Consider the following 57,671-nt stretch of genomic DNA (forward strand, 5'->3'; position numbering starts at 1 on the left):
GAATCCTTGAGGGCGATTCCGAGCGCCACATTCGCACGCAACTGCGCGCGAAAAAACTCAAACCGCTGGAAGTGCTTGGCGCAGGCAGTGAGGCGCAGGCCAGTGCCAATGAAGGGCTGGATATTTCCGCATGGTCGCGCCGTCGCGCCAGCCGCTTGAGTACGCGCGAGTTAAGCCTTATCACCCGCCAGTTAGCCTCCTTGGTAAAGTCGGGCCTGCCGCTCGATGAAGCCTTGCATGCCACCGCTAAACAATCGCAAAAAGCCAATGTAAAACGCGTTGTCTTACAGGTGCGCACCAAGGTGTTGGAAGGCTTTAGCTTGGCCCAGGCACTGGGCGACAACCCGGTTGCCTTTAACGATATGTACCGCGCGCTGGTGCGTGCAGGTGAGGGTTCAGGTTACCTGAGTCCGGTATTGGAGCGTTTGGCAGACTACACCCAAACCAGCCAGCAACTGCAGCAGCGCATCAAAATGGCAATGATCTACCCGATTGTCATGTTGGTTGTCAGCTTGGCAGTGATTATCGCGCTGATGGTGCTGGTGGTGCCCAAGCTGGTCAAAATCTTTGAGCAGGGAAAACGCGAGTTACCTGCGCTCACCGAGGGTTTGATCGCCACCAGTGAGTTTCTGATGAACTATGGTGTGTACCTGTTTGTTGCCTTGATCGGACTCTATTTTTTCATTAAACACCTGATGCGCGACCCCAAACGCTTGCGTGCATGGCATGTGGTGCAACTGAAACTGCCGGTGTTTGGTGAGTTGGTCAAGCAGATCAACTCGGCGCGCTTTGCCGCGACCTTGAGCCTGCTTTCTGCCAGCGGAGTGCCACTGTTGCAGGCACTCAATATCTCCGGGCAGGTGATGACCAATAAAATCCTGCAAGAGGCCTGTGATCAGGTTGCCGCTGCGGTGCGCGAGGGCATGAGCTTGAGCCGCGCGCTGGAAAATACCGGTCATTTCCCGCCGCTGTTGGTTCAACTGGTGGCCAGTGGCGAAACCAATGGCACCTTGCCGCAGCAATTGGACAACGCCTCCAAAGATCAGGAGCGCGAATTGGAAATGATGCTGGGAGTGGCAATGGGGTTGCTGGAACCGGCAACCATTATTTTTATGGGCGGGGCCGTGTGTGTGATTGTTTTGGCAATCCTTACCCCGATTTTCGAAATGACCAAGCTGAGCTGATGCCCGGCACAAACCGACAACAAGTGATGTTCCTGGAGTGTTCTATGAATAAAACAATACAACCCACTGCAATGAAAACCCGTCTGCGCCAAGCGGGTTTTACGCTGGTAGAGATTATGGTGGTGGTCATTATTATTGGTCTGCTGGCGGGTATTGTGGTACCCAACGTGATGGACAACCTCGATAAAGCCAATGTCCAGAAAGCGCGCGCTGACTTTAGCTCACTGCAAACCGCGCTCAAACTTTATCGTATCGACAACTTTACCTATCCAACAACCGAGCAGGGGCTTGAGGCACTGGTCACCAAATCCTCGATTGCTCCCGTGCCGCGCAATTTTAAAGCCAGTGGCTATTTGGATTCCTTGTCAAAAGACCCATGGGGTAATGACTACCAGTACATGAGCCCAGCCGATGGCCATGAATATGATATCTATAGCCTGGGCGCTGATGGTGTGAGCGGTGGCGAAGGCCAGAACGCGGACATCAGCGTGTGGGATGAGCAATAACAGGCATACGCCCCGGATCTGACTATTGTGAGCCGCCGCGAGCAGGGTTTTACCCTTATCGAAATCATTTTTGTCGTGTTTATTATCGGCATGGCGGTGAGCGTTATCTCTATTTCCGTGGGGGGGAATGCGCTGGCAGAGCGCAGTAAAAAAGAGGCCGAAACATTTTTATTGCAGGCCAATTATGTGGCCGAGCAGTCGGTGCTCAAAGGTGAAACCCACGGTTTATTTGTGGAGCTGCGCCCGGCGCAGGGCATCGATGGCCAAGAGCAGTGGTGCTATCAGTGGCGGCGAGTGCGTGACCGCCAGTGGCAAGACGTGCCTGAGCTGACGCAACACTGTCTGGATGAAGGTCTGGTTATCGAGTTTTATGTTGATGAAGAACTGTGGGAATACGACCCCGAGCTGGAGTACCAGGAGCCGGTGTTAGGGTTTTTCCCCAGTGGTGATGCTTCGGGCGAGATTGAAATCAACATCCTTGCCGATCAGCTACAGAGTGATGGCGATGAAGAAACCCAGCGTTTTGAACTGGAAATCAGTGGTGAATTACGCTGGATAAACGAAGAAAAACGCCTGGAAGCGGAGCGTCGTGGGCGATGAAATCTTCTTTGCGGCAGAGATTACACAACCGCCAACAGCGTGGGTTCACCCTGCTGGAGGCGATGATCGCCTTGATGATCGTGGCCATGGCGCTGCCCGCCCTGATTACGCTGGTGATGACCCAGTTGGACGGCTCGGCCGCGATTCGCGACAAGACCTACGCCTATTGGGTAGCCGAAAACCAACTGACGCGGATACGCCTGTTGCAGCAGCAAAAAGCAAAAAAAGCGCTACCGAGTTATCAGGTACCCGAAAAGGATTCCGGTTCGGTCGACATGGCAGGATTGCGCTGGCATTGGCAACTGACCACTCTGGCGCTGGACACTTTGCCGGTACCTGGCTTCAAACGGGTTGAAATCGCCGTGCGTTTGCTGGGACCCGCTGAGGGTATCTCCCTCGGCCCGACGATGATTGATAAGGATCAACCAGCGCTTGCGCGCTTGACGGGGTATATCAGTGATCCTGAACTTGTGCAGTAAGCCGCTCCATACTGGGCAGCAGGGTTTTACCTTGCTGGAGGTATTGATTGCGCTGGTGATATCGGCGCTGATTGCGGTGATGGCATTCCAGTCGCTGGATGCGGCTGACAAGGGGGCCCAGAAAACCAATGAAGTGCTGGATGAAATTAATCGCCTGGATCGCACTTGGCAGATCATCGCTGCCGACCTCCGCCATGTACAAGCGCCCTTGGCCAACGACCAAAACGCGCTGTTCCAGGGCGAAAGCCTGAGGTCTTCCGGGGAAAATGCCGATCAACCGGTACTGTATTTCAAGCGGCGCGGCTGGGTTAATTTTGCCAATCTGCCGCGCAGCGATCTGCAATTGATCAGCTATAGGGTTGCAGAGGGTAAGTTGTGGCGGGATTTCATGCCCGAATACAATCGCGAGCTGGGCGACATTGATATGGAGGATGACGCCTCCCACCAATTGCTGCTGGAAAATGTGGATGACATGCAACTGCGGTTTCTGCACCAGGGCACCATTGGATCCAAAGGCAAAAGTGCATTGGAAGGGCGGGAGTTCTCGGACGATTGGCTACAGCAGTGGCCGGATAGCAGTTTACAGGGCGCAGGTGGTTTACCCCTGGCGGTAGAAATTACCATCGACATTAAAGGAGTGGGGCCCAGTGTGCGTCTCTTTGCCCTGCCGGAACAGTAATAGCGGCGCTGGTGCCACGGTGGCTCGCCAGCAAGGCACAGTGCTGGTGCTGGTGTTGCTGATTGTGGCACTGGTGGCGGCCTTGAGTGTGAAGTTTGCCGCGCAATACCAACTGGGCTTGGCGCGCGCTGAGTCTCGCTGGCATGGCGCGCAGGCGCGTGCATTTTTGGAAGGCACCGAAGAAGTTGCCAAGCTGATGTTCAGCATTGCGGATATCGACTCTGGCACCGATTTTCTCGGCGAAGACTGGGGTACTCAGGTGCCGATTGAAGACGATGGTGTGACAGGTGTGGCACAACTGGTTGATGCCAGCGCCCAATTTAATTTGAATGATTTGCGGACACAGTTGGTAGCTGATAAACCCATCGGCAATGCCGAGCGTTACTCGTCACCCCAGCGACGCTTTATTCGTCTGTTGCAGACTTTCCCCGATTTGCCCCTGAACCAGAATGAAGCAGAATATTTGCTGGAAGCGGTGGTGGATTGGATCGATGAGGATGACAACGAGTCGGGTATGGGCGGGGCGGAGTCCAATTATTATCAGGGCTTGAAAAATGGCTATCGGCCGGCCAATGCCCCTTTTAAATCGGTTGATGAACTGCGCTTGGTGCGCGGTTTTAATGAGTTGCCCCAACTGGTAATGCGGTTGCAGCCCTTTGTCACCGTACTACCAAGCGACAAGGTGGGCATGAATATTAATACCATTGAGGCGATTAGCCCCTTGGGGAACGGTATTAATAATTTATTGTTGACGCTCAATGACGCCAACAACCTGGAACCGTTAAGCCCCGCCGAGGCAGAACAATTTATCGCGGATCGCCCCGAGACTGGCTTTGCCAAGCCCGAGGATATCAGCGAAAGTTGGAACAGGCTCTCCGGTCGCAACTTGGATTCGGAGGGATTGAGGACGGATACAGACTATTTCTGGCTGAATGCGACAGTGCAGTTGGTGGATCAGCGTCGCAGCATGCGTACCCTGATGCAGCGCGGTGAAAATAGAAAAGAACTTAAGGCCATCCAGCGCGATGACGTATTCGAGTTGCCCACCGTGGTGCGCAACGATAAGGACAAAAACAGCGGCAAGACCGAACTGGTTGATTAGGCCGCACCCATAATCCGTTTGTGAACACAGAGTTAGAGCAAATTATGTCCATGCAATTGGTGCTCTCCGTAAATACCTCCGACGATGGCAAAAGCCTGGCGGATAGCTTCCGCTGGTGCTGGCTGGGAGCTGACGGCACGCCCGCCAACGATACGATTGCCAGCGGTGATCGCGAAGCCCTGCGCGCGGCCTTGAGTGATCAGGCGGCTAATCCGCTCAGCGCCTGGGTGATCTTGCCGGGCAGCCGGGTGAATACCCGTCAGCTTGAATACAGCGATAAAGAAAAGAAGCACCTGCGCAACTTGCTGCCTTTCCAATTGGAAGATTCGGTGGTTGGCGATGTGGAGGATTTACATTTTGCCTTGGGGACGCCTGCCGATGGCAAAATTGTAGTCGCCTACGCCGATAAAACCTGGTTGCAAGCCGCCTTTGCTGAATTGGCAGCGCTGGGTATTGAAGTCACCCGCTGTTGGAGTGCGCCCCTGATCCAACCTCTGGCGCTGGATGCATCAACCCAGCCCGGCGAACATTGGACCTTGGGATTATTTGAAGGTCAGTTGCATTTGCGCTATTTGCCGACCATGGGGTTTAGTGTTGCCTATGCCCAAGGTCGTTTGGCGCTGCAGATGTTGTTGGCCGATCAGGTGCGCGGCGAGCAACTGCCTGCTTTGCACTTACGCGCCGCCAGCGAACAGGATCTGGCCGCGCTGGTGGAAATGATTCCCGCCGGTTTGCATGAGCAAATCGCCAGCCAGAGCCTTGCCGATCCCTGGGCGCTGGATTTTACGAACAGCTCCATCGACTTGTGCCAGGGCGATTTTTCCCAGCGTCTGCCCATAGAGCGCTGGTGGAAACTGTGGCGCTCTATCGCCATTTTTGCCGGTGTGTGCGTGGCGGTTTACCTGGGAACACTGGGTTATGAAATTCACAAACTGGGTGCTGAAAACCTGAAGATCCGCCAGCAAATTGAAGCGGCGGCGCGTGTGGTTATCCCACAGGGGCGGGTGGTGGATGCTGAAAAGCAACTCTCTACTATTTTGCGTCAGAGCCAACCGGCAGGCCAATCTGCCAGTGTGATGTCATTGTTGGCCGTGGCGCTGCCACCTATTGCCGACTCGCCCAATGTCAGTATCAAGGGTATTTCCTACACAGGCGATACCGGCGAATTGAATATTAATATCCAGGCTGACAGTTTTGGTGCCTTTGAAACCCTGAGCCAGAAAATTCGCGATCAGGGACTTAATGCCGAAGTGCTGAGCGCCAATGCCCAGGGCAATGTGCAAACCGCTCGTCTCAAAGTCAGTAAAAACCCTTAAGGCTGAGTCATGAACCAGATATTTACCCTGCTGAATAAATACAATCGCCGCGAGCAAATGATGTTGCTTGCTTGTGCTCTGGCGGTGAGCGTTTACTTGTTGTGGCTTGTTGTACTGGGCCCAATTCAGAGCAAGCGCGATCAACTGCTGGCGGCCAATACGGCATCTACCCAGGCGCTAGGGCGGGTGCAGATTATGGCGGCACAAATCCAGCAAATGCGCGATCAGGGCACAACGGCCAGCTCGGCCAATATCAGCGGTGCGATTGATTCGTCGCTGCGTGCTAACGGTCTGAGCATGAGCGGCTTCCAGCCCGGTGCCAATGGCGAGGTGCGTGTGCGTTTGGAGCGCGCCTCCTATGAATCTTTGATGCAATGGCTGTATGAAATGGAATTTAAACAGGGAATCAGTGTGAGTGATTTATCGATTACTGCGACCAATGATGTCGGTCAGGTCACCGTCACCCTGCGCCTGCAAAAACGCTGAAGTCCATCGCGCCATGCCTGAGTTGTGGCGCGACTTGTCTGCCTGTCACCCTAATGTAAAAGATACTTATGAGTCGTATAACTGCATTGCTATCGCGTAAAACACTGTGGATTCCCTTGGGGCTGGTGCTCTTTCTGGTCTTTGCAATTGCGAATATTCCTGCCACATGGGGTGGTTATTTCCTCACGCGTGGTACCGGTTTGGCACTTAGCGGTGTGACTGGCACCCTGTGGAATGGGCGCGCCAGTCTGGCGAGTTTACGTACCCAGGTTCGTGAATACTCCCTTGGCCAATTGAGTTGGCAATTGCGACCTTTATCGCTACTTACCTTGTCACCCTGTGCGACGGTAGCAACCCGTCTGCCGCAGCAGCAGTTTGACGGTGAAATTTGCGCTGCACCCAGCGGTGCTTTGCAGGTGCGCGATGCCGATATCTCGGTGCCCTCGGTATTGCTGCAAACCCACTTGCCCATTCCTATTCAGGGGCAGTTCTCCTCCCATATCGATCAGTTGCAGTTACGCGGCAATGTGTTGCAATCACTTAAAGGCAATTTGACCTGGAATGGCGCGCGGGTAAATACCGGTGCAAATTGGCTGGACATTGGCAGCTATGCAGCAGAACTTTCCGATAATGGCAACAACGGCATTAAAGCGCAGTTTTTCCAATTGGCAGGGCCGATGGATGTCAACCTGGCGGTTGAATTAACTGCGCCCAGTGGCGGCCGTATCACCGGTGAACTGGCTGGCCCCAAGGCATTCTTTGAATCGGCCAACGCACTGGATATGTTGGCGATGTTTGCGCAGGAAGACCGTGTCGATGAGCAGGGCAAAACCCACTATCGCGTTGACTTGAATCTCTGATACCGGCGGTGACCATGCGTCTGTTGATCCCTTTGCTGTTGCTGTTGGCGACCAGCGCTCAGGCTAAATGGTATAGCGATACCCAGGATGTCATGGGCACGCGCGTCAGTGTCACCTTTTGGTCGGAGGATGAGGCCAAAGCCGCCGAGGCACTGGTGGCGGTGATGGCTGAAATGCATCGCATCGACCAGCACTTTAGCCCCTACATGGCGTCCAGCGAGTTGTCTCGCGCCAATCAACAGGCGGTACTGGCAACCGCAGAAAAGCCACTGGCAATCTCTGCCGAGCTGACTCGGCTGATTGATAAATCCCTCTACTACAGCAAGCTCACCGATGGCGTGTTTGATATCACTTTTGCTTCCCTGGCGCGTTATTACGACTACCGCAAGAAGCTTACTCCCAGCGAAGCCCAACGCGCTGCATTGTTACCGGCCATCAACTACCGTTTGATTCACCTGGATAAACAGCACCGAACACTGTGGTTTGAACACCCGCAGCTCTATATCGATTTGGGCGGCATCGCCAAGGGTTATGCGGTGGATCGCGGCATCGATATTTTGCGCGGCTACGGCATTGCCCACGCCAGTCTCAGCGCTGGTGGCGACAGTCGGGTTCTGGGCGATAAACGCGGTCGCCCATGGTTGGTGGGCATTAAAAATCCCCGTGCTGACGCGGTGGCGATCAGCTTGCCGCTCGACAATGTGTCGGTATCCACCTCGGGCGATTACGAGCGCTACTTCATCGCTGACAACGGCGAGCGGGTACACCACATCATTAATCCACGCACTGGCAAATCGACCTCTGGCGTCAATAGCGTGACGATTATTGGCCCTCTGGGGTTTGATACCGACCCGCTCTCCACCAGCGTATTTGTGATGGGACCGGAAAAGGGTTTGGCTTTGATTAATCAATTGCCCGGTTTTGATGCAGTGATTATCACCAGCCAGGGCAAGGTGCTCTACAGCCAGGGGCTTATCGACCCCGAATAATTGCGCCTGTGAATCGCTATCAGGGCAGAGCCATGAGCCTGTAGTCAGCGCGAGCGGCGAGCTGTTATACAAAGTGCGCGTAAATTGTTAATTGACGACATAAAACGTAACTAATCACCCAAAAACTGAAACCCGGTCAGGCTAAAAAGTAACTGAGGCGCCAGATTAACTGTGCTCAGCGTCACATTTAAAAAGTGATCGGGCTTCTAGAATGGCTCGCTTTTACCGGCGTTGGAGCAGTTGGTCTACAAAATGCTAAGTGCATTCTGATTGCCGGGTGACGCCTCACTGGCCATCCATCAATTCTTCGGAGATAGACCATGCTTCACCTCTTGCGCCACAGGTTTTATCTGGCTGCGTTGCTCTCACTTGTGGTCATTGTTGGTCAACTGCTATCCAGCCAGGCTTGGGCCCAACAAGCGACGCCCTCGGCCACTGCCGGTCAGGTTGAATCACTCAAGGAATCAGTGCTGACGCTGAACCGCGACCTGCTGATCCTGGAAGAGGAATTGCTCTATCCCGCCAGCACCCAAATTGCGGTTTATGTCTCTATGGATCTGGGCAAGTATTTTGCGCTGGATGCCATCAAACTGGAAATTAATAACCAGTTGGTCGCGAGTGAACTCTACACCGACAAACAAACCAGCGCGCTGTTTCGCGGTGGTGTGCAGCGTTTGTATGTGGGCAATTTAAAAAGCGGCGAGCATGAAATCAGTGCCTTTTTCACAGGCCGTGGACCGCAGCAGGACTATAAACGCGGTGCCAAAATCACCATCAATAAAGGTCAGGAACCGGTGGTGCTGGAATTGAAAATTGTCGATTCCACCGCCCAGATGCAACCTGAATTCTCGATCAAACAATGGCAGATGTAATGCGTCTGCTTCGCGCCCGATTGGTGAGTCTGTTGGTGTCGCCGTTGCTTGCAACGGCGTTTTCCGTACAGGCCGACGAAAAGCCCAAAACTGCTGTGGCCGACTTGCGCTATGGTGTCGCGCTCTATCACTACTACCAGCAGGACTACGTTAACGCCATCGCCGAGTTGATGGTGGCGGACAGCCGCGACGGCATTCAGGGGCATAGCGATAACCCGGAATTAATTGCCGGCGGCATCAGTCTCGCCTTTGGTATGCAGAACCATGCGGAATCCGTCTTCAGTCGTATTTTGCAAGATGAGCGTCGCCCCCAGTCAGTGCGTGATGCGGCCTGGTTCTACCTCGGTAAGCTCTATTACACCCGCGGCGATTGGGCAGCGGCAGAGCAGAGCTTCAATCGTGTCAGTGCCGATTTCAAACCCGCATTGCGCGCACAACTGCAAGCCTTGCAAATCAACATCCAGATTCGTGACAAGCGCTACGCGGAACTCAACCCCAAGGGCGTAGCACAGCGCGAGTTGCGTGCCTGGAGCCCTTACGCCTTGTTCAACCTCGGCGCGGCGCATGCGCGTGAAGGCGATTTTGCCCAGGCGCAAACTTTTTTTAACGCACTGGCAGATATAGACATCGCCAAAGACCCGCGCACCCGCGCCGCACAGTGGGCACTGCAAGATAAATCCTACACGGCGTTGGGTTATTCCTATCTCGCGGAAAAAAAATACGCAGCGGCGATTCGCGAATTTACCAAAGTGCGGCTTGAGGGGATTTATGCCAACCAGGCACTGTTGGGCTATGGTTGGGCCGCTGTCGCCCAAGAGGAATACGCCAAAGCATTACAACCCTGGCAATTATTGCGCTCGCGCAGTTTGATTTACCCTGCCGTACAGGAATCCCTGCTCGCCTTGCCCTTCGCCTATGAAAAATTAAATGCACCGGGTGAAGCGGTGGCCGCCTATGAAACTGCCGAAGAATTGCTGGCGCGTGAGATTCAATTAATTCGCGATATGCGCGAAACCCTCACGGAAGGTGAATTGCTGACACTGATCGATGCCAAACCATTGGCCGCCGAAGAAGCCCGCGAACAATTGCAAGCCGCCGGTGACGGAGAAGGGCTGACTGCTGTTGTAACGGATGACGGCCAAAATTGGTTGAAGCTCGATAGCACCAGCATTATTAAAACCCGCTCGGCCTACATGCGCGAATTATTTGCACAAACCCGTTTTCAGACGGCTGTATTAGAGCTGCGCGATTTATTGCGTTTGCAGCGATTGCTGCAAGACTGGCAACCCAAGCTGAGCGCCTATCGTGAACTCTTGTTGGAAAAACAAGCACTGCGCAGCCGTCAGGAACAACAATTAACCCAAGCCGCCTATGCAGCACAAGCACAGGCCTTGCAACAGCGTCGCGATCAATTTGCCGCGCGTTTGCAACAAATTATTGCCGCTGAGGATTACCTCGCCCTGGCCGATAGCGATACCCGCGCATTGCAAGAGCGTGTTACGCGCGCCGGGCAAACCATCGTGCGGATGCAAGCCGCAGGTCAGCAGACGGATGATGTGGCTCAGCGCCATAGACTTTTTGCGGGCATCCTGCTCTGGCGCGCGGCGCAGCACTATCCCATTGCACTGGCGGAGCAGCAGCGTGAACTGGCGCAGATCGACAGCGCTCTGGCCAGCGTGATTAAAACCCAAACCCATATCGATGAAATCACTGCAACCAGTTTGGATATTCAACCGGTATTGGCGCGTTTGCAGACTTTGCAAACGGAAACTGCAACGCAATTGCAGGCGACTGAGCGTTTGATCGCCCAACAAACCCGCGTATTGCGCGAGCAAGTGGATCAGCAGTTAGCGAGCCATGAAAAACGCTTAAAAAATTATTTGTCACAAGCGCACCTTGCGGTCGCGCGTTTGTATGACGCGGAATTGCGGAGACAACCGGAATGAAGCGACTGCTTGGATTAGTCATTATCGCCAGCATTCAACTGCAAGGTTGCAGCTATGTTGGCCTGGGCGATGAGGGGCGCGGTAAAACCCTGGCCAATTTGCCTGAGGCAAAATTGCCCGATACCAAAGCGAAAGTGGCGGTGTTGGATGTGGCGCGTATTGAGCAAAGTTATCAGCGCGCCTTGGCGGTGGCCGACGAACCTAAATTACGCCAACAAATTTTGGTGCGTCTGGCCGATTTGGAAATGGCGCGCAGTGAAAAAGCGCAACTGGATGCAACGGACATGCGCCGCTTTTATGACAAGCCGGTCGCCATGTACAGCGAGTTGCTCAAATTACAAAACGACAGCGCCGTGCCGGTGAATGGTATCGCGGCAGATCAATTGCGCTACAAATTGGCAAAGGCCTTGTCGCTGGATGGTCGCAACGATGAAGCGGCGCAGGTGTTGGATCAGTTAGCCAATACCAATCCCGATTCCGGTTTTATGGCAGAAACCCAATTTCGTCGCGCTGAAAAATCCTTTGCCGATGGCGATTACGCCGCTGCTGAGCGCAACTATGCTGCCGTGGTGAATGGCAACAGCCCTGAATTGAAACAAAATGCGCTCTATATGCGCGGCTGGGCGCAATTTAAACGCAGCGACTACGATCTGGCGCTGCTGTCCTTTGCGCAGGTGTTGGATCAATTGCTAGGCAGTGCCGCAACACCTGAACAAGTGGATGCCGTGTTGGCAGATATAGGTCCCTCAAAAGCCAATTTAGTGAAAGATACATTGCGGGTAATGGGCTTGTCGCTCTCCTACCTTGAGGGCGCCAAATCGATTGTCAGTTTGCAGACTGAGTTGGGCAGTCGTCGCCCTTACGAATACATGCTCTACCAACAATTGGGCCAGTTGTATCTCGAACAAAAACGCTACACCGATAGCGCAGAAACTTATCAACATTTTGTACAACATAATCCCGCGTCGGATTTTGCCCCGAGCTTCAGCATCAAGGTGATTGATGTGTACCAGGAAGGCAATTTCCCCAGTTTGATTTTGCCTGCGAAACAGGATTTTGTAGAGCGCTACGGCATTAGCAGTAGCTATTGGACCAGCCGCAAAGGCGTGATTGGCAATAACTCGCTCGCCTACTTGCATCAGTCTTTGCAGGAATTGGCGCAGTTTGAACATGCGCAAGCACAAGCCTTAAAACTCAAAAATAACAGCGAAGCCATGCGTGCGTTTGCGCGTGCGGCAAAATGGTATCGCGAATTTGTGCAAACCTTTGCCAAGGATGCGCAAGTCGCCGAGATGACATTTTTACTCGCCGAGTGTTTGAATGAAGCCGGCGATTTACCGGCAGCCATGGAAGCCTATGAACAAGTGGCTTACGGCTATATGGATAAACTGCGCGGGGCCGATGCCGGTTACGCTGCAATTTTATTGCCGCAACAATTAATTCAATCGGCCCGTAGCCTGCCTGATAATCGCTTGGAAGAATGGCAGCGCCGCAAAATTCAAAACGCGTTGAATTTTGCCGATGTGTATAAAACAGATCCGCGTGCGGTGGTGGTATTGGCCGAAGCAGCTAATGATTTGCTGCAACAAAACAGTTATGAAGATGCCAAGCAGATTGCCGAGCGGGTGATCCAATGGCAGCCAGCGGCAGAGGGCTCGCTGTTATTTTCAAGCTGGCTGATTCTCGGGCACAGCCGTTTTGAAACCAAAGAATACGCGGCGGCGGAACAGGCTTACATGCAAGTGCTCAACCTCTTGCCTGTGTACGGTAAAAATCCGGGGGTGCCCAGTGTTCAACAAGTGCAGGAGCGAATTGCGGCCAGCATTTATCAGCAGGCGGAAGCCAGTTTAACCTTTGGTGATAAAGATACCGCCATCGCCCAGTTGATGCGCATTACGCAACTGACGCCCAACACCGAGATTGCCGCCAAGGCGCAATACGATGCCGGTGTCTATTTAATTGAGCAGGAAAAATGGGCGCAGGCTGAAAATGTGTATTTGGGTTTCCGCAAAAAATATCCCAGCCATGCGCTCACGGCAACGCTGCCGGCGAAGATGGTGCTGATTTACCAAAACCAGAACAAATGGCAACAAGCTGCCGATGAATTGGTGGTAATGGAACGCACCAGCACCGATCCGGATGTGAAACGCCAATCCCTATTTATGGGCGCTGAGCTGTATGAAAAATCTGGCAAGCGCACACAGGCGATTGAACAATATCGTCGCTACGCTACCGAATATCCGCGCCCGCTGGCGAACAATTTGGAAGCGCAATTTAAATTGACTGAGCTGTATCGCGCTTCTGGCGAGCGCGATAAACGCAATTACTGGTTGCAAAATATTATTAACAGCCATCAGCGCGCGGGCAGTGCCAAAACAGATCGCTCCACTTATCTGGCAGCCAGTGCGCAAGCTGAATTAGCCCAGCCCGCATACGATGAGTTCACTCGCATCCCGCTCACCTTGCCGCTCAAAAATAGTTTGCAGCGCAAGCGTGCTGCACTGGAAAAAGCACTTAAAGCACAGGAGCAAGTGCTGGGGTATGGTGTGGCTGAATTTACTACCGACGCCAGTTTTAAAATCGGTGAAATTTATGCGCAGCTCAGCCGCGATTTAATGGCTTCACAGCGTCCCAAAGAATTGGATGAATTGGCCCTGGAGCAGTACGAAATCCTGCTGGAAGAGCAAGCTTATCCGTTTGAAGAAAAAGCGATTGAAATTCACCAGGCCAATGCCCAGCGCAGTTGGAAAGGCACTTATGACGATGGAGTCAAACGCAGTTTTGATGCGCTCGCCAAACTGCTGCCAGCACGCTACAACAAAACAGAAACCCGCGTGGAGGTGAGCAATGATATTCACTAAACGCGCAGCGCTGTGGTTATTGGTAATGGCGACGAGTGTGTTAGTTGCCTGTTCAAGCAGTGCGCCAAAAAAATCGACGGGCGGAAGCAATAAATCCGTTGCCGAGGACGCTATTGCTGCCCCCGGCGCCAGTATTTTGCCGGTAGGGCCCGCTACGCCAAATCCCTATTTGCAAAACAAACCCTCGGTGAGCCGCGAGATCAGTCAACAGTTTGCAGATGCCACCCGCGCTATGCGCAATAAACAATGGGCACAAGCCGAGGGTTTGCTACAAAAAATCACTGTGGCCAACCCTAAACTTTCGGGGGCTTATTTGAACCTGGGTCTGGTGTACCGCGCGCAGCAGGAAAATAAACGTGCCGAGCAAGCGTTTAACGATGCGATTGCAGCAAATCATACCAATCTGGATGCCTACAACCAGTTGGCCATTTTGCAGCGTGAATCAGGTAATTTTTCTGCCGCCGAAAGCAATTACAAAAAAGCGCTGAGCGTTTGGCCTTATCATGCCGAGAGCCATAAAAATATCGCTATTTTGTACGATTTGTATCTGGGTAAAAGTGCAGAGGCATTGCCACATTACGAAGCTTATTTGCAGTTAGTGGGCGGCGAGGATAAACAAGTCAAAAGCTGGATTGCCGACCTGCAGCGTCGCTTGGGGATTACCGCTAAACCTAAAGCGGCGGAAGCTGCTCCGGCAGCGGTTGAAGGTGAAAGCAATGAATAAAATCTTTCTACTATTGATGATGTTCTGCTCATTTACGGTAACGGCGCAAGATCTTGCGCAAGAACAACAGCAAACATCTTCAGAGCAAACAGAGCAACAACAAACTGCTCCGCGACAGGCAGCAGAAAATACTGCACAGAGCAATGCGGCAACTATCGGCGAAGCCAGTATTAATTTACGCACAACGGTTACCGGCAATCAGGAACAACCGCGTGTAATGTATATTCTGCCCTGGCAATCTCCTCTCAGCCCGGAGCTGGAAATGGAAATGTTAGGCAGCGAGGCTGATTCAGTCTTTGGGCATTTGGAACGCGATGAATTACAGCGTCATTTGGAAGCAGCGGGCGAGTTGGACGCTGAGGAATAATTGATTATTTTTACTTACATTCTTTGTTGAGGTTAATACACGTTATGGATACTTTGATTCGTTTTTTCCAAGAAGGCGGCGCCTTTATGTATCCCATCGCCATTGTGTTGGTTGTGGGTATTGCGATTGCGATTGAGCGCTGGTTAGTGCTTTCGGCAGCCAAGTCATCCAATCGCCAGGCGTTTGATCGCATTTTGCCGCTCTTGCAAAAAAAGGATTACAACAGCGTTGTTAATCTGGGCAAAACCAGCAGTGCACCTATCGCCCGTATTATTGCTGCGGGAATTACCCGCATGGCGCAATCACCGCGTCGTGATGATATTGAATTGGCAATGGAAGAGGGCGTCATGGAAGCCATGCCGCGCCTGGAGAAGCGCACTGCCTATTTGGCAACCCTGGCCAACATTGCCACCCTGTTGGGATTGCTCGGTACCATTATCGGTTTGATTCAAGCCTTTACCGCAGTGGCCAGTGCAGACCCGGCGGAAAAAGCAGCGCTCTTGTCATCGTCTATTGCGGTTGCGATGAATACCACCGCGTTTGGTTTGATCGCGGCGATTCCGCTGCTGCTTGTTCACTCCATGATTCAAAGTAAAACCACGGAAATTATTGATAGCCTGGAAATGGCCGGCGTGAAATGTCTGAATATTATTGCGCATAGCAGCGAAGTGCCGCAGCGTACGCGTGCACCGGAATCGGCTGTTAAACCACAGTCAGCTGCTCAATAAGCCCACTGCCCATTGAGTTATTACGCAATCAGCAGTTGTATTTATTGGGGAAAATCCTATGCGTATAAAACGCCGTTTTAAAGAGGATCCAGATCTCGATATCACCTCCTTTATGAATCTGATGATCATATTGGTGCCGGTATTGTTGATGAGCATGGTGCTCGCACGCACCACTGTGTTGGATCTCAAATTGCCGGATATGGCCGACGCCAGCACACCGCCAACGGAAGAGCCTCCGCAGCAATTGGAATTAATTATTCGCGCTGATAAATTTGAAGTGAATTATCCCGCAGGCATTAAATTAAAATGGGTAGAAAAAACGGCCGATGGCCAATATGACTTTGCGTTGCTGGCAACAGTCCTGCAAGAAACCAAACGTTTATTGGAAGACAAGGGTATCCAGAAAAAAGATATTTATATCCTCTCGGAAAAAGATACAGATTACCAAACCTTGGTCAGTACTATGGACACTGTGCGTTCATTTAAAGCGGTGGTCGCTGCCAGTGTGGTAGATGCTGAATTGTTTCCGGAAATTTCATTGGGCGATGCCCCTCCACCCGGTGGCCAGACATCGGCCGTGAGTGGCGCCGCACAGGGGGCTACACCATGAAGCAATCCCTGCGCGCAAAACGCATGGCAAAACACCATCGCCGGTTAAAACAAGGTTCCAAACTAAACCTGGTTTCACTCATGGATATTTTTACCATCCTGGTATTTTTCCTGTTGGTGAACTCAGGCGATGTAGAGGTTTTGCAAACGGACAAAAGTATTAAATTGCCGGCCTCTTTTTCAGAGCAAGTGCCGGAAAATAATTTGTTGGTATTAATCAGTGCAACCGATGTGGTTGTTGCGGGTCGTGCCGTGGGTTCGGTGGCTGATTTACTGGCAACCGAGGGCGATAAATTTGAACCACTGGCTCAGGAATTAAAATACCATGCCGAAAAAGCCGGACCATTAACGGAAAAAAATCAATTAACGGGGCGCCCGGTCACAGTAATGGCTGATCAAAAAGTGCCTTACCAGTTATTGAAAAAAGTGATGGCGACCTGCGCGGGAGCGGAGTATCGCGATATCTCCTTGGCCGTGACGAAAAAAGAGTTACCTGCTGCTAATAATGGGGAGGGTTGAAATGGCCAGCTCCCTGTTAAATTTGCAGCTGCCCTGGAGCTCATCTATTCAGGATGATCAGCGCTTTACCAAAATTCTTTCAGCGAGTTTTGTGGTGTTGTTGGTGCTCAGTATTGCGGTCACTATTAGCAATGTGCCTGAGATCAGCCGCGCGGAAAAAGAAAAACTGCCACCACAGTTAGCGCGCGTGGTATTGGAGAAACAGGTATTGCCTGAGCCGAAACCCGTCGAACCGCCCAAGGTAGAGGAAAAAAAGCCCGAACCGAAAGTGGAAGAAAAAAAGCCTGAGCCGGTCGTCAAACCACCGGAGCCAGTGAAAAAGCCGACGGCGCCACCACCCAAAGAAGCGCTGGAAAAAGCGCGTGAACAGGCGGCTAATACCGGTGTCATGCAATTTAAGGATGACCTCGCGGAAATGCGCGAGATGATGCAAACCTCGGCCGTTGAAACGGCGTCAACGACGGTGACCAACAGTACGGGCGAGGCCGCCCAATTGGATCGCGCTATGATTACCAGCGGCGCCAAAACTGCCAGTGGCGGCATCAATACCGCGGCATTAAGCCGCGATACCGGTGGCGTTGCCCTGTCTGGTCGCGAGACAACCAAGGTAACCAGTGGCTTGGCCGAGGCAGGCAAAAAATCTGCCCAGGCGACGGCAGGCAATAGCAATGGTGCAGGTGGCGCAGCGCGCAGCGAAGAGGAAATGCGCAAAATCATGGAGCAGCATAAGGGCGCTATCTATTCGATCTACAACCGCGCCTTGCGTCAGAATGCTGCCTTGGAAGGCAAAATGGTGGTAAAAATTGTGATCGACCCCAGCGGTAAAATTGTTGAGGCGACACTGGTATCCAGCGAGTTGGGCGACAGCGATCTGGAAAGCAAAATCCTGCAGCGGATCCGTTTGATCAGCTTTCCTGCCTCCAACGTGATACGCACCACACTCAATCAAACCTTTGATTTCCTGCCGCAATAACCCTCGGTAGCTGTTATGAAGAACCCCGGTTATCCGGGGTTTTTTATGCCTGCTGCAATCTTATCTGCCTGTTGCTTTGCACCAAAATCCTAGCATTAGTGTAAAAGTGTTGAAACCGGTTACATTTTTATCCATAATGCTCTCGCTAAGGCCTTTTTATTCATGGTTATTTGCTGGTAACCGTTTACAGTCTGGGCGAGGAATCCTCGTCGTTTCTGTAGGTATTGCTGGCAGTTGTTAGTGATTAATTGTTAAGCCATAGCCCGCTGTTGTGTTTTTTACCCCGGTTTTCCGGGGTTTTTTTATTTGCGCCCCGCGAATGCGCCGCGCAAAATGCCTACTCAATCAGCCATAATCCCCGTTAATCCCCCACTCACAGCAACCGCATTTGGCGGTAAATGGATTCTTTATGTCACAAGCATTGCGTGCGGCAGCAAGTCGCCTTGAACATTGGATCAGACAGGATGCCCTGCCGCTTTGGTTGGCACGCGGAATAGAGCCGAATACCGGCGCCAGTTACGAGCGATTGACGCCAGCAGGTGTGCCGGATCTTGAGTCCAGCACCCGCGTACGCGTGCAGGCCCGGCAAGCATTCTTTTTTGCCGCCGCCTATCATCGCGGTTGGTGCCCCGAGGGTAAGGATGTCGCCAAGAAACTGTTGGCGTTTGTGCAGCGCACTGCCGCCCATCCCACCGCCGGTGCCGGTTATACCCATTTGTTGAACAAAGATTTTGTGGTGGTGGATATCAAGCAAGATCTTTACGACCATGCTTTTTTTCTGCTCGCCAATGCCTGGTGTTATCGCGCCTTCAACGAAGAGGCTTACTTGCAGGAGGCCGATAAATTAATCGCCCACCTTGATGAAAAATTTGGTTCGGTTGTCGGTGGCTGGGTCGAGGGCGATTACGACTATGCCTGTCGCCGCCAAAATCCACACATGCATTTATTTGAAGCTTTTCTTGCGCTTTATGATGCGACCGGCGATGCAAAATATCTGGCGCGTGTCGGGGAATTATTTGCGCTGGTGCAGACGCATTTTTTCGACGCAGAGCACGGTGTGTTGTTTGAGTTTTTTGACGATAACTGGGTACGGTTGCCTAACGCAAAAGGCGATATGGTTGAACCCGGTCATATGATGGAGTGGGTGTGGCTGCTCGATTGGTATCACCGTCGCACGGGGCGCCCTGTCGCACAATATACACAGATGTTGTATGCGCGCGGGTTGGAAATTGGCATGGATAAATCCGGTTTGTTATTTGATGCCGTGAGTTATACCGGTGAAGTGATCGACCCTAACAAGCGCTGCTGGGGAATTACCGAACTTATCAAAGCAAGCTTGGTGCAAATCCGTGCAGGACATCCGGATGCGGAGGCTATTGCGATCAAGGGCGTGGATGATTTATTCACATACTACCTCTGTGCATCAACGCCTGGTTCCTACGTGGATCAACGCGGTGCTAACGACGAAGTGGTTGTGGATGTGGCGCCCGCCAGTACGCTTTATCACTTGATTGTAGCGGCGATGGAGTTGTTGGATCATTTTGATTGGGTCGAAAAACAATAATATTTTATTGGGCGCGCTGCTAAAAAGAGCTGCGCGCTTTTACTGATAAAAATAAAAGCTCATTAACATCCCATGCAAGCTTGTTTTTCCAGGTGAAAAATAATTTGCGCGCCAAAAAAATATCAACGCTTGCTTGTCGCTTGCAGTTTCCTTGTTGTCGTCTAGTATGCATGCTGTTGCGCAATATTATTAACAGCAGGTACTACGGATGGGCTTCTCTAAAATCGCTAGCATGATTGCTGTGACCGTTATGCTGACGGTTTTTATAACGTTTACAGCAACAAAGAAATACCTCGCTATACAAGAATCATCAGCTCATACCTGTGCGGATGAACCCATATCTCTGGCTGCCTCTCTTATTGTAGAACCTCATGCCTTGGCGCAACCTGTTTCCCATCCTCCCGTTATTGCTGAAGATAAAAATCTAATCGCCAATCAAGTTGTTGCGGCCGTGCCGCAAGCGCAAAAAGTTGCAGACATGGACGCGCTTATAAAAGAGCGTGAAGCACAACAGCAACACATTGATGCATTCAGGAAATTTGTTGCGGCCGATCATAAAAAACCAGTGGTTGATGAAGCTAACCTTCGCTATGAGGCGGAAGCTGTCGATTACCAATGGGCAGCAGTTCAAGAAGGTAAATTATTATCGGCATTTACGGATTCTGCGTCGCTGACAGCCTATGTTCCCTCGCATATGAGTTGTCGCTCGGCCACCTGCAAAATCACTATCCCATCACAAGATGATGCCAGCGCTGACGCGGCCTATCATGCTGTATGGCAATCGCTGATCAAGCAAAATCCTGTTTCAAATGACACCATTACCTATTTTCGTAACCAGGAAAAGGGCGAGGTGGTTATGTATATCTCTTCGCAGGGTAATAGCATTTTTCAATAAAAATGGTGCGCAAAAATTCCATCAGGAAGGGAGTAGTATCGCGATAAATAACGGCCAAATTTATCACTCACCCGAGAGCGACGCATGACGCAGGGCCGATAATAGTTAACACAAGGAGTTAATATGAAGTTCAAATTTGTTGCCGCTATTGTTATGGCGTTAGGACTTTCTGCTGTCGCCCATGCAGATCAAAAAGTGGCAGAATACGGCGATCCTGCTCTCGGTAATTCTTACGGTGGTTGTACCTTTACGCAGGTATATAGCACTGGCGGAGGTAGTTATCTTTATAAGGAATATCAAATTTCATGCAGCTCTGGTAGCTATAGAGTTGGAGTAGCGACAAATTATACTTCATTGGGCGCAACCTGCTCATTCTGGTCAGCCAGCGGTGAATATTATGTTCAGGGTGGTTGCTCTAATTGGCGGGTCTATTTGCGCTCTTAATTTTTGGTAATAACTATTAAATAAAAAACCGGCGAGAATCTCTCGCCGGTTTTTTACGTTTAAGCTTTTATTTTTTGGCTAACAACGGGCCGGTACTTTTGCGAATAATAAATTCGGTTGGCAGTACACATTCGCGCTGGCTCAGTGGCTCGCCTTCAATAACTTTCAGCAGCATATCCATCGCCATTTTTCCCATTTCTTCCGCGGGTTGTGAAATGGTGGTCAGGCTGGGGTCGGAATATTTGGCGTAGGCGATATCGTCGAAGCCGGTGACTGACATATCTTCCGGAATGCGAATTCCTTGGTTCTTTAAGGTTTGCATGGCACCAATCGCCATTTCATCGTTCATGGAGAAAATGGCGGTGGGGCGCACTTTCATATTGCAGAACTGGAAGGCGGCGTTTAGGCCGGACCACATGGTGAAGTCACCTTCGGCAATCAGGTCTTTCTCAAAAGGAATGCCTGCTTCTGCCAGTGCTTCTTTATAACCTTCCAGACGATCAATGGCGTGAGGGTTGTCTTTCAGGCCGGAGATCACGCCAATGCGCTTGTGTCCAAGGCTGATCAGATAATTCACCATGGTTTTGGCGGCAGCGCGGTTGTCGATACGAATTGCCGGGCCAGTGGTGTATTCGCAGCCACAGGCATTGACACAGGGAATATCGGGCGGGATGTTGTTTTGGCTTTTTTCCGAGCTTGGGCGCAATTGCACTATGCCATCGGCCAAGCGGGTTTCCACGCGGCGGATGTACTCCATTTCGCGTTCGGGAGTGCCGCGGGTGTCGCCCAGGAGCACGGCATAGCCCTTTTGTTGGGCGCGGTCTTCCAGTGCGCGAATAAAGAGTGAATAGAAGGGGTTGGCGATATCGGGCACCAGCACAACCACGGCATAGGCGCGTGCCGAGCGGAAGTTGCGGGCGAGCATGTTGGGGCGATAGCCGACCTGGGCGATGGCGGTGTGTACCTTGTCCAGGCTTTCGGCGGAGACTTTTTCCGGGTTGCTCAGGGCTCGTGAAACAGTTGCAACGGATACGCCAGCCAAGCGTGCAACATCGCGAATATTGGACATAAAAAACGACCTTAGGGAGCCGGTGATGGGTGATTGGGTGTGGAATTACCCAGAAAATTACTTATTTGACTGAAAATTTACTACAGCTCACCACAAGAGACTAGAAAAATAAAATGTAAACGGTTACATTAGTTCAACATTTAGATGCTTATTGTCAGTTGTGCTATATCCACAGGGTAGTGCCTCCTGAATTCATTTGTCTATGCGGTTTTCCCTGAGCCTGCCCCTTGCCGTGTTGCGCTGCAAGGTGATGCACGGAAGTAACAGATCAGATAAGAAAAGCGATTAGTGTCGATCCACATAATAAATTTGGAATGTGTTGAATGAATCTTCCTGTTTTGGATATAGCGATTATTCTCGCCTATGTTGCTGCAACCTTGGTGGTTGGTTTTTGGATCTCCAGTCGTGCGTCCAAAGATATAAAAAGTTATTTCCTCGGTGGTAACAAGCTGTCCTGGTGGCAGTTGGGATTATCCAATGCATCCGGCATGTTCGATATTTCCGGCACTATGTGGTTGGTGTATCTGCTGTTTGTCTATGGGCTTACCAGTGTTTTTATTCCCTGGCTCTGGCCTGTTTTTAATCAAATCTTTTTGATGGTGTTTCTCTCGGCGTGGTTGCGTCGCTCTGGTGTGATGACCGGTGCTGAGTGGATTACCTTTCGCTTCGGTGAAGGCAAGGGTGCGCGTTTATCCCATTTGATTGTGGTGTTATTTGCGCTGGTGAATGTGATTGGATTTATTGCTTACGGATTTATCGGTATTGGTAAATTTGCGGCGGTATTTATGCCTTGGCAATTGGCTGAAGATCCACACCTGAACGATGTGTGTTACGGATTGATTATCACCGCGATTACCACCTTGTATGTAGTGAAGGGCGGCATGTTCAGTGTGGTGTTTACTGAAGTGTTGCAATTTTTCATGATGACTATCGCCTGTATTGCCGTGGGTGTGATTGCTATGCAGCGCATTTCTCCCGAGATGTTAAACGCCGCGATTCCCGATGGTTGGACCAGCATTTTGTTCAGTTGGGAACTGCACGTAGATTGGTCAGAAAAACTCGCGGCAGCGCAAAGTAAAATCGATGCCGATGGCTACGAATTGTTTGCAATATTTTTCATGTTAATGCTGTTTAAAGGCATGTTGCAAAGTATGGCTGGTCCCCAGCCCACTTATGATATGCAACGTGTGCTCTCCGCTAAAACGCCAAAAGAAGCCGCTAAAATGAGCGGGTTTGTCACCGTAGTGTTGATGTTCCCACGTTACATGCTGATCGCTGGCCTCACCGTATTGGCGCTGGGGTTATTTATGGGCGACCTCAATGCCATGGGCGACAAGCTCGACTTTGAACAAATTTTACCGATGGTATTGGCGGGCGATATTTTGCCCAGTGGATTATTGGGGCTATTAATTGCCGGTTTGCTGGCGGCCTTTATGTCCACTTTTGCGGCAACGGTTAATGCGGCGCCTGCCTATGTTGTGAATGATCTCTACAAGCGTTATATCAATGCTGATGCAGATCCCAAAACCTACGTGAAAATGAGTTATTTGATTTCCGTATTGTTTGTGATTTTTGGTGTGGCGATTGGCTTTTTTATTCCCACACTCAATCAGGTTATTCAATGGCTGGTCAGCGCGCTCTATGGCGGTTACACCGCGTCTAACGTGTTGAAGTGGTACTGGTGGCGATTTAATGGTTACGGTTATTTCTGGGGCATGCTCACCGGTTTTGCCATTGCCTTCCCGTTGATTTTTACCGATATCGCACCGATTCAGGCTTTCCCCTTTATGTTCCTGGCTTGTATAGCCGCTTGTGTCATCGGTTCGCTATTAACCAAGCCTGACGATATGGCGGTACTGAAAAAGTTTTATACCAAAGTGCGCCCTTGGGGTTTCTGGGGACCGGTATTGGCTGAGGTGCAAAAAGATTATCCGCAAGTCGGTGCCAACAAAGATTTTGTGCGCGATGCCGTCAATGTCGTGGTTGGTATTGTGTGGCAAACCGCACTGGTAGCCGCGCCCATTTTTATGGTCATCAAACACTGGCCTGAATTTATCGTGGCGATGGCAATCGCGGTAGTAACCAGTATTTTCCTGTGGTTTAACTGGTACAAAAAACTTGAGGATTATCCGGCAGATACACCGGTTTCTGCGGTGCAAGGCACTAACGATGAGGCGCTGGTGGCCAAATCCTGAGGTGATTCCGTTTTGCCTATGCGACGTGCCGGGTTGTGACGTCGCAAAAAAATTTCCCGCAAGGTGTAATCGATTACTTTTTATCGGCGATGTATCCGCGCATCGCTGGACACAACCCAAACTCATCGGAGTATTCAGTACATGAGTAGTTTCAACGAAAAAGCCAAGGCGCTGTTACAAGAGCACAACGCGCTGATTGGCAAAAAAAATAATCCGTCGGCAAAAGGCAATGGCATTTACACCACCTATGAGAACCCTATTCTCACCGCGGAACACGCGCCTATTTTTTGGCGTTACGATTTAAATGAAAAAACCAATCCGCATTTGATGGAGCGCCAGGGCATTAACGCTGCGTTCAATTCCGGTGCTATGTATTGGAACGGAAAATATATTCTCGCTGTGCGCGTAGAAGGTGTGGATCGTAAATCGTTTTTTGCGATTGCGGAAAGCCCCAATGGTATCGACAATTTCCGCTTTTGGGATTACCCCATCACTATGCCGGAAACCGATCGCCCGGATACTAACGTGTATGACATGCGCCTGACCCAACATGAAGATGGCTATATTTACGGCCTGTTCTGCACCGAGCGCAAAGATTTAAATCACCCGAACGATACCTCGGCGGCGGAGGCGCAATGCGGTATCGCCCGCACCAAAGATTTGATTAATTGGGAGCGCTTGCCCGATTTGGTGACCTACTCCGGTCAGCAGCGCAACGTGGTATTGCACCCGGAATTTATCGACGGCAAATACGGTTTGTTCACTCGCCCGCAAGATGGATTCATCAGCGTTGGCGCCGGTGGTGGTATTGGTTGGGGCTTGGTAGACGATATGACCAAGGCCGAAGTGAAATCGGAAGTGATTGTGGATGGCAAGGTCTATCACACCATCAAAGAAGTGAAAAATGGCCAGGGCCCCGCGCCGATTAAAACGCCTGAAGGTTGGTTGAACCTCGCTCACGGTGTGCGCAATACCGCTGCCGGTTTGCGTTATGTGCTCTACATGTTCATGACTGAGTTGGAGCGCCCCTGGGTTGTTACCCATCGCCCAGCGGGTCACTTTATTGCACCACACGGCGCAGAGCGTGTGGGCGATGTATCCAACGTGGCGTTTTCCAACGGCTGGATTGTGAATGAAAAAAATGAAGTGTTTGTCTATTACGCTTCATCCGACACACGTATGCATGTGGCTACATCAACCGTGGAAAAACTGATCGACTATTGCAAAAACACACCGGAAGATGGCCTGCGTTCAGCGGCATCGGTTGCGGTGCGCAATGAATTGATCAGCGCTAACCTGCAAATCCTGAAGGACTTGGTGTAAGCCCATGAATGTCGCCATGCTTCCTTCATCTGCTGTTGTGTTGCAGCAAGAATTTCGCGCAGAACTTATCGCGATTGCTGATTGGTGGGCAAGCCATGCAATCGATCAGCAACAGGGTGGTTTTTACGGTGAGATAGGGGCAGATAACCTGCCCGTGTCCGGTGCCAGTAAAGGTATTATTTTGAATGCGCGCATCTTGTGGTTCTTCAGTGAAGCCGCGCAGCAGATTAATAATCCTGTTTATCGCGACTGTGCCGAACGCGCCTACGCTTATTTGATTGCACACTTTTTTGATGAGAAGCATGGCGGCGTGTATTGGGAGTTGGATGCGGCCGGTGTGCCCATCAATACCAAGAAGCAAGTCTACGCCCAGGCATTTACTATTTATGCCCTTTGCGCTTATTTCCAACTCACGGGTGATGCGCAAGCACTTGCCCGTGCGCTGGAGTGTTTTCAGTTGGTTGAGCAGCATGCAATTGATAGTGTCAACCAAGGCTACCTTGAAGCCTTTACCCGCGACTGGGGTGTGATTGACGATTTGCGTCTCAGCGAAAAAGATTTGAATTATCCCAAATCACAAAATACCCACCTGCATATTCTGGAAGCCTATACCACCTTGTATCAGGCTCATCCTGCATCCGAGGTTCAGGCGGCACTGAAATATAACATCGAGATGTTTGATCGCTACATGATCGACAGAAACACGCATCACCTGCGTATGTTTATGGATGTGCAGTGGAACGATTTTTCTCCCGGTTATACCTATGGTCACGACATTGAAGCCAGTTGGTTAATTGCTAAAGCGCTGGAATCCCTGGGTGATGACACTTATACCCGTGAACTGACCCCCACATTATTGCGCATTGCCGACGTCACCTTGCAAGAAGGTGTCGGTGAATTGGGGCAAGTGCTGGACTCTTACGACTTCGCCAGCGCGACAGTAAATGACGACACAGTGTGGTGGGTGCAAGCCGAAGCCTTGGTTGGTTTCCTCTATGCCTATAGCGTGAGTGGCGAGCAAAAATATATGGCAGCGGCAGAAGCCGTGTGGGCGTTTATTAAAAAATATCAAATTGATAGTGAAGCGGGTGAGTGGTTGTGGCTATCGCGCCTGCACGCGCCCAGTGCGACACCTCACTACAAAGTGGGTTTCTGGAAATGTCCTTATCACAATGGCCGCGCCATGATGGAAGCGATGCGCTATTTACAGGGCAATGTGGTTAATCAGGTTGCGTAGCGTCTACGGGCAACTTCCTGATAACAATAAAAATGATTTGTACGCAGCTACTGCACGGCAGTAGCTATTGCATCACAAGAATACAAACCTCCAGCGTGGAATAGACCATGAAAAAAATGAGTATGCTCTTTATCGGGCTTCTGTCCCTTTTGTTGTTATCTGCCTGCAGCAAACAAGCGCCTGTTGCAGAAAACAATACCGCAAAAAATAACATCGCAGAAAAACAGGCTGAAGTAACAGCGCCACCCGCGCATACACAATTTGTGCGCGTCAATGGTGGCCATTTTGAATTGCACGGCAAACCCTATGTGATTACCGGTGTGAATATGTGGTATGCCGCCTATCTGGGCGCGCCAAATGACGTGGGTGATCGCGAGCGTTTGGCAAAAGAGTTGGATAATTTGCAATCCATTGGCGTGAATAATTTGCGCGTATTGGCGGTATCGGAAAAAAGCGACATTAATTCAGCGGTAAAGCCCGCAGTGACTAATGGGTTTGGCAACTACGATGAAAGCCTGTTGCAGGGGCTGGATTATTTATTGGTAGAGTTGGCCAAGCGCGATATGACTGTGGTGTTGTATTTTAATAATTTCTGGCAGTGGTCGGGCGGCATGACCCAATACATGAGTTGGATTGATGGCGAGCCGGTGCAAGACCCTAATGTCACCAATCAATGGGAAGCCTTTATGGCCAAGTCGGCGAGTTTCTACCGCAGCGAAAAAGCGCAGCAGGAATATCGCAACACCTTGAAAAAAATTATCACCCGCGTGAATACCATCAATGGTAAAGCCTATGTGGATGACGCCACGATTATGTCCTGGCAGTTGGCAAACGAGCCGCGCCCTGGCAACTCGCAAACTACTGCCGAAGAAAAACAAATTTATATCGATTGGGTTCACGCTGCCGCTGCCTATATTAAAACCTTGGACCCGTATCATTTAGTGAGTAGTGGTAGCGAAGGGGAAATGGGATCGGTTAATGATTTGGATGTATTCGTGCGCGCCCATGCGACCCCAGCGATTGATTATCTCACCTACCATATGTGGATTCGCAATTGGAGCTGGTTCGATAAAACCAAACCCGCAGAAACCTGGCCATCGGCATGGGAAAAAGCGCAGCACTATATGCGCATGCACATCGATATTGCCAAACAGTTGAATAAACCCTTGGTGTTGGAAGAGTTTGGTTTGGATCGCGACATGGGTTCTTATGCCATAGATTCCACCACCGAATACCGCGACAACTATTTTCGCGGTGTATTTGAATTCATGTTGACAAGCCTGGAGCAAGGCGAGCCCAGTGCCGGTTATAACATTTGGGCCTGGAATGGTTATGGTCGCACCACACGTGCTAATTATTGGTGGCAGGAAGGCGATGATTTGATGGGAGACCCACCTCAGGAGGAGCAGGGTATGTATGGCGTGTTCGATACAGATGCTTCCACCATCGCCATCCTTAAAGAATTTAATACACGTTTTCAGCCAAAATAAGGTGCTCATCACCCAGTAAAAAACTGCAATGAAAATTGCAGTTTTTTTTAACATTGCATTAAATTATCGGATTATTAATATAAAGAAAGGTTTGAAAATCGTTTAAAAAAACCACGACAAAAAAAGGTAAAAAAGATGATAAAAAAATTAATCATGGCAGTGGTTGTGTTCGCTGCGTCGCTGTCGGTCGCATTTAATGCTCATGCACAAAAATTTGAACAGATCGCCAAAACACCGCAATTGGGATGGAACAGTTGGAATACCTTTGCCTGTGATGTGAACGAACAAATGATTCGCGAAATGGCCGATGCCATGGTGTCGTCGGGCATGAAAGCGGCGGGTTATGAATATATAAATATCGACGATTGCTGGCACGGTGAGCGCGATAAAAATGGTTTTATCCAGGTTGATAAAAAACATTTCCCGTCGGGCATGAAAGCCTTGGCGGATTATGTACACAGTAAAGGGTTAAAGCTGGGCATTTATTCGGATGCGGGCAATACCACCTGTGCCGGTCGTCCGGGCAGTCGCGGTCATGAGTATCAGGATGCGCTGACCTATGCGAGCTGGGGCATTGATTATGTGAAATACGATTGGTGCGATACCCAGGATATCAATCCAAAATCGGCTTACGCCACCATGCGCGATGCGATTCATAAAGCGGGTCGCCCTATGTTGTTCAGTATTTGCGAATGGGGCGATAACAAACCCTGGGAGTGGGCGCAGAATGTAGGGCACTCATGGCGCACTACCGGCGATATTTACCCTTGCTGGAGCTGTGAACACAACCACGGTTCATGGTCGTCCTTTGGCGTGTTGCCCATTCTGGACAAACAAGCGGGTCTGCGCAAATACGCAGGCCCCGGTCATTGGAATGACATGGACATGATGGAGGTGGGCAATGGTATGAGTGAAGACGAAGACCGCGCGCATTTTTCACTGTGGGCCATCATGGCATCGCCACTGATTGCCGGTAATGATTTGCGTACTATGAGCGAAGCAACCAAAAAAATCCTCACCAATAAAGACATGCTCGCCATCAATCAGGACAAGCTCGGCATTCAAGCCATGAAGTGGATTGACGAAGGTGATATTGAAATTTATGTCAAACCACTGGAGAAAGGTGATTACGCCGTGCTCTTTTTAAATCGCGCCGATACCAGCATGAATTACAGTCTGGATTGGAATTTTCATTACCTGAAAGACGACATCAGCAAACACGAAATTTTCTTTGATAAGAAAAAATTTACCTGGCGCGATATCTGGAATGGCGGCAAGGGTTCCACTGCAGAAAAATTAAACCTGACCATGGCAGCACACAGCGTTGCTGTGTTGCGCTTGACGCCGCAGTAAATATAACGGGATGTGACACTACACAAAGCCGGCAAATGCCGGCTTTGTTGTATCTGGTACTTGGTTTTTAAGGTTGCTCAAGGTTGTAGCGTTTGCGATACACCAGTGGTGTTATTCCAAAGGTGCGTTTGAAGTGACGGATGAAATTGCTGTGATCGTAAAAGCCGCAGTCGATGGCGATGTTGGCGATGGATTCGCTGGAGTATTTGAGGCGATCGCTGGCAATCAGTACACGCAGCCGAATTAAATATTGCGAGGGGCTGATACGAAAGGTGTCGGCGAAGCGGCGTTCGAGTTGTCGCTCGGAAAAACCGAATTGTTGGGCAATATCGGGAATGCTCAGGTGTTCGGTGTAGCGTGTGCGAATGTATTGCACCACTTGAAAAATCGGGTTTTGCGAGTGATCCAGCATGCGCTCGTAACTTTGCACTATGCCACACAGGCCATAAATCGCTGAGTGGCGATCAAACAGCGGTAGCTTCTGCGTAATAAACCATTCCGGTAAGCCTTCGCGGGTTGGAAACAGCTCAATTAAATTCAGTAAAGATGTGCCATTTTTAAGTAAAAGTTCGTCATCGCGACGAAATTTTTCTGCCATATAGGGCGGGAAAAGTTCTTCATCCCGTTTACCAAACAACTCACCAGGCGAGCGGCAGCCACAGCGCTCTGCAAATGCCTGGTTGCCAGTCATGATGCGGCCTTCGCGGTCTTTCACAAAATACATCACGTTGGGCATGTAGTCGAAAAGTTGCGTTGGCGAGTGGCGTGGATCCAACTGGGCGAGCCAGTCATCAAAATAGTTCATGTCGGAATCGTACAATTTTATTACGGCAGGGTACAAGCGCGCGTGGGAGTGGGCAGGCTAGCATGGTGCCATATCACAATAATGATTGACGCAGGAGTTCCTGAATCCCATGAAATTTGGCGCTAGCACCTGGCTGTGGACATCCCCTTTTACCGGCGATCAGATCGCACTCCTCGAAAACATTGCCGCGCTGGGCTTTGATTTTGTCGAACTGCCCGTGGAGGAGCCAAGCCATATTCCTGTCGCAACACTTAAACCGGTTCTGGCGCACTTGGGGCTGGAGGTGGTGATTTGTGCTGCTGTGACTGCCGGGCGCGATATGAGCGCTGAGAGTAGCGCGGCGCGCCGACAGGCATTTGATTACTTTGAGTCGTGTCTGGCACTGGCCGAAGGGCTGGGCGCGTCCTGTGTGGTGGGGCCGCTTTATGCGCCGGTTGGCAAGGCGCGCCTGGGCACTGAGTCGCTGCGCTGCGCGCAGTGGGAGCGATCCGTCGCGAGCCTTTCGCAGTTGGCGCAGACCGCCGGTAACTGCGGAGTGAGGTTGGGGCTGGAGCCGCTCAACCGCTTTGAGACTGACATGATCAATAACGTGGCCGATGCCCAGCGTTTCCTGCAGCAGGTGGCCAGTCCCTATCTGGGCATTTCACTGGACAGTTTCCACATGAATATCGAGGAGACCGATTTTCGTCGCGCAGTGGTGTCGGCGGGCGAGCTGCTTATCCACCTGCAAGTATCGGATAGCCATCGCGGGGTGCCGGGTGATGGCAATAGCGATTGGGCCGGGCTGCGCGATGGGCTCGGGGCGATTGGCTACCGGGGCAAGATCGGTATTGAAAGTTTTTCACCGGACGCATCCAGCTTGGCGGAGGCGGTGTGCATTTGGCGCCGTTTTGCCGAGAGCCAGGATGATTTTGCGCGCGATGGCCTGGCGTTTTTGCGCCGGTGGTGGGCGGGCGCCTGATTTTTTATCTGACAGGAGAATCACACTATGACGACGAATAAATTGCGGGTTGGCCTTGTCGGGCTGGGTTTCGGGGCGGAGTTTATCCCTATTTATCAGGCTCATCCGCAGGCAGAGGTGGTGGCTATTTGCCAGCGCAACCAACAGAAGATGGATGCCTTGGTGCAGCAGTTTGGTATGGCGGCCAAGTGTTACACCCACTACGAGGAGATGCTGGCAGACCCGGATGTAGACGCGGTGCACATCAATACCCCTATTGGCGATCACGCGCGCCACACTTTGATGGCATTGGCGGCGGGCAAACACGTCGCCTGCACTGTGCCCATGGCGACCTCGGTGGAGGATTGTGAGCGCATCGTTCAGGCCTCCCGCGACAGCGGCAAGGTGTACATGATGATGGAAACGGTGGTGTACAGCCGCGAATTCCTGTTTGTAAAAGAACTGTTTGAGCGCGGCGAGTTGGGCAAAATCCAGTTTTTACAGGCCAGTCACCAGCAGGATATGAACGGCTGGCCGAGCTATTGGGAAGGTATGCCGCCAATGCATTACGCCACCCACTGTGTCGGCCCGGTATTGGGGCTGGAGCGCAAGCTGGCCAAGGCGGTGTCTTGCGTGGGTTCGGGGCGTATCCGCGATGAGCTGGCGCAGGTGTACGGTTCACCCTTTGCGGTGGAGTCTTGTCATATCCAGTTGCAGGACTCCGATGTGGCGGCGCAAATCCATCGCTCGCTGTTTGATACGGCGCGCCAATATCGCGAGAGTTTTAACGTGTATGGATCGCTGAAATCCTACGAATGGCCACTGGTGGAAGGCGAGGAGCCGGTGATCCACACCCTGGGCAAACCTGAGCCGGAAATTCCCGCCTGGGTTGAGGTGCCTGACTATGCCGAGTTATTGCCGGAATCCATCCGTCACTTTACCGGGCGCGGTGTTTACGATGCCGATAGCAACCAGCACCTGAGCTTTACCCAGGGCGGCGGGCACGGCGGTTCACATCCGCATTTGGTGCATCAATTCATTCGCGCGGTGTTGGAGGGGCATAACGCTTACCCCAACGCGGTGGAGTCGGCGAATATCAGTTGTGTGGGTATTTTGGCCCATGAATCTGCTCTCGCGGGCGGCAAGCTGATAGAGATGCCCGCGTTCACACTCGCGCCCCAAGCCGTGTAATCGCTCTTTTTCACACAGATATATCACTATGAAAATTATAAATAACGACACCATCCAACGACTTTGTACCCTTGTTCTGTTGATTGTTGGCCTGGCACTACCCTTGGGCAGCGCTCAGGCCAACAGCGACGACGGCATTATCAATTTACTGTTTATTGGCCACGATCAGCGCGAGGGATCGGGCTATCACCTGTCGTATCAATACGCGCCAATGTTTAACCAGTCGCTCGGGCGAGAAAAAATCCGCATGGAATACCATGAGGATTTGCAGCAACTCACCGATGCCGGTCTGGCGCGCTTTGATGCGGTGATGCTCTACGCCAATTACGATCAACTAAGCCCGCAACAAGAGGCCAGCCTGCTGCGTTTTGTGGAGCAGGGCGGTGCCTTTTTACCGATCCACAGCGCGAGTGCATGCTTCAGCAAATCAGACGCTTACGTGAAGTTGGTCGGGGGGCGTTTCCACAGCCACGGTTTGGAAACCTTTACCACCCGCATAGCGCCGGGGCAGGAAAACCACCCGGTGGTACGCGGTTTTAAAGGCTTTGAAACCAAAGACGAAACCTATGTCCATAGCGACCACAATAAGGATGGTCGCACTGTGCTTATGCTGCGCGACCAAGAGCCCTGGACCTGGGTGCGCCAACAGGGCAAGGGCCGGGTGTTTTACACCGCTTATGGCCACGACGCGGCAACCTGGGGTCAGGTGGCGTTTCATGAATTGCTGATTCGCGGCATTTTGTGGGGCGTGGGCGATGAGAAGCGCAAAGCGAATCGCGCGCTGGCTAGCTCCCTGCCGACTGCTAAGTATGAAGACAAAGGGACTATCCCCAACTATCGCAAAGTGGCGCCGCCGCCCCAGTATCAACATCCGCTCACACCGCAGGAAACCATGGCACTGAGCATGGTAGAACAGGGATTTGAGTTACAGTTGTTCGTGGCTGAGCCGGATATCGCCAACCCCGTAGCCTTTGCCTGGGATGAGCGCGGTCGGCTGTTTGTGGCGGAATCCCTGGACTACCCCAACGAGTTGCGTGCGGATGGCCATGGTTCTGACCGCATCAGCATGTGCGAGGACACAGACGGCGATGGCCGGGCAGATCGCTGCTCAGTATTTGCCGATGGCTTGAATATCCCCACCGGATTGGTCGCGGTCAATGGCGGGTTTATTGTGGCCCAGGCTCCGCACTTCCTGTTCCTGAAAGATACCAACGGTGACGGCAAAGCCGATGTGCGTCAGGTGTTAAACAGCGTCTGGGGCATAGAGGACACCCACGCCGGCCCGTCGAACCTGCGCTATGGACACGATAATCGCATCTGGGGCGCGGTGGGTTACTCTGGCACGCGCAGTGAAGCCCAAGGGAAGTTTCAAAACGGCCTGTACCGTATGGATGTGGATGGGCGCAATATCGAACCCATCGCCCAACTCAACAACAATACCTGGGGTTTGGGCCTGAGTGAGGACTTTGAGGTCTTTGGTTCTACGGCTAACAACGCACCCGCCTGGCACGTGCCGCTGTGGCGTAATTATGTCTACGGTAAACATGAATCTATGGCGCCGGGCATGGCTGCCAAAATCGATGACTTCTCCCAGGTTTTCCCGCTCACCTATAACTTTTTGCAGGTGGACTCGCACGGCCGCTATACCGCTGGCGCGGGCTTTAATCTCTACACCGCCCGCGCTTTTCCCGAGCGCTTCTGGAATCGCAGCGCCTTTATTGGCGAACCTACGACGCACTTCCTGGGGCAGTTTTCCCTGACGGAAAACGGCAGTAGCTACAGCGCTCACAATCAGGGCTTGTTCTTGGCCAGTAGCGATGAATGGCTGTCGCCCGTCTATGCCGACGTAGGGCCGGACGGTCAATTGTGGGTGGCTGACTGGTATAACTTCATCATCCAGCACAACCCGACCCCGACCAAAGCCTCCGCCGGGTTTGATGCGACCACGGGTAAGGGCAATGCCCATGAGAACCCCCTGCGCGACGGTAAGCACGGGCGTATTTATCGCATTGTCGCCAAGGGCGCTCCGGCCTATACCCCGCTGGATTTAAGCAAGGCGGATAGCGCCGGGCTGGTGGCGGCCCTGTCTAACAACAACCTGTTCTGGCGGATGACAGCCCAGCGCAAGCTGGTGCAAGAAGGGCGTGTGGATGCCGTACCGGCGTTACGCAATATCCTGCTGGCTCCGCCCACGATGGATGCTATCGGTCTGGATGTGCAATCCATCCATGCCATCTGGACATTGCAGGGCTTGGGGCATTTCACCATGGCGAGCAAAGCCAATGTGGCGACTATCCAACGCGCCTTGCAGCACCCATCGCCAGCCACCCGCAAGAACGCGGTAAGGGCGCTGGTAGAGAGTGGTTCAACGAAGGATTTGGCAATCGCCGCACGCCTGGATGACAGTGATGCCAAAACCCGACTCTGGGCGCTGGTTGCCCTGGCGCAACAAAAACCCTCAAAAGTGGCGGCGCAAGAGTTGCTCGGTTTGCGTACCCAGCTACCGTCCGACCCGTGGCTAGCACAGGCCTTTACCCTGGCGGCATTGCGCCATAGCGATTATTACTGGGCAGCGTTAAATCGGACAAATAATGCTGTGCAAGGCAGTTTTCTCCAGCACTTCGCCACACTGGAGCAGACCCCGGAATACATGATTGCCCGGCAGATGATGTTGCGTAAATCCGGCGATTTAACCAAGACCATCGCCAGTTGGCAGCACCTGCCAGATCGCCGTTTGCCGCTCATGGCTACAGCGCTATTGGAGGTCTGGCGCGACTTGCGACGGGAGCCAAGCGACGCCGAACTGCGTGCCTTGCAGGGGCTGCTCAACCGGTTAGATAGTGAATCGCAAATGGCGTTTAAGCTCCGGGCTTCAGGGCTTGCGCTTGAATACCCCAAGGTAGATGAGGCGACCTATGCCAAGTACTACGAACGCTATGCGTTCAAACCACAAGTCTGGCAGTGGTCATCTCCAGAGAGCGGTGCCGTGCTTTATCGCCAGCATTGTGCCAGTTGCCACGGTGATGATGCCGGTGGCGATGCCGCACTGGGGGCGCCCGCCTTGGCAGGTTTGGATCACGCCTATATACAAACGCAATTACAAAAATTCCTGGTCGGGCTGCGCGGCACACACTTTAAGGATGTGGACGGCATTTCCATGCGTGCCGCCGTGGATTTCCTCCAGCCAGAGCAAGAGCGCATGTCCAATATCTCCCACCTGTCCCACTATATTGCCAAGTTGCCCACAGTCACCCAGCCGGCAAGGGTCAAGGGCGATGTACGGCGCGGCGCGGGTTATTTTGCGACCTGCGTGGCCTGTCACGGGGCGGATGGCAAAGGCAATACGGAATTGGGCGCGCCGCGTATTGCGGGCCAAGCCGACTGGTATTTGCTAAAACAACTGCAAAAATACCGCTCGGGTGCGCGCGGTGCAGACCCGCGAGATACCACTGGCCAACAGATGGCGGCCATGGCCAAAACCTTGCCCGACGATCAGGCATTGCAAGATCTGGTGGCCTATATCCATTCTCTGACCGCTGAGTAGCGCTTGCTGTTTGTATCGCAGCACCGCGCCATAACCCTGGTTATGGCGCGGTTTTTTTTAGCGGTGGCCTAGAGACTGTGGATTACAGGCTGTAGTCGAACACAACAATGTCGTTCAGCAGGGGGACAAATACCTGTTTTAACGCCTCATGTGCCGGGTGCGGCAAATAGTTTGTGCGGGCGGCCTCATCGGCAAACGTCATGAATACCGCATGGGTAAATTGTTTATTCAATCCTTCCGGGCTGTCATTCAAGCCCCACTCCACCGCCACAATGCCCTCAATTTTTTCGGGAATGGTCTCAAACAGGGTTTTGACGGCGGCGATTTGCGCGGCATCTACCGTTGGTCTGAATTCAATTAATAACAGGTGGCGAATCATCAGGTACTCCGGATATGAATGGTGATGTGGGTTTTGGTCAATCCGCTATATAGTAAGCGAGCCATCATGTTCAAGGGAGAATTCAGGTGCAGTTGTTTGCTTACAATCCTGTGGGGAAACCTGACGCGTTAGTGGTGTGGGTCGGTGTATTGGGGGTGAATCCACCGCCAACGGTCAGCTTTGAAATACTGGGTCAAGCTGTTAGCGCACAACTGCTCGCGCCCGGTTTTGAACCCCTGGGCGATGAGGTGTGTGATGCGCGCGGTGTGCCGCTGAATTATCGCGCCTTATTTGTATTGCCCTGGCCTGCCACCGGCGAGCGGTTTCACATCACGGTGCGTGCCGCCAATCAGCAGGTCACTCTCACCAGCCGACGCCCGCCTGTGCAATTGCCGGATAAAGCCGCTGCCAGTTTTAACCTGCTGTTGTCCTCCTGCTACTACCAGCCCAATGATAAAAGCCGCGCTCTTGCGGATTTGGTGAAAGCGATAAAACCTGCGCCGGATTTTACGGTGTTGGCTGGCGATCAGGTGTATCTGGATTTGCCCTCGCAGCAGGATTTACCGCTCAATGCCAATGCACTCGCCAAAACCCTTGGCAAAAAATACCAATTGAATTGGTTTTCCAACAGCGCGCAACAGCCGGGGCTGGCCGATGTACTGCGTCACGGCCCGGTATTGTGTGTGCCCGACGATCACGAATTCTGGAATAACTATCCGCTCCCACAAGCGCAGCTCAACAACACCTATTGCCCGCAAGACCGCGCCAATTGGCAGCGATTGGCGAACTGTTTGTACGAGCGCTACCAGCGTTCACCGGCACAAGTTAATGGATTTTTCCGGCAGGATATTGCGCCGCTGAGCATGTTGTTTTTGGATGGGCGCACCCAGCGCGATAGCGACGGCACGCAGATGTTTACTGCCGCCACTCACATCGCCATAGAACAATGGAAACAGGATTTACTCACGCGTAAACAGCAAGGGCAAAGTGCGGTGGGTTTATTAAGTTCAGGCCAGGCACTGTTAATAGAAACCCCCGGCCCCTGGGCGTGCAAAATAACCGATATGGAAATGCCCAACTATGCCGACTTCGCGCTGATCACCAAGGCTCTGGGCGAATTATTCGCGGCGGGTATTCCGGTCATTTACATCACTGGGGATGTGCACTGGGGGCGTATCGTAGAAGGCAAAACGGCACGGGGTAATCCGCTGTTTTATGAAGTGATCGCCTCGCCCTCGCGCTTGATTGATACCAACTGCGTCGATCAATACAAGCTGGCTAAAAATGCGTTGCACCGTTTATTCGGCAAGGGCGACGACTTTCCGTGTCACCCGGCTGTGTGCGAAATCGATGACATAAAATTTTCCAATTTACGCCTGACTATTAAACACCGCCAGCGTGGTGACCATGTTGCGCTGCTGCGCTTCCATGCTATTCCGGGCGGCATAGAATTCAGTGTGGATTACGTTTGTACCGAGGCCGACGAAACGCGGCGTCGCGAATACAGCAAGAGTTGTGGTCCGTTTAAATTAACCAGTCTGTGACACCATTATTTTCAGTTGTGAGGAAAGGAAGATGATCAAGCAAACCCTGGCGGTGCAAAGCCATGTGCAAACCGACGTGCAAGCGCTGCCGCGCACTAATCGCGAAAGCAATTTGCAATGGTTGCCGCGCGCCTATGAAAGTTTTGCGCTGGATAACCCGGCGCAGTGGAGTTTTGTGGTGCTGGCCGGAGGTAAGGATGTAGCCTCCTTTCGCCTGCGTGTTGCCCAGTCCCATTTGCGCGGCGATATGCTGCCTTCCTACTGGTCAGAGTGCGGATTATTACAGCTTGATCAGGGCGATTTTGCGCACGCGCGTTTTTATCATTTGCCTTTATTCCAACCTGCCACTGCCAGCTATGCACCTACGCGCAACGGCTTGATTGATTTGCCACTCAAACAATTGCCCAGCCAAAAAGAGTTACCCAATCTGGCATTGTTAGCCATACCCGTACCGCAGGAGAAAATTCTGGAATCTCTGGCGGCCTACCAAAAGGCGCGGGTAAGTTACGACGCCGTAGAAAATATTTTGCCCTGGCTCGCCTATGTGTGGGGCGCCGGCAATGCGGCTAACCCGCTAATGCAACACACAGGTTTTCCCTCGGCGATGATGCTCAACCAATTATTCAGCGCCCAGGGTTTTGATTTGGCGCCGGGTGTCAATGCCAACCTCTCCGCACCGGAAACCTTTTGGAGCGGTGTTAAACATTGGCAAGCCTATTACAGCAATACACAGGAAAACGGCTTGCTGCCGAAAGCGCGTTTTGTGATTAATCATGTGTACGATATTGATGAAAGTTAATGACATCGGTTAATGCATTAATGCCCATAAAAAAAGCGGAGCTGTTGATCAGGCTCCGCTTTTTTTATGGGTAATATTGGACAATGTTGTGCGTGTTATTCCTCCGGCACCAACACCAATTCAATGCGATTATTTTTTTGCGCAATTGCATTCCATTCACCGGCAAAAAAAGTCGGCAGGCGTTCGGGGTAGGGCTCGGTGCCTTCCAGTGCGTGTATGTCTACTTTGAGTGTGCTGTTAATGCTGCCGGTTAAATTGCGCAAAATCATTTCGGTTTCCCGTGAGTAGTCGGCCATCAAACGATCCATGCCGTAAATTTCGCTGGAGAGTAGGCAATTGCTCAGGCTGGTTTCATCGGCAGCGAGTTGATCCATACCGTTTTTGTCCTTGCCGATACAAAAATCCCCCACATAAATAGTGATAGCGGCAATCCCTTTAAAACCGCGACTGGCGAGGCGGTGCAACAATTCGTGCAGGCGCAATAGGGTGCTGGTGTCGATGGTGTATTGGCGAAAGGCGAGGGCGCCCTGTTGATTAAACGTCCAGGCCAGATCGTCCAGGTAATTAATGGAATCTGTTGCATTACTTGCGCTGGCAGGCACGGTGGGTGTGTTGTTAATGGCTGCCGTCTGCGCGCTGATAGTGGTAGTAGACGATGGCATTTGCGCGGCGGGCGCTTGCTGAATCAGTGTGTGCAATTGTTCGGTTAATACATTCTGCTGCCGGGTATTTTGTTCAAGCCGGTTATTGATTTGCAGTAAAAAATACAGGCTGACCAGAATACCGGCGACCAACACCATACCCAAGCCCCAGCGAGTATTGTTGGCGGGTGTGACGGCTTCGGTTGTGTCCTGTGCGATAGCAGGGGGTTGCTGCTGCAAAATAGTACCGAGTTCTTCACGCAATGCCTGGCGCAGCCCCTGTAATTCGCGCGATACCCGGGAGGTAATAAAGCGGCGATTGTCTTCCAAACTGTGTTCCATGTGACTGAGGCGCAGCTCAATATTGCGCGCCTGTTCCATGGCGGCTTGATTGGGTGCGCGGCGTTCCAGTTCCGAACCGCTGACCAGGCTCACCTTGTTAGCCGCTGCAATTAATTCCGGGCTTTCCACGTCGGTGTTGCTGTGAGCCTGACTCTTGGGCAGGGGATAAATATGAATGGTCTCCATGACCCGCGATAAATCCGTGGCATTAATACGGTCTTTGCTGACCACATCCAAGGCGCCCAGCGCCCGCGCCTGACCGGTATAGACATCACCACTTTTGGACGTGTACATAATCACCGGAATCATGGCGGTTTCGGGGTGGGATTTAATAATTTGTAGCGCGCGAAATCCGTCCATGCCCGGCATCAGGTGATCCATAAAAATCACATCGGGCGAGTGGTGCGCGAGATAACGCAGCGCGGCTTCGCCCGAGTCGACAATATCGATATCAAGCGGATAGGCGCGCAACATTTTTTTCAGGCGGTACTGGGCGGTGGTGGAGTCATCCACAATCAGTGCACGTTTACTGGCCATGACAAACATCCCTCTGTGGTATCGCTGGAATTACCATTGTTATTGGTTGTTTTGCAGGTGAGCAAGGATGGGCGAGAGCCTAACAGAAAATCAGGGCGACGCGAGAGCGCCTGAATCACAGCTTGAGTGTGCTGCCTGAATCAATCGCGCCACAAGAGCAGTGCAAGTGCTGTGAGCCAACCGAGAATGGCCAGCGCTTTCCACACCCTTTCCGGGTGGGTTTCCAGCAGGGGCTGTGAGCGCGGCACCAGCCAATCGGGGTTGGGGCGTTTTAAATCCTGCAGCCATTCCGAGAGCGCCTGGTAGCGGTGATTGGGGTTAATGCTGAGGGCTTTTTCCAGTGCGCGATCCAGCCAGTAGGGCACTAGCGGATTGTATTTCATGGCGGAGATGTAGCGGAGTTTTTGAAAACTTTTTAAATCCATGGCTTTGCTGTAAGCGCTGCCGTAAGGCTGTTTGCCGGTGAGCATTTCGTAGAGCAGCACGGCCAGTGAAAATTGATCTGACGCTTCGCTGGTACGGCCGCCGTAGCGATATTCCGGTGCTGAATAATCCAGGGTGCCCAGAATATTATCGCGTGCAATAGGCGCGCCCGCTTCCTGCACACCTGCTACCCAGCAGGAGCCAAAATCCACAATCACCGGGCCTTTGCCACTAATGACGATGTTGTCCGGTTTCAGGTCCTGGTGCAGGGTTTCTTTGCGATGAAATGCGCGTATGCCGCGAATGAATCCTTCCGTGAGTTCCACTGCATCCACAATCGCTAAAATGCCGCGCTCTTTTAATAATTGGGCGAGGGTGGGGCCGGGAATATAGTCGGTGAGGTAATACAGGCAGGAGCGCGATTCAGAGGCGGGAATCACCCGCACCACTCCGGCACTTTGAATACGCGCACCAATCCAGGCTTCCATCACAAAGCGTTCGATGTAGGCCGGATCGTCCTGATAAATCGCTGAAGGCGTTTTCATGGCGAGTAGATTTTTTTTCTCGTCCTCCACCAAATACACCTGGCTGCGGGTGGATTCATGCAGCACTTTTTTAATGGTGAGGCCATCGATACTCTGACCCGGCGAAAAGACGGGCGGAAAAGGCAGGCGCGATAACACGTTTACGGCATCGCTCTGCGCCGCGGTTCCCAAATTATCGATGCGCAGCGCCTGAATACTGAGGTTATCTTCACTTTTGTGATGCAGCGCGAGCGACAGTGCCAAGTGCACCAAGGCATCCATATCCTGTTGTTCGGCCAGTATCAGTGCTTTTAATTCGGCAGGTGGAATGGGTTCGTGAATACCGTCGCTGGACAAAATAAAAATATCGCCAGGCTGCAATTCCAGTGTGTGCATATCCACTTCCAGATAAGGATCGGCGCCCATGGCGCGGCTTAAATGGGTGGTGTGTTTGTCGAGGCGTTGGGTGTGATCGCGTGTGAGCAATTCGAGGTTGTTGTCGCGCAGGCGATAGACTCGTGTATCGCCCACATGAAAAATAAACGCGCTGTTACCTTTTAAAATCAGTGCTGAAAAGGTGGTGAGATAACCTTCACCGTAAATGGAATTTTGGCTGCGCCCCCACAAACTTGAGTTCAAGCTTTGGATGACGCGCATGGCGGATTGTTGGGTGCGCCAGGTATCGGGCGTTGCGTAGTAATCGCTGAGGAATCCGGCTATGGCCGTTTGGCTCGCTTCGCGCGCGGCATTGCTGCTGCTCACACCATCGGCAATAGCAACGGCAATACCTTTGGTGGTGAGCAGGTTACCTTCAGGAATGCGCGCGCCCACCGTATCCTGGTTTTCCGCTTTACGGCCTGCGTCACTTTTTTGTGCGAAGGTTATTTGCAGCACTGATTGCAGGTGATCCATAAATTTTCAGTTCTATAAAAAGAAAAATTCTCGCAAGAGAATTTTTTGGAAATGAGATGGCACATTGCTGCAGGAGAAGTGCAGCGCTATCAGTTGAGACAATCGGAGACATGGATGTCGACGGTTAGCCCCCATGGATGGGTTTACGGCGTGTCTCAACTGATAGTGGTGCACTTCGACCTATGAGAATTAACTCACTTCAATTTTATGCAGTGAACCATCTTCATTCACTTCTACCACGTGGCCTTGTGGTTCCTTCAGGAATTGCACAAATACCAAACCTATAGTCGCAGTACCGGCGAGCATCCAGAAGAAGGATTGAATATCAATAAAGGTATTCATCGTCAAAAAGAACAACGCACCCACATTGCCATAAGCACCGGCAAGGCCTGCAATCTGGCCGGTCATGCGGCGCTTGATTAAAGGCACCACCGCAAACACCGCACCGCAACCTGCCTGCACAAACAGCGAGCAAATAAACACTGCCGAGAAGGCGAGATACAAGGGCCAACTGGCATTGATTTGCGCCAACAGCAGATAACCACAGGCCACACCAGCAAGGATAATACTCATGCTAAAGCGACGACCAAATTTGTCGCTCACCCAGCCGCCACCAGGGCGTGCCACTAAATTCATAAATGCAAAAGAGCCGCCAAGCATTGCTGCCTGGGTGACACTCAGGCCTTCAAAGGTTGTCATAAAAAACGCAGGCAATACTGAGACTACTGCGATTTCCGAACCGAAGGTGGCGAGGTAAGCCCAGCTTAAAATAGCCACTTGTTTGAATTCATATTTGTCGTGCTCGGCCACGCTGCCTTTTTGCAGCATGTCTTTATTCACGCGATAAATTTGCGAGAACTGAAATACAAAGAGCGCAAACAATACTGCATACAGGACATAGGTTGTCGCTGTGCTCAATAAGCCTAAATTCGCGGGCGACATTTTCCACGCAAGCACTGCGAGGATTAAATACATGGGCAGGTTCATGATCACGTAAAAACAAAAATCCTTACGATTGCTTACTTCCAAACCGCCGGATTTTTTGGGTTTGAAATAGGTGGAGCCCTTGGGGGTGTTGCGCACGCTGGCATAAAAGGCGACGCCATAGATCATCGCAATAATTGCGGCGGTACCCATGGCATAGCGCCAGCCGTCATCACCGCCAAATACATGGATCGCCAAAAAGGGCAGGGTAAAACCGGCAGCGGCAGCACCAAAGTTGCCCCAGCCACCGTAAATCCCCTCCGCCAAACCGACTTGGCGTGCGGGAAACCATTCACTCACTAAACGAATACCAATCACAAAACCGGCGCCGACAAAGCCGAGCAAAAAGCGAAACAGCGCCAGTTGTTCAAAGGTTTGTGCGCAGGCAAATGCAATTAACAGCACGCCGGAAAAAATCAGCAGGCCGGAATAAATAGCGCGCGGGCCAAATTTATCCACCAAACTGCCCACCACAATTCGCGCTGGAATGGTGAGTGCTACGTTCAGGGTTAAGAGCGCGGCCCATTGCTGTGGTGTCATCGCAAAGGACGCGGTAATCAGTGGTTTTAACGGTGGCAAACTAAACCACATCACAAAGGTCAGGAAAAAGGCAAACCAGGTGAAGTGCAAGGTCGCTATGGATTTGTTGGAAAAATCCAACAATGGGAAACGATAACTACTCATGAAAGATCATCCAGGCCTGATTAACTAATAAGGTTGCGCAGCGATTCCCATATTGGTGCGTGCGGGTTTTCGGTGCGAGCTGGATGGACTTTTGCAACGGCTATGCCAATGCTTAAATAGTGCGTAAATCCCATGGTTTGTTGTGATCGTGATCTGTATTGGTGCTTAAAAATGATTTTTTCGTGCTCCAATTAAATGCCAGTATTTTTATTTTTGAGAATTAATGGTGCGTTTTGTGGTGCGCGCAGAGTGTGCATGCGTTGTTATTGCGTGGTTGCGCTCGGGCGGCGGCTTGGTTATAAAGGTTGCCAGTGATACCGGCTAACCGGTTTCTATAAGAATTTTTTACCACTACACCTGCTTGTGAATAAATTATTTTTACAAACCACAGCGAGGGTTTTATGCGATTTCCTTTTCTTGTCGCCAGCGTGCTTGGCGGTATTTCCGGTTTGGTTGCTTTCCATTGCAGTGCGCAAACCGCTGACTATGTAGGCGATGGCGTGTTCACCCAGGGCATTGAAGGTCCCGCCGTGGATGCACAGGGCAATCTTTATGCGGTGAGTTTGGCGCAGGCAGCAGCCGATGAAACCCGTGGCGGCACCATCGCCATTATTGATCAGCAGGACAATGCCCAATTGTTTTTGACTCTGCCCAAGGGCAGCACCGGCAACGGCATTCGTTTTGATCGCCAGGGGGTTATGTATGTGGCGGATTACACCGGCCACAATGTGCTCAAGGTAGACCCGCGCACCAAGGCCATTAGCGTTCATGCGCACAGCGATAAAATGAATCAGCCCAACGATATCGCCATCGCTGCCTCCGGTGTGATTTATGCCAGCGATCCCAATTGGGCGGCCTCCACCGGCAACCTGTGGATGATCGCCACCGATGGCACAGTGACCCTGCTGGAAGCGGATATGGGCACTACCAATGGAGTGGAGGTGAGTGCGGATGAAAAGCATCTCTATGTGAATGAGAGCGTGCAGCGCAGGGTGTGGAAATACGATATAGATGCCCGCAGCGGTGCAGTGAGCAACAAGCGCTTGTTGATTCAATTTCCTGATCACGGCCTGGATGGTATGCGCAGTGATGTAGCGGGTAATCTCTACATTGCCCGTTATGGCGCGGGCGAAGTGACGGTGGTATCGCCACACGGCACGGTTATCGAGCGCATTACATTGAAAGGCCAAAAACCCACCAATGTGGCCTTCGGCGGTGCCGATGGCAAAACGGTGTATGTCACCTTGCAAGAGCGCGGTGCGATTGAAACCTTCCGCGCTGAGCGCGCCGGGCGCGAATGGCGGTTGTGGCAACAATAACCTGTCGCTAGCGCGATAAAAAATGCCCCTGACGGATACCGTCAGGGGCATTTTTGTTGGGGTTTTAGCCCGGGGTTAACAACCTAAACTGCCGGAGCCTGCGGTAGTGCCCAAAATATTCAGGAAGCGGTTGAAGTCATTAATACGGCTTTGCACCTGTGCAGGGTTGCCGCCATTGCATTCCAGTGAACCATTGATGGTGCGGATAGTTTCCCCAAAGCCATTGCCGTTGACTATGGAGTTGTGTGCAGGGCGGAAGCCAGCGCCGGATTGAGTCATCCAGAACCAGAGTGCGGTTTGCCAGGCGACGGTTGCATTTTGCTGTACCAGATCGGGGTTGGCGCGCAGGTCAAGGCCCAGCGCATCACCGGCGGCGCAGTAGTTGCCATTCCAACTGAGTTGGATGGGGCCACGGCCATAATATTTTTTCCCGGGGGCGCAGGGGCAGGTTGCCGGATTGCCATCCCAATCGCCGCAGTACTCGCCCTGGGCGATTTCCGTGACATACACCAGGCCTCCAGTCTCGTGGGAGAAGTTGGCCAGCGCTGCTGCCGCTTCGCGTTTTTTCATCGCCAGATCACCCGTGCCGGCAAAGGCGGGATAACTGGCGGTGGCTGCTACCAGCCCGGCGTAGGTGTAGAAGGGGTTGCGGTTGGGGAACATCTGGTTGAACTGGGCTTCACTGACAACGGCGGCAAAGCCGGTGGCAGGCGGGTTGGTAGTTGCGGTGCGCACAATCATGGAGGAGGCGCGGTCATTAAAGTTGCTGATGCAGCTGCTATCACCGCGGATGGTTACCGAGGCGCCACTGAAATCCCAGTTCTCATAGAGTACGGCCTCATAACCGGCGGCGACACGAATGGAGGAGATCTGGTCATTGCGCGCGCCCAACGCGGTCAGCGCATTCACATCAAATGAGCCTGCATTGAAGCCAGCGGACCAGCCACCGTAGTTGCAGTGCTCATACACAGTCACCAGACCAGTGGTGCCGCCACCGCTGCCAACCACTTCGATCCAGTTAAAATTCCAGCCCTCGGTTTGCGCAAATACCCCCAGGTTGTAAGTGCCGGCGTTGATGTACACCGTGCGGCTTACGGTGGTCCAGTTCTGCCAGCCGCCGGTGGCAGGAATGGCAAAGTTGCCCAGCTGGATGGCACCGCCGTTTAAGTCCACCGAGGCTGTTGCCCCTGACGGGCTGGCGACGCGCAGGCGAATGGTGTAGTTGCCGCTGGTGGGAATGGACAGGTTGTTGTACACCAGCCACTCGGTAGCGGTAATCCAGCCGACGTTGTAGCCGCCGCCGGAGTCGTTGGTGATTTCAATATCCACCGCGTCATTGCGGAAGGCGCCGCCGGTGTTGCCGGGCGTGGTATCAAAGAAATTGTTGTAGTTTTCGGCCTGGAACACCACAGCCTGGCTGGGCATGGCCAGCGTTGCGAGCAGCAGGCAGCCGGTTGTGGCCAGATGCCGCACCTGGGTTAAGCGGGATAATAGCGTGATCATCATTATTGTCCTCATCGATAGATGTGATTAGTCAGGTATTCCTTTGGCGCCGGGAATGGCGCTGAACCCTGATGGGGGATTCAGATACCCGGGCCGAGTTGATCATTAGGCAGGCGCTGCGCAATTGAAAGTCCCAGTTTGGTTTTGCCCTTAACTGCCACTTGGTGCGTGCAGGTACGACTTTTACCCTTGTGTTGTTTATGTTGCCGGCGATAAAAGTCGTACCTGAGAATTCTTTGAATCGGACGCCATTGCAGGTTCGACTTTCGGATTTGTGTTGATGCGGTGGGTCGGAGTTGCGGCTAAACGCGACCGCGAGGAGCACTCAAGGCGCTTTCAGGAAACGCGTTAAAATCTGCCATTTTTGTAAATAATTTTCTTCACAATGTCTTTTTTTGCTGATAGCCTAGAAAAAATGCTCGTTTTTTCTGCTATTGGCGCGAAAACAACATGGTTGAAGAAAATAATTTACAATCAAGCCTGGCCTTTCGCCCACTGACCCCCACGGGGAAAGGTTTGGGTGATGTGACGGCACAGCCGGTCGTGGCCGCTGTGGCAGGGCAGGGCTGGAATCTGTTGCGTGAGGATATCAGCCTGCCTGTGGCCGTGCTGAGTGAACGCCGTGTACAGCACAATCTGCAGTGGATGAAATCCTTTATCGACAGCTATGGGCTGAAGTTAGCACCCCATGGCAAGACGACCATGAGCCCGGCCCTGTTTCATCGCCAACTGGCACAGGGCGCCTGGGGCATCACCCTCGCTACCGCACCGCAAGTTCAAGCCGCTTACCATTTTGGTGTGCGCCGGGTCATTCTGGCCAATCAATTGGTAGGGCGCGCCAATATGGCGATCATCTCCCGCTTGCTGCAAGACCCCGGGTTTGAATGCTATGTGATTGTGGATTCAGTCGCGAATGTGCAGCAACTGGGCGAGTTCTTTGCGCAGGCTGGCCAACGCCTGAACCTGTTGTTGGAGTTGGGGGTGACCGGTGGGCGCACCGGCGTGCGCGATGCTGCCGCGTGCGATGCACTGTTGGCCGCTATTGCTGCCTATCCCCATTCCCTCGCGTTGGCTGGTATTGAAGTCTATGAGGGCGTACTGGGTGACGATGCCACGATTCGCGCCTTTTTGCGCCGTGCGGTGCACACACTGATCGCGCTGGATGCCCAGGGGCAGCTCACTGCCAGCAAGGCCATACTCACCGGTGCCGGTTCGGCCTGGTTTGACCTGGTGGCCGAGGAGTGGGCAGGCGTCACCCTGGCGCGCCCACTTGATATTATCCTGCGCCCCGGCTGCTACCTCACCCACGATGTCGGTATCTATAAAGCGGCGGAAACCCGCATTCACGCCAGCAACCCTATCGCCCGCGCCATGCACAGCAGCCTGCTGCCCGCCCTGCAACTCTGGGCCTATGTGCAATCCCTGCCGGAACCCGGTTTGGCGATTCTCGGGCTGGGCAAGCGCGATGCCGCGTTTGATGCGGGGCTACCGGTTCCCGCCTTGCACTTCAGGCCACAAGATCGCACACACACCGGCACGGCGGCTCCCGTCGCGGCGCCTGCTGATTGGACGCTCACCCGAATGATGGACCAGCATGCCTTTATGCAGGTGCCTGTCGATGCCGACCTGCAGGTGGGCGACATGTTGGCGCTGGATATTTCCCACCCCTGCCTGACCTTTGATAAATGGCGGCAGTTGCTGGTGGTTGACGATAACTACACGGTGATCGACGCCGTGGAAACCTTTTTTTAAGGCGCGCCCATGGACGCTCTCTCCTCCTCGCTGTTAACGCCCGGGCAATGGCTGCTGGTCTATGCCGCCATCAGTATTATCGCGCTGATTTTATTGATCGCCCGCTATCGCCTGAACCCCTTTATTACGCTCACGCTGGTATCGCTCGGGCTGGGGTTGATGGCCGGTATTCCAGCAAAAGATGTGGTGTTCGTGTACGAGGCGGGCGTGGGCAAAACGCTGGGCCATATCGCGCTGGTCGTCGCACTGGGCACCATGCTTGGCAAAATGATGGCGGAGTCGGGCGGCGCCGAGCAAATCGCGCGCACCATGATCCGTTGGTTCGGCGAAAAAAATGTGCACTGGGCCATGGTGTTTATCGCCTTCCTTGTCGGCTTCCCGATTTTTTTTGAAGTCGGATTTGTATTGTTAATTCCCATTGCCTTTAACGTCGCGCGGCGCACAGGCACTTCCATGTTACTGGTTGGCCTGCCGATGGTGGCGGGGCTGTCGGTAGTGCACGGCTTGGTGCCTCCGCATCCGGCAGCGATGATTGCGGTGGGCGAGTACCAGGCGAATGTTGGCCGCACTATTTTTTATGCATTGATCGTGGGGATTCCCACCGCCATTATCGCCGGGCCCATTTTTGCCAAATGGATTGCGCCCAAAATCCAATTGCCTGCACACAATCCCTTGGAAGAACAATTTATCCACGCCGATGCAGAGCGTCAGCTGCCCGGTTTTGGCATCACCTTATTCACCATCATGCTGCCAGTGGTATTGATGTTGTTGGGCGGCTGGGCTGATTTGATTGCCGGGCGCGGCACGCGCCTGAATGACTTTTTGTTGTTTATCGGCAACTCTGTTGTTGCGCTGTTAATTGCAACCCTCGTGAGTTTTTACACACTCGGATTAGCGCGCGGATTTAACCGCGATTCTATTTTGAAATTCAGCCACGACTGTTTGGCGCCCACGGCAGGCATCACTTTATTGGTGGGCGCCGGCGGTGGTTTGAATCGCATTTTGGTGGAAGCGGGCATCGCCAAAGAAATTGTTGCCTTCTCATCAGACATGGCATTAACGCCGTTGATGATGGGCTGGTTGGTTGCTGCCTTAATGCGCATCGCCACCGGTTCTGCAACGGTGGCCATGAGCACAGCGGCGGGAATTGTTGCACCAATTGCGCTTGCGGCGGGTTATCCGCATCCAGAATTATTGGTGATTGCCACCGGTGCCGGTTCACTGATTTTGTCCCACGTGAATGACGGCGGTTTTTGGTTAATCAAAGAATATTTCAATATGACAGTCACCCAGACGTTAAAAACCTGGACGGTACTGGAAACCATAATCTCTTTTGTTGCGCTTGCATTTGTATCGCTGCTTGCAGCCATGATGTAAGCGAATTGAACATTTAAAAACAGGTTGTAAAACGATGACGGCTTTGTTCGATATTGTGTACCACATTCGCGCCAGTCGCGATCGTCTCTCGGCCACCGAGCAAAAAGTGGCAGATATTATTTTGGACGATATCGCCTTCGCCGCCTCGGCCAGCATTGATCAACTGGCAGTAAAAGCAAACGTGAGCATTGCAACCATTTCGCGCTTCGCCAAATCCGTTGGCTGCGACGATATTCGCGACCTGAAATTAAAACTGGCGCAGGCCAGCGCCGTAGGTACCCGCTTTTTAGCCGAGGTTCCCGCACTGGAAGAAAGTGCGTTTTATTCGCAAATTTGCAGCGAAGTGGAATCCACTTTGCGCGCGAACCTCGCCCGATTTGTGGAAGCCGATTTTCGCAGCGCGGCCAGCGCATTAAATAATGCGCGCTTGATTTATATCGGCGGCATGGGCGGCGGTTCAACCATGCTTGCAGAGGAAGTGCAGTTTCGTATCGCGCGTTTGGGCATTGCGGTTACTGCCTATCACGACCCGGTATTGTTGCGCATGTTCGCCGCCACCCTGACAGAAAAAGATGTATTAGTGCTGCTGTCTGTCACCGGTGTAACCCCTGAATTATTGGAAGTGGCCGATATTGCACGGGAATACGGCGCGCAGATTATTGTGCTCTCGGCGCCCTCATCGCCGCTCGCCGAAAAAGCCAGTTTATTTATTCCGATTGTCACCGAAGAGACCGATTTTATTTACAAGCCTTCTGCATCGCGTTACGGCATGTTGTTGGCGATTGATTTGCTCGCCACTGAATTGGCCCTGGTGCGCAAAACTGAAAGCAAGGAATTATTGCGCCGGGTGAAGTTTGCGCTGGATGAATACCGTGGCGGCGATAACCGGTTGCCGCTGGGCGATTAAATCGAGGAACTCGTTTGTGACCTTTGATTGTGTGATTTACAACGCGTTGATTCTCGATGGTAGTGGCGCCGCCGCTGTCCGCAGCGACCTGGCCATTAAGGCGGGAAAAATCGCTGCGCTCGGCAGTTTGACCGACGCGGCGTCAGTGAATGTTTTTGATGCGCAGGGACTAGTGCTGGCGCCCGGTTTTATCGACGTGCACACCCATGACGATATTCAAGTCATTCGCACACCCAATATGCTGCCTAAAATTTCCCAAGGCATCACCACGGTAATTGTGGGTAATTGCGGCATTAGCGCGAGTCCGGTCACGCTCAAGGATCATTTACCCGATCCTATGAATTTGTTAGGCAATATCAATGATTTTCGCTTCGCTAATTTGACCAGCTATAAACACGCGGTGAACACAGCGCGCCCTGCAGTCAATGTAGCCGCATTAATTGGTCACACCGCGCTGCGCAATAATCACATGGATCGTCTCGATCGTGTCGCAACGGTGGATGAAATTACGGCGATGCGTGAACAGTTGCGCAATGCGTTAGCCGAAGGTGCACTGGGTTTGTCATCCGGTTTGGCTTACGCCTCCGCCTTTGCCAGCACCACGGATGAAGTGAAACAACTCGCGCAGGAATTAAACGCGGCTGGTGGTATTTACACCACCCATTTGCGCACAGAGTTTGATGAAATTATTGCCGCACTCGATGAAGCGTTTGTGATTGGCGAACACGCGCAGGCGCCGGTCATTGTGTCGCATTTAAAATGTGCGGGCGCGGGCAATTGGGGCCGCAGCGGCGAAGTGCTGGATAAATTGGAACAAGCCGCTGCGCGACACCCGGTCGGGTGTGATTGTTATCCCTACAGCGCCAGTTCATCGACCCTGGATTTACAACAAGTCACCAGCGATTTCGACATAGTGATTACCTGGAGCAAACCGCACCCCGAACAAGGCGGAAAAACATTAGCGGATATCGCACACGCATGGCAGGTGGATCTGCTCACCGCTGCGAAAAAATTGCAGCCCGCCGGTGCGGTGTACCACGGCATGAGCGAAACCGATGTGCAACATATTCTTGCGCATCCACTCACCATGGTCGGGTCTGATGGTTTACCGGTCGACCCGCTGCCTCACCCGCGTTTATGGGGCGCGTTTCCCCGCGTGCTCGGGCACTACAGTCGCGATTTAAAACTGTTCGGGTTACCGGAAGCCGTGCGCAAAATGACACGTTTGTCGGCAGATCGTTTTGGTTTGGATGATCGCGGCCGCATAGAGGTTGGTGCTGCTGCTGATCTGGTTATTTTTAATCCGGATACTGTGAAAGATGCAGCAACCTTTGCCCAACCCCAACAATTAGCGGAAGGTATAGAGGCCGTGTGGGTGAATGGTGTGCTCACTTACAGCGGCAAAAAAATTACCGGCAAACGCGCCGGTAAATTTTTGGAAAGACAGCGGGATTTGCGGATTGGATTTTATTAATTGAATCCCCCAGCCCCCCTTTTTCAAAGGGGGGAAATACAAAGCGCCTCTATTTCGAAGAGGGGAGTACAAAGTTCCCCCTTTGAAAAAGGGGGCCAGGGGGACTCGCTTTTATTCCCCCCTTTGAAAAAGGGGGCCAGGGGGATTTAAAAGCTATTAATCGAGAGAAAGAAAATGTCAGCAATTAAACGTTACGGTGTTGAAGGTGGTAAAGGAACCGGTGGACAGCATTTGCCCTTTGCGCGCGCGGTGCAAGCCGATGGATGGCTCTATGTATCCGGTCAGGTACCGATGGTAAATGGTGAAGTAATCGATGGCGGTATTGTCGCCCAGTCCCATCAAGCGATTAAAAATGTGCTCGCTATTTTAAGCGAAGCCGGTTACGGCCCGGAGGATGTTGTGCGCTGCGGCGTATGGTTGGATGATCCCCGTGACTTTATGTCGTTTAATCGAGTGTTTATGGAATATTTCGGCGCTAATCCACCTGCGCGTGCCTGCGTGGTTTCCAGCATGGTGGTGGATTGCAAAGTCGAAGTAGATTGCGTTGCCTATAAAAAATTCCACACAGAATAAGAGTGATTAAGCCATGTTTCGTTTGCTGTTGTTGATTGTTGGTCTTACGGTTTCGCTGCTTGCAACGGCACAGTCGCCGTTGTTACCGCTTATGCCTTACCCACAACAACTGGTGCAATCAACAGATCAACCGTCGTTGCAACCGGGGCGCGACTGGCGATTGGCGGTAAACGGAACTGTGACGCCGGAATTAAACGCAGCACTGAAACGTTTTGCGCAACGTACTTATAAACAAACCGGCATTCCTGTTCGCTGGAAAAAAAGCACCGCTGCCAAGGCAACACTAGTGATCAACCTGAAAGATTCACGCAGCATGTCGCCTCACATCAGTGAATGGGATGAATCCTATGAGTTGGTGATTAATCAACAGCAAATCCAACTCAGTGCCAATCAACACCTCGGTGTATTGCGCGCGATGGAAACCTTACTGCAATTGATTGGCGGTGCAGAAAAAACTATTCAACTGCCTCAGGTGAGCATTCGCGATGTGCCGCGTTTTCCGTGGCGAGGTTTATTGCTGGATACCTCGCGGCATTTCTTTTCGGTGGACACCATCAAGCGCCAAATCGATGCAATGGCTGCAGCGAAATACAATATATTTCATTGGCATTTAACCGATGACCAGGGTTGGCGTTTTGAATCCAAACGCTATCCAAAATTACAGGCCTTGGCATCTGACGGGCAGTATTACACTCGCAAACAAATGCGCGAGGTTGTCGCTTATGCGCAGGCGCGCGGTATTCAAGTCTTGCCAGAAATAGATGTGCCCGGTCATGCCAGTGCTATAGCGGTAGCCTATCCGGAATTAATGTCGGCCCCTGGCCCTTATGCGATGGAGTACCGCTGGGGTGTGCATAAGCCCACGCTGAATCCTGCCAACGAAAACGTGTACGTTTTTATTGATGCCTTAGTCGCAGAAGTAAAAGCATTATTTCCTTTTGAATACTTGCATATTGGTGGTGACGAGGTAGATCCGGAGCATTGGGATAATAATGCCGATATACAAGATTTTATGCAGGCGAATAAGCTGAAGGATAGTCATGCACTGCAGGCTTATTTTAATCAGCGAGTGCAGCAAATCTTGCAAAAACACCAACGCAAAATGATCGGTTGGGATGAAATACAGCACAAGGATCTGCCAAAGGATATTGTGATCCAATCCTGGCGCGGGCCTGATGCGGTTAGTGAATCCGTTGCTGCCGGTTTTCAAGCGATTTTATCAACCGGTTATTATTTGGATCAGCCGCAGTCGGCGGCCTATCATTATCGTAATGACCCAATACCACCACCGCCTTATACCCACAGTGCATTGGTATCAAGTGATCAACAGGACGCGCTATCCAGTTGGTCGTTTGTGATGCCGCGTAAACGGGGGAGCCCGGTGACGGGCAGTTTCACCTTGATTGATGTGCAAGAAGGATTCGTTGATTTTACCGGCAAATCGCGCCGTGCTGTGGTCGTGCAAAAAAGCGAAAAAGATGCTGCCGTATTTTCATTGGATACCTGGATGGGGCCTGTTGAGTTTCGGGTGAAATTTAGCGGCGATGAATTGCAAGGTGTTGCGATTGTAGGTAATGCGCCCTATGCGCTATCCGGTAAAAAAAATGCACCAAAAGTGATAGCGAAAAGCGAAAAAGTGACTCCACTGAGTGCACAATCCCAGCGTTTAATTCTCGGTGGTGAAGCTGCGTTGTGGGCTGAAATTGTCGACGAGCAGTCCATAGACCTGCGGCTCTGGCCGCGTGCATTTATTGTTGCTGAGCGGCTCTGGTCGGCGCAAGAATTGCAAGATGAAAATGTAATGTACCAGCGCATGAATGCAATTGCGGCCTGGGCAGAAAAATCGACAGGCTTATTGCACCGGCAACAAACCGAGCGCGCCTTACAGCGACTGTTTAGCAGCAAGGATATCCAGCCCGCCGCGGTATTTATTGAGCTTCTGGAACCGGCTTACTACTACCATCGGCAACACGAAAAATCAGCTAATGAAAGTTATTCCAAGGTGGACCCACTCAACCGCTTGGTGGATGCGCTACCGGCAGAAAATGATAGCTTGCGGCAATTTAATCAGCGCTTGACGCGCTGGTTGGTAAATCCGGTAGCAGGAAACGATTACAGCGCATTGCGCGCGCAATTGCAGCGCTGGTCAGGCAATCGCGCAGCATTGGCACCATTGTTGAAGGAGCAGCCTTCATTGAATTCGCTGGCTGACAAAACGCAGGAAATTGTCGAGCTTACGCAGATGTTGCTTGATAAACGTTTACATCAGCAGTCGCTCTCGCCTGCAGAGCAAAAAACCTTGGAAAAACAGTTATCAAACGACCTGCAGATAGAGCAGGAAATGATAGTTGCTTTAGTATTTTCGGCAGAAAAAATCCTGAATTCGTTTACACGCCACTGAGGTGGATAAATTAATGCGGGATTATTGTAAATTTATTTGACAACGTTGTCCTTTCGCGGTTAAGTTCATCTAGCCGGAAGCTATTAAGATCGCGTAGGTGGCGAAGAATAATTAACGAAGCGTAGACCTGTTGGATGACAGGGGTGGCAATGATCCTAATCATGCCTACTGCACTACGACTCAATGTGCCTATGGGTAGACTGATATGGTTGAAGTAGCACTCTTGGCAATAAAAGACCTGTCGTTGCTGATGAGCAGTGCGTTGGTGTTGATACTGTTGTGTTTGTTGATCTTACGTCCACATCAAAACGCGTTTCGCTATGTATACAGGTGTTGCCTCGTACTGTTTTTTGTTGTGGGCATAGTGCGCATGCTCGCATCCTTGCTGGATTGGGATATAGATGTTGATGCCGCACTACTGCTGGTCATCAACAATATTTTATTCATGGTTGGCTGTGTGTTTTTTTGGTTGGGCCCCCGCTGGTTTATGCACGCCCCGCTTATTGCTCGCGGCGCACGACATTCGGGTTCCCATTCACACAAATTGACAAGCGACGAATCCGGCACAGTTGCCGACGTTATCGCCATGGAAACCCAGCCGCAACTGGCGGAAAAGTTAACGGAATTTATGGTGTTGCAAAAACCTTATTTGGAGCCGCACATCACCGTAGAGCGCCTTGCCGCCAAGTTAAATGTATCGCCCAAATTATTGTCGAGCACTATTAATAATGAGTTGCACATGAACTTTTTTGAGTTGATAAGCAACTACCGTGTAGCGGAAGCAAAACAACGTTTACTGGATGCGGAACTCAGTGAAAAACCCATCTGCGAAATCATGAAAAGCTGCGGTTTTAACAGTAAGTCCGTATTCAACCAGGCATTTAAGAAAGCGGTTGGCGTTACTCCCAGTCATTATCGCCAACAGCATAATCAACCGTGATTTGGCCTTTTTTCTTGCAGGCATAACGCAGATAACACCCGCGATAATTGCGCTGTTTTATATAAGGCTTTTAAGGTTTTCTAACGTTCGACTTTTGGTAAACGGCAGTTCGACTTTTCGTTTACTGTGGCGCCAAAAAAAACAGAATGTTAGTTTCAGAATTTGCGCTTCAACGAAAAAATAATGGCACTTTTTGTATTGAGTGGTGTTCAGCCGATCAATCATTAACAGTTGCTTCAAGTGCAAATGGGGAAAGTCATCGGATTTATAAAGCAATCATTCTTTATAGGTACCGGTATTTTTGCGAGAGAAAAAACTAAAGGGGTTACTTATGTTTAACAGCAAAAAAGGTGTGACAGAAATGTCCGGGAGCCACTTCAAGCGCTCACTGCTCGCCGTATCTATTATGGCGCTCAGCGTTCCAACGTTTGCACAAACCAATAGCACATCTAACGAGATGGAAGAGGTTGTTGTAACCGGCATGCGCAATAGCTTGGATACAGCACAAGAATTAAAGCGTAATGCTGACACGGTAAAAGATGTTATTACTGCATCTGATATTGGCGCATTGCCGGATAAATCTGTAACCGAAGCCTTGCAGCGTGTTCCAGGTGTAACCATTGAACGGTTTGCATCTTCCGATGACCCAAAACACTATGCTGACGAAGGTACCGGTGTATTGGTGCGCGGTCTGGATCGCGTGCGCTCGGAAATTAACGGCCGCGATGCGTTCAGTGCTAACCCTTGGGGTGGCCTGAGCTATGAAGATTTTCCGGCAGAGTTGTTAGGTGCGGTAGAAGTTGTCAAAAACCAAACCGCTGACCTGATTTCAGGTGGTATCGCGGGCACGGTTAACCTGATTACCCGCAAGCCATTCGATTCCGATGAGCGTTTGCTTTCTTTCAACGCTAAAGCTAACTACGGTGATTTCCGTGAAGAAGTTACCCCGTCATTCTCTGCTCTATTTGCAGATAGTTGGGAGACAAGTGCCGGTAAATTTGGTTTCTTGGTTGCAGGGTCCCAATCAGAATATAAATCGCGTGGTGATGGTGTTGGCTTGGGGAACTTCCAGTCGCGCGGGGTAGATAACACCGTCGTTTATGATGAATGGGGAACTCCTGGAGTAGGTATTACACCCGGCAGTTTCTCGCACCCTTGTGTTCCGGGTGACCCTGGTTGGCGTAATTGTGACAATCTGGGATTCCCTGACGCTGTTAAATACACTGCTGCTGATGCGCCTTATGAAGGCTCGGCACTTACTGGTCAAGAAGAAGGGGTAACTTGGTATACGCCTTCGCAGTATCATATGAGTACCGCTGAGAATGACCGCGAGCGTACCGGTTTTACTACCTCGCTACAGTGGGCTAACAACGATGAAACCGTTGTTGCTACTCTGGAGCATATCAACTCCAAAGCCTCGCTGGAGTATGATGAGCGCCGTGTTGGTCATGCTGCCCAAGGCTTCAAGGGTTTTATGGGCAGTTCGCATGATTGGCTGGATCAGGCCGATGCTGGGCGCCCTAGAACCTTTGATGCTAATGGTCATTTGACATCGGGTGTGGGTGTGAGCAGCAATGCTGAGGTTCCACTCTTTTATATTACTCGTTGGAACTACAACGAAAATACGGTTGAAGATACTTCGTTCAATCTGGCACTGACTCCTTCTGATCGCCTGAAAATATCTCTTGATTATCAACACATAGATTCTGAAAAGCTGGTGCATAACTACAGTATGTCGGGCCAGACGCGCGGTGGCGCAAATGCTTCGGGTACGCTATTACCCTTCTTCCTCGATTTGCGTGGCGA

At 51.9% G+C, this 57,671-nt stretch carries 48 protein-coding genes (2 of these 48 cut by a window edge); 41 read left to right on the forward strand and 7 right to left on the reverse strand.

Going from position 1 to position 57,671, the window contains the following annotated elements:
- From gspF to B0D95_RS20485, 22 genes are all read left to right on the forward strand, one after another.
- Positions 1-1,184, forward strand: partial view of a type II secretion system inner membrane protein GspF gene (gspF, locus tag B0D95_RS16545; RefSeq protein ID WP_078044930.1) — the 3' portion only. The gene continues 52 nt to the left of window position 1, outside the view; only the last 1,184 of its 1,236 coding nucleotides appear in the window; the start codon falls outside the window, past its left edge; the stop codon is at positions 1,182-1,184.
- A 44-nt stretch (positions 1,185-1,228) separates the two neighbouring features.
- Positions 1,229-1,690 (forward strand): type II secretion system major pseudopilin GspG, encoded by a 462-nt coding sequence (gene gspG, locus B0D95_RS16550; protein WP_078044931.1) that lies wholly within the window; start codon positions 1,229-1,231, stop codon positions 1,688-1,690.
- 27 nt (positions 1,691-1,717) lie between these two features.
- Positions 1,718-2,290: a prepilin-type N-terminal cleavage/methylation domain-containing protein gene (locus tag B0D95_RS16555; protein ID WP_078044932.1), complete on the forward strand. Its 573-nt coding sequence runs from the start codon at positions 1,718-1,720 to the stop codon at positions 2,288-2,290.
- Positions 2,287-2,769 (forward strand): type II secretion system minor pseudopilin GspI, encoded by a 483-nt coding sequence (gene gspI, locus B0D95_RS16560; protein WP_078044933.1) that lies wholly within the window; start codon positions 2,287-2,289, stop codon positions 2,767-2,769. The genes B0D95_RS16555 and gspI overlap by 4 nt, the downstream gene beginning before the upstream one ends.
- Entirely contained in the window at positions 2,747-3,448 is a 702-nt protein-coding gene (gene gspJ / locus B0D95_RS16565) for a type II secretion system minor pseudopilin GspJ (protein WP_078044934.1), read from the forward strand. The genes gspI and gspJ overlap by 23 nt, the downstream gene beginning before the upstream one ends.
- Before the next feature lie 19 nt (positions 3,449-3,467).
- Entirely contained in the window at positions 3,468-4,550 is a 1,083-nt protein-coding gene (gene gspK, locus B0D95_RS16570; RefSeq protein WP_149867941.1) for a type II secretion system minor pseudopilin GspK, read from the forward strand.
- A 44-nt stretch (positions 4,551-4,594) separates the two neighbouring features.
- Positions 4,595-5,866 carry a type II secretion system protein GspL gene (gene gspL, locus B0D95_RS16575; RefSeq protein ID WP_244904603.1) on the forward strand — a complete coding sequence of 424 codons (1,272 nt, stop codon included), beginning with the start codon at positions 4,595-4,597 and terminating at the stop codon, positions 5,864-5,866.
- A gap of 9 nt (positions 5,867-5,875) precedes the next feature.
- Positions 5,876-6,352 (forward strand): type II secretion system protein GspM, encoded by a 477-nt coding sequence (gene gspM / locus B0D95_RS16580; RefSeq protein WP_078044937.1) that lies wholly within the window; start codon positions 5,876-5,878, stop codon positions 6,350-6,352.
- Positions 6,353-6,420: 68 nt separating this feature from the next.
- Positions 6,421-7,212, forward strand: a complete 792-nt coding sequence (locus tag B0D95_RS16585) for a type II secretion system protein N (protein ID WP_078044938.1) — start codon at positions 6,421-6,423, stop codon at positions 7,210-7,212.
- A gap of 14 nt (positions 7,213-7,226) precedes the next feature.
- Positions 7,227-8,201: an FAD:protein FMN transferase gene (locus B0D95_RS16590; protein WP_078044939.1), complete on the forward strand. Its 975-nt coding sequence runs from the start codon at positions 7,227-7,229 to the stop codon at positions 8,199-8,201.
- Positions 8,202-8,521: 320 nt separating this feature from the next.
- On the forward strand, positions 8,522-9,073 hold the full coding sequence (locus B0D95_RS16595; protein WP_168172473.1) for an AraC family transcriptional regulator: 552 nt from the start codon (positions 8,522-8,524) through the stop codon (positions 9,071-9,073).
- Positions 9,073-11,019: a hypothetical protein gene (locus tag B0D95_RS16600; protein WP_246841633.1), complete on the forward strand. Its 1,947-nt coding sequence runs from the start codon at positions 9,073-9,075 to the stop codon at positions 11,017-11,019. The genes B0D95_RS16595 and B0D95_RS16600 overlap by 1 nt, the downstream gene beginning before the upstream one ends.
- Positions 11,016-13,880: a tetratricopeptide repeat protein gene (locus B0D95_RS16605; protein WP_078044940.1), complete on the forward strand. Its 2,865-nt coding sequence runs from the start codon at positions 11,016-11,018 to the stop codon at positions 13,878-13,880. Before B0D95_RS16600 ends, B0D95_RS16605 begins: the two co-directional genes overlap by 4 nt.
- Positions 13,867-14,604: a tetratricopeptide repeat protein gene (locus B0D95_RS16610; protein ID WP_078044941.1), complete on the forward strand. Its 738-nt coding sequence runs from the start codon at positions 13,867-13,869 to the stop codon at positions 14,602-14,604. Before B0D95_RS16605 ends, B0D95_RS16610 begins: the two co-directional genes overlap by 14 nt.
- Positions 14,597-14,971, forward strand: a complete 375-nt coding sequence (locus B0D95_RS16615) for a hypothetical protein (protein ID WP_078044942.1) — start codon at positions 14,597-14,599, stop codon at positions 14,969-14,971. The genes B0D95_RS16610 and B0D95_RS16615 overlap by 8 nt, the downstream gene beginning before the upstream one ends.
- A 44-nt stretch (positions 14,972-15,015) precedes the next feature.
- Positions 15,016-15,699 carry a MotA/TolQ/ExbB proton channel family protein gene (locus B0D95_RS16620; RefSeq protein WP_078044943.1) on the forward strand — a complete coding sequence of 228 codons (684 nt, stop codon included), beginning with the start codon at positions 15,016-15,018 and terminating at the stop codon, positions 15,697-15,699.
- A 58-nt stretch (positions 15,700-15,757) separates the two neighbouring features.
- A complete protein-coding gene (locus B0D95_RS16625) occupies positions 15,758-16,309 on the forward strand; it encodes a biopolymer transporter ExbD (RefSeq protein ID WP_078044944.1) in 552 nt (183 codons plus the stop codon).
- Positions 16,306-16,827: a biopolymer transporter ExbD gene (locus tag B0D95_RS16630; protein ID WP_078044945.1), complete on the forward strand. Its 522-nt coding sequence runs from the start codon at positions 16,306-16,308 to the stop codon at positions 16,825-16,827. The genes B0D95_RS16625 and B0D95_RS16630 overlap by 4 nt, the downstream gene beginning before the upstream one ends.
- 1 nt (position 16,828) lies before the next feature.
- Positions 16,829-17,800, forward strand: coding sequence for an AgmX/PglI C-terminal domain-containing protein (locus B0D95_RS16635; RefSeq protein WP_078044946.1), 972 nt, complete (start codon positions 16,829-16,831; stop codon positions 17,798-17,800).
- Between the two features lie 409 nt (positions 17,801-18,209).
- Entirely contained in the window at positions 18,210-19,364 is a 1,155-nt protein-coding gene (locus B0D95_RS16640) for an AGE family epimerase/isomerase (RefSeq protein ID WP_078044947.1), read from the forward strand.
- A gap of 208 nt (positions 19,365-19,572) precedes the next feature.
- The gene (locus B0D95_RS16645) at positions 19,573-20,259 is read left to right on the forward strand and encodes a hypothetical protein (protein ID WP_078044948.1); all 687 of its coding nucleotides are present in this window, start codon (positions 19,573-19,575) and stop codon (positions 20,257-20,259) included.
- A 123-nt stretch (positions 20,260-20,382) separates the two neighbouring features.
- The gene (locus tag B0D95_RS20485; RefSeq protein WP_149867942.1) at positions 20,383-20,703 is read left to right on the forward strand and encodes a hypothetical protein; all 321 of its coding nucleotides are present in this window, start codon (positions 20,383-20,385) and stop codon (positions 20,701-20,703) included.
- A gap of 67 nt (positions 20,704-20,770) precedes the next feature.
- Here the strand turns inward: B0D95_RS20485 and B0D95_RS16650 are convergent, their stop codons facing one another.
- Positions 20,771-21,772: a LacI family DNA-binding transcriptional regulator gene (locus B0D95_RS16650; protein WP_078044949.1), complete on the reverse strand. Its 1,002-nt coding sequence runs from the start codon at positions 21,770-21,772 to the stop codon at positions 20,771-20,773.
- Between the two features lie 323 nt (positions 21,773-22,095).
- Here B0D95_RS16650 and B0D95_RS16655 point away from each other — a divergent pair, with 323 nt between their 5' ends.
- The 5 genes from B0D95_RS16655 to aga27 all read left to right on the forward strand — a co-directional run bounded on the left by B0D95_RS16655 (position 22,096) and on the right by aga27 (position 29,370).
- Positions 22,096-23,967 carry a sodium:solute symporter family protein gene (locus B0D95_RS16655; RefSeq protein ID WP_078044950.1) on the forward strand — a complete coding sequence of 624 codons (1,872 nt, stop codon included), beginning with the start codon at positions 22,096-22,098 and terminating at the stop codon, positions 23,965-23,967.
- 141 nt (positions 23,968-24,108) lie between these two features.
- Entirely contained in the window at positions 24,109-25,290 is a 1,182-nt protein-coding gene (gene mgp130 / locus B0D95_RS16660) for a 4-O-beta-d-mannosyl-d-glucose phosphorylase Mgp130 (RefSeq protein ID WP_078044951.1), read from the forward strand.
- A 4-nt stretch (positions 25,291-25,294) separates the two neighbouring features.
- On the forward strand, positions 25,295-26,527 hold the full coding sequence (epiA, locus tag B0D95_RS16665) for a cellobiose 2-epimerase EpiA (protein ID WP_078044952.1): 1,233 nt from the start codon (positions 25,295-25,297) through the stop codon (positions 26,525-26,527).
- 107 nt (positions 26,528-26,634) lie between these two features.
- Positions 26,635-28,017 carry a mannanase gene (locus tag B0D95_RS16670; protein WP_078044953.1) on the forward strand — a complete coding sequence of 461 codons (1,383 nt, stop codon included), beginning with the start codon at positions 26,635-26,637 and terminating at the stop codon, positions 28,015-28,017.
- Positions 28,018-28,170: 153 nt separating this feature from the next.
- Positions 28,171-29,370 carry an alpha-galactosidase Aga27 gene (gene aga27, locus B0D95_RS16675; protein ID WP_371453686.1) on the forward strand — a complete coding sequence of 400 codons (1,200 nt, stop codon included), beginning with the start codon at positions 28,171-28,173 and terminating at the stop codon, positions 29,368-29,370.
- 67 nt (positions 29,371-29,437) lie between these two features.
- Here the strand turns inward: aga27 and B0D95_RS16680 are convergent, their stop codons facing one another.
- Complete coding sequence (locus B0D95_RS16680) at positions 29,438-30,175, reverse strand: AraC family transcriptional regulator (protein ID WP_078044955.1); 738 nt, start codon at positions 30,173-30,175, stop codon at positions 29,438-29,440.
- Positions 30,176-30,284: 109 nt separating this feature from the next.
- Here B0D95_RS16680 and B0D95_RS16685 point away from each other — a divergent pair, with 109 nt between their 5' ends.
- From B0D95_RS16685 to B0D95_RS16695, 3 genes are read left to right on the forward strand one after another with little or no spacing between them, the layout of a single operon-like run.
- On the forward strand, positions 30,285-31,136 hold the full coding sequence (locus tag B0D95_RS16685) for a sugar phosphate isomerase/epimerase (protein WP_078044956.1): 852 nt from the start codon (positions 30,285-30,287) through the stop codon (positions 31,134-31,136).
- Positions 31,137-31,163: 27 nt separating this feature from the next.
- A complete protein-coding gene (locus tag B0D95_RS16690; protein ID WP_078044957.1) occupies positions 31,164-32,306 on the forward strand; it encodes a Gfo/Idh/MocA family protein in 1,143 nt (380 codons plus the stop codon).
- A gap of 28 nt (positions 32,307-32,334) precedes the next feature.
- Positions 32,335-35,850, forward strand: a complete 3,516-nt coding sequence (locus tag B0D95_RS16695) for a PVC-type heme-binding CxxCH protein (protein ID WP_078044958.1) — start codon at positions 32,335-32,337, stop codon at positions 35,848-35,850.
- An 82-nt stretch (positions 35,851-35,932) separates the two neighbouring features.
- Here B0D95_RS16695 and B0D95_RS16700 read toward each other — a convergent pair whose 3' ends face one another.
- Positions 35,933-36,229 (reverse strand): Dabb family protein, encoded by a 297-nt coding sequence (locus tag B0D95_RS16700; protein ID WP_078044959.1) that lies wholly within the window; start codon positions 36,227-36,229, stop codon positions 35,933-35,935.
- Positions 36,230-36,315: 86 nt separating this feature from the next.
- Between B0D95_RS16700 and B0D95_RS16705 the strand changes: the two genes are divergently transcribed.
- Positions 36,316-37,773 carry an alkaline phosphatase D family protein gene (locus tag B0D95_RS16705; protein ID WP_078044960.1) on the forward strand — a complete coding sequence of 486 codons (1,458 nt, stop codon included), beginning with the start codon at positions 36,316-36,318 and terminating at the stop codon, positions 37,771-37,773.
- A gap of 31 nt (positions 37,774-37,804) precedes the next feature.
- Entirely contained in the window at positions 37,805-38,572 is a 768-nt protein-coding gene (locus B0D95_RS16710; RefSeq protein ID WP_078044961.1) for a hypothetical protein, read from the forward strand.
- A 95-nt stretch (positions 38,573-38,667) separates the two neighbouring features.
- Here the strand turns inward: B0D95_RS16710 and B0D95_RS16715 are convergent, their stop codons facing one another.
- From B0D95_RS16715 to B0D95_RS16725, 3 genes are all read right to left on the reverse strand, one after another.
- Entirely contained in the window at positions 38,668-40,092 is a 1,425-nt protein-coding gene (locus B0D95_RS16715) for a response regulator (protein ID WP_246841634.1), read from the reverse strand.
- A gap of 140 nt (positions 40,093-40,232) precedes the next feature.
- On the reverse strand, positions 40,233-41,951 hold the full coding sequence (locus B0D95_RS16720; protein ID WP_078044963.1) for a bifunctional protein-serine/threonine kinase/phosphatase: 1,719 nt from the start codon (positions 41,949-41,951) through the stop codon (positions 40,233-40,235).
- Positions 41,952-42,140: 189 nt separating this feature from the next.
- Complete coding sequence (locus B0D95_RS16725) at positions 42,141-43,619, reverse strand: MFS transporter (RefSeq protein ID WP_078044965.1); 1,479 nt, start codon at positions 43,617-43,619, stop codon at positions 42,141-42,143.
- Between the two features lie 401 nt (positions 43,620-44,020).
- Between B0D95_RS16725 and B0D95_RS16730 the strand changes: the two genes are divergently transcribed.
- Positions 44,021-44,938 (forward strand): SMP-30/gluconolactonase/LRE family protein, encoded by a 918-nt coding sequence (locus B0D95_RS16730; protein WP_078044966.1) that lies wholly within the window; start codon positions 44,021-44,023, stop codon positions 44,936-44,938.
- 75 nt (positions 44,939-45,013) lie between these two features.
- On the opposite strand, the gene B0D95_RS16735 is transcribed toward B0D95_RS16730, so the two are convergent.
- Complete coding sequence (locus B0D95_RS16735; protein ID WP_246841635.1) at positions 45,014-46,444, reverse strand: glycoside hydrolase family 19 protein; 1,431 nt, start codon at positions 46,442-46,444, stop codon at positions 45,014-45,016.
- A gap of 447 nt (positions 46,445-46,891) precedes the next feature.
- On the opposite strand from B0D95_RS16735, the gene B0D95_RS16740 reads away from it, so the two are divergent.
- The 8 genes from B0D95_RS16740 to B0D95_RS16775 form a co-directional block, all read left to right on the forward strand.
- Positions 46,892-48,193: an amino acid deaminase gene (locus B0D95_RS16740; RefSeq protein WP_078044968.1), complete on the forward strand. Its 1,302-nt coding sequence runs from the start codon at positions 46,892-46,894 to the stop codon at positions 48,191-48,193.
- A 9-nt stretch (positions 48,194-48,202) separates the two neighbouring features.
- Positions 48,203-49,570 (forward strand): GntP family permease, encoded by a 1,368-nt coding sequence (locus B0D95_RS16745; RefSeq protein WP_078044969.1) that lies wholly within the window; start codon positions 48,203-48,205, stop codon positions 49,568-49,570.
- A 34-nt stretch (positions 49,571-49,604) separates the two neighbouring features.
- On the forward strand, positions 49,605-50,477 hold the full coding sequence (locus B0D95_RS16750; RefSeq protein ID WP_078044970.1) for a MurR/RpiR family transcriptional regulator: 873 nt from the start codon (positions 49,605-49,607) through the stop codon (positions 50,475-50,477).
- Positions 50,478-50,493: 16 nt separating this feature from the next.
- Positions 50,494-51,951, forward strand: a complete 1,458-nt coding sequence (locus B0D95_RS16755; protein WP_246841636.1) for an amidohydrolase family protein — start codon at positions 50,494-50,496, stop codon at positions 51,949-51,951.
- A 174-nt stretch (positions 51,952-52,125) separates the two neighbouring features.
- A complete protein-coding gene (locus B0D95_RS16760) occupies positions 52,126-52,524 on the forward strand; it encodes a RidA family protein (protein WP_078044972.1) in 399 nt (132 codons plus the stop codon).
- Positions 52,525-52,537: 13 nt separating this feature from the next.
- Positions 52,538-54,925, forward strand: coding sequence for a beta-N-acetylhexosaminidase (locus tag B0D95_RS16765; RefSeq protein ID WP_078044973.1), 2,388 nt, complete (start codon positions 52,538-52,540; stop codon positions 54,923-54,925).
- Positions 54,926-55,130: 205 nt separating this feature from the next.
- Positions 55,131-55,865 (forward strand): AraC family transcriptional regulator, encoded by a 735-nt coding sequence (locus tag B0D95_RS16770; protein ID WP_078044974.1) that lies wholly within the window; start codon positions 55,131-55,133, stop codon positions 55,863-55,865.
- 331 nt (positions 55,866-56,196) lie between these two features.
- Positions 56,197-57,671, forward strand: partial view of a TonB-dependent receptor gene (locus B0D95_RS16775; RefSeq protein WP_078044975.1) — the 5' portion only. The gene runs 1,795 nt beyond the window's last position; the window shows 1,475 of its 3,270 coding nt (coding positions 1-1,475); the start codon lies at positions 56,197-56,199; the stop codon falls past the right edge of the window.

The organism is Cellvibrio sp. PSBB023 (genome assembly GCF_002007605.1).
In the GTDB taxonomy this organism is placed as follows: domain Bacteria; phylum Pseudomonadota; class Gammaproteobacteria; order Pseudomonadales; family Cellvibrionaceae; genus Cellvibrio.

Coding starts and splice junctions, on each gene's coding strand:
- B0D95_RS16760 (WP_078044972.1), top strand. CDS start 52,126: ATGTCAGCAATTAAACGTTACGGTGTTGAAGGTGGTAAAGGAACCGGT.
- B0D95_RS20485 (WP_149867942.1), top strand. CDS start 20,383: ATGAAGTTCAAATTTGTTGCCGCTATTGTTATGGCGTTAGGACTTTCT.
- B0D95_RS16695 (WP_078044958.1), top strand. CDS start 32,335: ATGAAAATTATAAATAACGACACCATCCAACGACTTTGTACCCTTGTT.
- mgp130 (WP_078044951.1), top strand. CDS start 24,109: ATGAGTAGTTTCAACGAAAAAGCCAAGGCGCTGTTACAAGAGCACAAC.
- B0D95_RS16735 (WP_246841635.1), bottom strand. CDS start 46,444: ATGATGATCACGCTATTATCCCGCTTAACCCAGGTGCGGCATCTGGCC.
- gspL (WP_244904603.1), top strand. CDS start 4,595: ATGTCCATGCAATTGGTGCTCTCCGTAAATACCTCCGACGATGGCAAA.
- B0D95_RS16640 (WP_078044947.1), top strand. CDS start 18,210: ATGTCACAAGCATTGCGTGCGGCAGCAAGTCGCCTTGAACATTGGATC.
- B0D95_RS16620 (WP_078044943.1), top strand. CDS start 15,016: ATGGATACTTTGATTCGTTTTTTCCAAGAAGGCGGCGCCTTTATGTAT.
- B0D95_RS16725 (WP_078044965.1), bottom strand. CDS start 43,619: ATGAGTAGTTATCGTTTCCCATTGTTGGATTTTTCCAACAAATCCATA.
- epiA (WP_078044952.1), top strand. CDS start 25,295: ATGAATGTCGCCATGCTTCCTTCATCTGCTGTTGTGTTGCAGCAAGAA.
- B0D95_RS16600 (WP_246841633.1), top strand. CDS start 9,073: ATGCGTCTGCTTCGCGCCCGATTGGTGAGTCTGTTGGTGTCGCCGTTG.
- B0D95_RS16605 (WP_078044940.1), top strand. CDS start 11,016: ATGAAGCGACTGCTTGGATTAGTCATTATCGCCAGCATTCAACTGCAA.
- B0D95_RS16765 (WP_078044973.1), top strand. CDS start 52,538: ATGTTTCGTTTGCTGTTGTTGATTGTTGGTCTTACGGTTTCGCTGCTT.
- gspM (WP_078044937.1), top strand. CDS start 5,876: ATGAACCAGATATTTACCCTGCTGAATAAATACAATCGCCGCGAGCAA.
- B0D95_RS16670 (WP_078044953.1), top strand. CDS start 26,635: ATGAAAAAAATGAGTATGCTCTTTATCGGGCTTCTGTCCCTTTTGTTG.
- B0D95_RS16720 (WP_078044963.1), bottom strand. CDS start 41,951: ATGGATCACCTGCAATCAGTGCTGCAAATAACCTTCGCACAAAAAAGT.
- B0D95_RS16745 (WP_078044969.1), top strand. CDS start 48,203: ATGGACGCTCTCTCCTCCTCGCTGTTAACGCCCGGGCAATGGCTGCTG.
- B0D95_RS16630 (WP_078044945.1), top strand. CDS start 16,306: ATGAAGCAATCCCTGCGCGCAAAACGCATGGCAAAACACCATCGCCGG.
- B0D95_RS16730 (WP_078044966.1), top strand. CDS start 44,021: ATGCGATTTCCTTTTCTTGTCGCCAGCGTGCTTGGCGGTATTTCCGGT.
- B0D95_RS16585 (WP_078044938.1), top strand. CDS start 6,421: ATGAGTCGTATAACTGCATTGCTATCGCGTAAAACACTGTGGATTCCC.
- B0D95_RS16740 (WP_078044968.1), top strand. CDS start 46,892: ATGGTTGAAGAAAATAATTTACAATCAAGCCTGGCCTTTCGCCCACTG.
- B0D95_RS16690 (WP_078044957.1), top strand. CDS start 31,164: ATGACGACGAATAAATTGCGGGTTGGCCTTGTCGGGCTGGGTTTCGGG.
- B0D95_RS16655 (WP_078044950.1), top strand. CDS start 22,096: ATGAATCTTCCTGTTTTGGATATAGCGATTATTCTCGCCTATGTTGCT.
- B0D95_RS16650 (WP_078044949.1), bottom strand. CDS start 21,772: ATGTCCAATATTCGCGATGTTGCACGCTTGGCTGGCGTATCCGTTGCA.
- B0D95_RS16770 (WP_078044974.1), top strand. CDS start 55,131: ATGGTTGAAGTAGCACTCTTGGCAATAAAAGACCTGTCGTTGCTGATG.
- B0D95_RS16635 (WP_078044946.1), top strand. CDS start 16,829: ATGGCCAGCTCCCTGTTAAATTTGCAGCTGCCCTGGAGCTCATCTATT.
- B0D95_RS16615 (WP_078044942.1), top strand. CDS start 14,597: ATGAATAAAATCTTTCTACTATTGATGATGTTCTGCTCATTTACGGTA.
- B0D95_RS16680 (WP_078044955.1), bottom strand. CDS start 30,175: ATGAACTATTTTGATGACTGGCTCGCCCAGTTGGATCCACGCCACTCG.
- gspI (WP_078044933.1), top strand. CDS start 2,287: ATGAAATCTTCTTTGCGGCAGAGATTACACAACCGCCAACAGCGTGGG.
- B0D95_RS16610 (WP_078044941.1), top strand. CDS start 13,867: ATGATATTCACTAAACGCGCAGCGCTGTGGTTATTGGTAATGGCGACG.
- B0D95_RS16625 (WP_078044944.1), top strand. CDS start 15,758: ATGCGTATAAAACGCCGTTTTAAAGAGGATCCAGATCTCGATATCACC.
- B0D95_RS16590 (WP_078044939.1), top strand. CDS start 7,227: ATGCGTCTGTTGATCCCTTTGCTGTTGCTGTTGGCGACCAGCGCTCAG.
- gspG (WP_078044931.1), top strand. CDS start 1,229: ATGAATAAAACAATACAACCCACTGCAATGAAAACCCGTCTGCGCCAA.
- B0D95_RS16715 (WP_246841634.1), bottom strand. CDS start 40,092: ATGGCCAGTAAACGTGCACTGATTGTGGATGACTCCACCACCGCCCAG.
- B0D95_RS16595 (WP_168172473.1), top strand. CDS start 8,522: ATGCTTCACCTCTTGCGCCACAGGTTTTATCTGGCTGCGTTGCTCTCA.
- B0D95_RS16710 (WP_078044961.1), top strand. CDS start 37,805: ATGATCAAGCAAACCCTGGCGGTGCAAAGCCATGTGCAAACCGACGTG.
- B0D95_RS16685 (WP_078044956.1), top strand. CDS start 30,285: ATGAAATTTGGCGCTAGCACCTGGCTGTGGACATCCCCTTTTACCGGC.
- B0D95_RS16750 (WP_078044970.1), top strand. CDS start 49,605: ATGACGGCTTTGTTCGATATTGTGTACCACATTCGCGCCAGTCGCGAT.
- B0D95_RS16700 (WP_078044959.1), bottom strand. CDS start 36,229: ATGATTCGCCACCTGTTATTAATTGAATTCAGACCAACGGTAGATGCC.
- B0D95_RS16645 (WP_078044948.1), top strand. CDS start 19,573: ATGGGCTTCTCTAAAATCGCTAGCATGATTGCTGTGACCGTTATGCTG.
- aga27 (WP_371453686.1), top strand. CDS start 28,171: ATGGCAGTGGTTGTGTTCGCTGCGTCGCTGTCGGTCGCATTTAATGCT.